The 57,671-nt window shown below is 44.4% G+C and carries 37 protein-coding genes (1 of these 37 cut by a window edge); 22 read left to right on the top strand and 15 right to left on the bottom strand.

Annotated features, from left to right (window positions below; translation table 11 throughout):
• Positions 1-3: 3 nt before the first annotated feature.
• The 7 genes from VYM24_RS11120 to VYM24_RS11090 all read right to left on the bottom strand — a co-directional run bounded on the left by VYM24_RS11120 (position 4) and on the right by VYM24_RS11090 (position 9,624).
• Positions 4-1,554, bottom strand: coding sequence for a pectate lyase (locus VYM24_RS11120; RefSeq protein WP_425286647.1), 1,551 nt, complete (start codon positions 1,552-1,554; stop codon positions 4-6).
• Between the two features lie 216 nt (positions 1,555-1,770).
• The gene (locus VYM24_RS11115) at positions 1,771-4,176 is read right to left on the bottom strand and encodes a TonB-dependent receptor (protein WP_330942141.1); all 2,406 of its coding nucleotides are present in this window, start codon (positions 4,174-4,176) and stop codon (positions 1,771-1,773) included.
• Between the two features lie 370 nt (positions 4,177-4,546).
• Positions 4,547-4,840: a hypothetical protein gene (locus VYM24_RS11110; protein ID WP_330942140.1), complete on the bottom strand. Its 294-nt coding sequence runs from the start codon at positions 4,838-4,840 to the stop codon at positions 4,547-4,549.
• 258 nt (positions 4,841-5,098) lie between these two features.
• A complete protein-coding gene (locus VYM24_RS11105; RefSeq protein ID WP_330942139.1) occupies positions 5,099-6,760 on the bottom strand; it encodes a helix-turn-helix transcriptional regulator in 1,662 nt (553 codons plus the stop codon).
• A 48-nt stretch (positions 6,761-6,808) separates the two neighbouring features.
• Positions 6,809-7,975 carry a MalY/PatB family protein gene (locus VYM24_RS11100; RefSeq protein WP_330942138.1) on the bottom strand — a complete coding sequence of 389 codons (1,167 nt, stop codon included), beginning with the start codon at positions 7,973-7,975 and terminating at the stop codon, positions 6,809-6,811.
• A 152-nt stretch (positions 7,976-8,127) separates the two neighbouring features.
• Positions 8,128-8,745 (bottom strand): CPBP family intramembrane glutamic endopeptidase, encoded by a 618-nt coding sequence (locus VYM24_RS11095; RefSeq protein WP_291551975.1) that lies wholly within the window; start codon positions 8,743-8,745, stop codon positions 8,128-8,130.
• Positions 8,746-9,624, bottom strand: coding sequence for a prenyltransferase (locus VYM24_RS11090; RefSeq protein ID WP_291551974.1), 879 nt, complete (start codon positions 9,622-9,624; stop codon positions 8,746-8,748).
• Between the two features lie 138 nt (positions 9,625-9,762).
• Here VYM24_RS11090 and VYM24_RS11085 point away from each other — a divergent pair, with 138 nt between their 5' ends.
• From VYM24_RS11085 to VYM24_RS11070, 4 genes are all read left to right on the top strand, one after another.
• Positions 9,763-10,548 (top strand): Cof-type HAD-IIB family hydrolase, encoded by a 786-nt coding sequence (locus tag VYM24_RS11085; RefSeq protein WP_330942137.1) that lies wholly within the window; start codon positions 9,763-9,765, stop codon positions 10,546-10,548.
• Positions 10,549-10,582: 34 nt separating this feature from the next.
• Positions 10,583-12,592: a tetratricopeptide repeat protein gene (locus VYM24_RS11080; RefSeq protein ID WP_330942136.1), complete on the top strand. Its 2,010-nt coding sequence runs from the start codon at positions 10,583-10,585 to the stop codon at positions 12,590-12,592.
• A gap of 73 nt (positions 12,593-12,665) precedes the next feature.
• Entirely contained in the window at positions 12,666-13,280 is a 615-nt protein-coding gene (locus tag VYM24_RS11075; RefSeq protein WP_044262278.1) for an L-threonylcarbamoyladenylate synthase, read from the top strand.
• Between the two features lie 51 nt (positions 13,281-13,331).
• On the top strand, positions 13,332-14,342 hold the full coding sequence (locus tag VYM24_RS11070; RefSeq protein ID WP_330942135.1) for an AI-2E family transporter: 1,011 nt from the start codon (positions 13,332-13,334) through the stop codon (positions 14,340-14,342).
• Positions 14,343-14,353: 11 nt separating this feature from the next.
• Here the strand turns inward: VYM24_RS11070 and VYM24_RS11065 are convergent, their stop codons facing one another.
• From VYM24_RS11065 to mnmL, 5 genes are all read right to left on the bottom strand, one after another.
• A complete protein-coding gene (locus tag VYM24_RS11065; RefSeq protein WP_330942134.1) occupies positions 14,354-15,994 on the bottom strand; it encodes a sialidase family protein in 1,641 nt (546 codons plus the stop codon).
• Positions 15,995-16,041: 47 nt separating this feature from the next.
• Positions 16,042-16,680, bottom strand: coding sequence for a hypothetical protein (locus VYM24_RS11060; RefSeq protein WP_291551958.1), 639 nt, complete (start codon positions 16,678-16,680; stop codon positions 16,042-16,044).
• An 81-nt stretch (positions 16,681-16,761) separates the two neighbouring features.
• Complete coding sequence (gene nagB / locus VYM24_RS11055) at positions 16,762-17,574, bottom strand: glucosamine-6-phosphate deaminase (RefSeq protein WP_330942133.1); 813 nt, start codon at positions 17,572-17,574, stop codon at positions 16,762-16,764.
• 52 nt (positions 17,575-17,626) lie between these two features.
• Positions 17,627-18,826: an FprA family A-type flavoprotein gene (locus VYM24_RS11050; protein ID WP_291551954.1), complete on the bottom strand. Its 1,200-nt coding sequence runs from the start codon at positions 18,824-18,826 to the stop codon at positions 17,627-17,629.
• Between the two features lie 60 nt (positions 18,827-18,886).
• A complete protein-coding gene (gene mnmL, locus VYM24_RS11045) occupies positions 18,887-19,816 on the bottom strand; it encodes a tRNA modification radical SAM protein MnmL/YtqA (RefSeq protein ID WP_291551951.1) in 930 nt (309 codons plus the stop codon).
• Positions 19,817-20,631: 815 nt separating this feature from the next.
• Between mnmL and VYM24_RS11040 the strand changes: the two genes are divergently transcribed.
• From VYM24_RS11040 to VYM24_RS11015, 6 genes are all read left to right on the top strand, one after another.
• Positions 20,632-21,591 (top strand): ROK family protein, encoded by a 960-nt coding sequence (locus tag VYM24_RS11040; protein WP_291551948.1) that lies wholly within the window; start codon positions 20,632-20,634, stop codon positions 21,589-21,591.
• Positions 21,592-21,615: 24 nt separating this feature from the next.
• Positions 21,616-22,761, top strand: a complete 1,146-nt coding sequence (locus tag VYM24_RS11035; protein ID WP_330942132.1) for an MFS transporter — start codon at positions 21,616-21,618, stop codon at positions 22,759-22,761.
• A gap of 35 nt (positions 22,762-22,796) precedes the next feature.
• A complete protein-coding gene (locus tag VYM24_RS11030; RefSeq protein WP_291551944.1) occupies positions 22,797-23,558 on the top strand; it encodes a sugar isomerase domain-containing protein in 762 nt (253 codons plus the stop codon).
• 159 nt (positions 23,559-23,717) lie between these two features.
• Complete coding sequence (locus VYM24_RS11025; RefSeq protein WP_291551942.1) at positions 23,718-25,928, top strand: S9 family peptidase; 2,211 nt, start codon at positions 23,718-23,720, stop codon at positions 25,926-25,928.
• A 56-nt stretch (positions 25,929-25,984) separates the two neighbouring features.
• Positions 25,985-26,854, top strand: coding sequence for a lipoyl synthase (gene lipA, locus VYM24_RS11020; protein WP_330942131.1), 870 nt, complete (start codon positions 25,985-25,987; stop codon positions 26,852-26,854).
• A gap of 57 nt (positions 26,855-26,911) precedes the next feature.
• Positions 26,912-28,030 carry a hypothetical protein gene (locus VYM24_RS11015; protein ID WP_330942130.1) on the top strand — a complete coding sequence of 373 codons (1,119 nt, stop codon included), beginning with the start codon at positions 26,912-26,914 and terminating at the stop codon, positions 28,028-28,030.
• Here VYM24_RS11015 and VYM24_RS11010 read toward each other — a convergent pair.
• Together VYM24_RS11010 and VYM24_RS11005 are read right to left on the bottom strand one after the other, a co-directional pair.
• A complete protein-coding gene (locus tag VYM24_RS11010; RefSeq protein ID WP_007212501.1) occupies positions 27,996-28,700 on the bottom strand; it encodes an SAM-dependent methyltransferase in 705 nt (234 codons plus the stop codon). The genes VYM24_RS11015 and VYM24_RS11010 overlap by 35 nt on opposite strands.
• 92 nt (positions 28,701-28,792) lie before the next feature.
• Positions 28,793-29,650, bottom strand: coding sequence for an enoyl-ACP reductase FabI (locus VYM24_RS11005; protein WP_007212500.1), 858 nt, complete (start codon positions 29,648-29,650; stop codon positions 28,793-28,795).
• A gap of 546 nt (positions 29,651-30,196) precedes the next feature.
• On the opposite strand from VYM24_RS11005, the gene VYM24_RS11000 reads away from it, so the two are divergent.
• The 10 genes from VYM24_RS11000 (at position 30,197) to VYM24_RS10955 (ending at position 51,110) form a co-directional block, all read left to right on the top strand.
• Complete coding sequence (locus VYM24_RS11000; RefSeq protein ID WP_299092965.1) at positions 30,197-31,801, top strand: glycoside hydrolase family 28 protein; 1,605 nt, start codon at positions 30,197-30,199, stop codon at positions 31,799-31,801.
• A 21-nt stretch (positions 31,802-31,822) separates the two neighbouring features.
• On the top strand, positions 31,823-35,692 hold the full coding sequence (locus tag VYM24_RS10995; protein ID WP_299092967.1) for a family 78 glycoside hydrolase catalytic domain: 3,870 nt from the start codon (positions 31,823-31,825) through the stop codon (positions 35,690-35,692).
• 93 nt (positions 35,693-35,785) lie between these two features.
• Positions 35,786-37,009, top strand: a complete 1,224-nt coding sequence (locus VYM24_RS10990; RefSeq protein ID WP_217714176.1) for a DUF4861 domain-containing protein — start codon at positions 35,786-35,788, stop codon at positions 37,007-37,009.
• Between the two features lie 16 nt (positions 37,010-37,025).
• On the top strand, positions 37,026-38,708 hold the full coding sequence (locus tag VYM24_RS10985; protein WP_330942129.1) for a glycoside hydrolase family 43 protein: 1,683 nt from the start codon (positions 37,026-37,028) through the stop codon (positions 38,706-38,708).
• Positions 38,709-38,871: 163 nt separating this feature from the next.
• The gene (locus VYM24_RS10980; RefSeq protein WP_291551930.1) at positions 38,872-39,528 is read left to right on the top strand and encodes an HAD family hydrolase; all 657 of its coding nucleotides are present in this window, start codon (positions 38,872-38,874) and stop codon (positions 39,526-39,528) included.
• A 271-nt stretch (positions 39,529-39,799) separates the two neighbouring features.
• Positions 39,800-42,283 (top strand): glycoside hydrolase family 95 protein, encoded by a 2,484-nt coding sequence (locus VYM24_RS10975; protein WP_299092973.1) that lies wholly within the window; start codon positions 39,800-39,802, stop codon positions 42,281-42,283.
• Between the two features lie 293 nt (positions 42,284-42,576).
• A complete protein-coding gene (locus VYM24_RS10970; RefSeq protein ID WP_291551926.1) occupies positions 42,577-45,822 on the top strand; it encodes a SusC/RagA family TonB-linked outer membrane protein in 3,246 nt (1,081 codons plus the stop codon).
• Between the two features lie 22 nt (positions 45,823-45,844).
• The gene (locus tag VYM24_RS10965; RefSeq protein WP_299092981.1) at positions 45,845-47,821 is read left to right on the top strand and encodes a RagB/SusD family nutrient uptake outer membrane protein; all 1,977 of its coding nucleotides are present in this window, start codon (positions 45,845-45,847) and stop codon (positions 47,819-47,821) included.
• Positions 47,822-47,842: 21 nt separating this feature from the next.
• Positions 47,843-49,501, top strand: coding sequence for a DUF5123 domain-containing protein (locus VYM24_RS10960; RefSeq protein WP_291551922.1), 1,659 nt, complete (start codon positions 47,843-47,845; stop codon positions 49,499-49,501).
• 199 nt (positions 49,502-49,700) lie between these two features.
• Positions 49,701-51,110, top strand: a complete 1,410-nt coding sequence (locus tag VYM24_RS10955; RefSeq protein ID WP_425286646.1) for a glycoside hydrolase family 140 protein — start codon at positions 49,701-49,703, stop codon at positions 51,108-51,110.
• Positions 51,111-51,337: 227 nt separating this feature from the next.
• Here VYM24_RS10955 and VYM24_RS10950 read toward each other — a convergent pair whose 3' ends face one another.
• Entirely contained in the window at positions 51,338-55,762 is a 4,425-nt protein-coding gene (locus VYM24_RS10950; RefSeq protein WP_330942232.1) for a hybrid sensor histidine kinase/response regulator transcription factor, read from the bottom strand.
• An 85-nt stretch (positions 55,763-55,847) separates the two neighbouring features.
• Between VYM24_RS10950 and VYM24_RS10945 the strand changes: the two genes are divergently transcribed.
• Both VYM24_RS10945 and VYM24_RS10940 read left to right on the top strand, forming a co-directional pair.
• Entirely contained in the window at positions 55,848-57,002 is a 1,155-nt protein-coding gene (locus VYM24_RS10945; RefSeq protein ID WP_291551920.1) for a dienelactone hydrolase family protein, read from the top strand.
• 24 nt (positions 57,003-57,026) lie between these two features.
• A protein-coding gene (locus VYM24_RS10940; RefSeq protein ID WP_330942128.1) for a hybrid sensor histidine kinase/response regulator transcription factor crosses the window boundary here: on the top strand, positions 57,027-57,671 show its beginning. The gene runs 3,777 nt beyond the window's last position; the window shows 645 of its 4,422 coding nt (coding positions 1-645); its start codon is at positions 57,027-57,029; the stop codon falls past the right edge of the window.

The raw sequence follows: 57,671 nt of genomic DNA, 5'->3' as shown, positions 1-57,671 counted from the left end.
TTCCTACGGTACGAGACTGTTCATATAGACTTCCAAATTGGTATAACCTTCCTTACTCAATGTGGTAGTAATGCCATCGGAAGCATCCTTCGGATTCAGTCCATGAGTTGTTTCCCATGTATCTGGAATACCATCGCCATCAGTATCTCTTAGCTCATCGGCTGTAACACCGCCATTCGTTAATTCCGGCCAGGCACTGGTGGTTCCCTCCGGTTTCACATCTGCCGGTAAGTCGATCAATCCGGGAGCATTTTCAGCACCTTTCGTCACGCTGCCAATGTAAGTAGCCGTACCGTTTTGGGTTTCTTCTATAATACGTATATCTATAATATCACGTTGTTTGGAACAGCCTGCATGGGCCAATACAAGATCATACGCCTGTTCGGCGGTATGTGTAGTGACAATGCCTGCATCCAGAGGTTTGACCAGACGCATCTCTTTCTTCACTTGTTTGGTGAAAGTATTATCGCAGGATGAGTTGTTTATTTGTTCGTAAATACCCTTTGTCCAGTTATCCTTGGTGACTTCCTTATTACCTTCGATTACGTTACCGTCCACATAGAATTTCCCCCATACATGTTCCATAGGTTTCCAAACATTAGGTTTACCATCCGCCTTGGTACAATATTTCGTAGTACGCACTCCAAGAGCGGCAATACGATAGCGTACAGGACTGTTTTTGGGAGTAGCCGGACCCGGTTTATAATAATTGTTCACGATGTTCACATGCATTCCCTCTCCACCATAGCAGCCATTTCCCGCCCAATTATAAAAAACGTTGTTCCGCATATCCACATGCTCACGTTCCTGAGTGAAAGGACGGGGACCAAGTCGGGGAAAACGACTTTCATGGTGTGCCAGCAGATTATGATGAAAAGACGCTTTCGCTCCTCCCCAGATGGCTCCATATCCGTGTTTACCTTTGGCATGACCGGCCGTCCGAAGGCTTTCGGAAACAAGGCACCACTGGACAGTCAGGTTTTCACCACCGTACACCGAACAACACTCGTCTACCGACCAACTGATAGAACAATGGTCTACAATAACATTCCTGCAATCGGTACTTCCAAGTCCGTCGGGTTCTCCACCGCCTTCATTGCCGACACGAAACCGTACATAACGAACAATGACATTGTTGGCGTTAATAGTTACCGGACGTCTGGCAATACAGATACCTTGCCCCGGCGCCGTTTGTCCGGCAATAGTCAAATCTCCGTTAGTGATTCTTAAAGGTCTGTTCAGGAAGATAGTCCCGGCTACATCAAAAACCACCGTACGTGCACCTGTTTGTGCAAGTGCATGACGTAAGGTTCCTGCCTGCATTCCATCTTCCAATGTAGTGACGTGATAAACTTTACCACCGCGACCACCGGTAGTATTCCGGCCAAAACCTTCAGCGCCGGGGAAAGCGATTAATTCTTCCGTACCGGATGCTGATCCATCATCAGAAATAGTAGTCGCTCCTGCCGGTATTCCACCTAATAAGAACAAGAAGAGCCATAAAAGGCATAAGTCCTTCATCTCTATTACTCGGTTTTTCATTTTGTTTTTCATATACTTCCTCTTATAGATTTGTTTGTTGGTATGCAAAAGTGAGCAATCATGAAGAAAGTAAGGGGTAAAAACTGGTAGAAAAGGAGGAATGATTCATATACTTTATGGAAATAAAGTGAACGGCCTGTCCGGTGAAACCTCTGTTTCACTCTGACAAGCCGTCCGTCTCCCGCCACGGGAGTGCTTTCAGCTAGGTAAAAACGATGAAAGCAATGTTTATAATCTGTTCTGAATATCTGAGTTACTATTACGCTGTCCCTTGCTGCGGATATCTCCACCAAACGTGTAGGAAACACCGATGCGGAAACCGGTAAAGGCAAACTGATTGTCCGTCGTCATCCGGACTCCATTGGAAACAGTTTCAAGCTTCGAATGGCTGATCAGAATATTGTTGACGTTCAGGCTAAGACTGAGCTTATTATCCAGCATGCGATAGAGCAAACCCGCACTGACGCCATAAGTAGGTTTTATCAGATATACTCCACTATACTGGCGTGAAGTAAACCAACCTGAAAGCGTTCCGATAAATGTCTTCTTCGGATTAAGGAAGAACGTATTGCGCAAACTGGCATTATAAGCCCATCCTTTCTCTTCGGCTGATGTGGAAGCGGCACTGGAAGTCGTACGGCTATAGTTTACACCGTGCTGAGCATAAGCTTGCATCCATTTTGTACGGAATGTATAGGAGTTATTCAGCCCGAAAGAGTGTGTCTCCATAAAGTTATCCCACAGGAAAGAACTGACATTAGTTTCCGGATCCAGACCTACAACCTGAAAGAATACATCGTCCGAATAAGAATAAAAGGCAGAGATATTGAGATTGTTCTTGAATGTATATCCCAATTCGGCATTGTACGTATAACTCGGCTTCAGGTCTTCCTTTCCGCGGGCATAGGTGTACTTGTTCTGATAGAACGGGAAAGGGTTCACCATATTCTGTGAAGGGCGGGAAATGCGATTGGACAAACTAAGGTTCAACGCATTCTGCTCATCAGGTGAATATAGGAAATAGAGTGTAGGGAACAGACGGGTATAATCGTGCTTGTCCGTCGTATTCTCCGACTCGGAGATACCGGTAGTACGGGTGTGTTCCATACGCAAACCCAGCTGCATAGAGAACTGCTTGCCAAACGCGCGGTTATAGTCAGCGTAAAGAGCATAGATTTGTTCTTTATAGTGGAAGTAGTCGTCCTGCACCAGTGTCGGGTCCGAAGTATCATAATTGATACGGTTACGGGTATTCGTGAAAGAAACCTTGGCACCTGCGGTCACCTTATACTTCTCAAACGGAAGTGTAAAGTCGAGTGCAGAAGAGAATACATCTACTTTGCGGTTTTGCAAATAACTGTAATCGAAATTGGTTCCGGGTATGGTTACACCATCAGGGGTCTGAGTGTCAGACAGGAATCCCATGTGGCCATCCCTCTTATCATACAGATAATCCACATCCCAGGTCATCTTTTTACCCTTATCACCCCAGGACTTATCGGTATGGAAATTCAAATTGATGCGGTCGGCTTTAGTTCCTTCTTCACTGTCAGAGAATAAGAGAGAGTCCAGACGGGCAGTAGCCACATCATAAACTTCCGTAATAGAAACTGCTTTGGAATCTTTAGGGTTGTTGTGATTGTAAACGGCTTGCAAACCTAACGTCCAGTTGCGTTCCAGAGCAAAGTCCACACCTGCCTGGCCATAATAACTCTGCATGTATTTCTTATAATCCGTACGTCCATCCCAAGTATTCAGGGCAAAATAGCGACGATTCGCCTCACGGTTCTCATAGTTGCCTTGCGTAGTGCCTGCATTGATAAAGGAAGATACACGACCTTTACTGATGTTCAGGTTTACACCACCATAACCGTAATTTTCCTTTTCGCCTGCATTATAAGAAGCAGATACCGTACCTCCCAGATAATCTTTAGGGCGTGACTTCAGGCGTATATTGATAATACCCGCGTTGCCAGCCGCATCATATTTGGAGGGCGGAGTAGTGATTACTTCCACTTTCTGTATCTGAGAGGCGTCATAAGAACGGAGATAGTCAATCAACTCGTCACCGGAAAGTTTCGTTTCACGATCATTGATATATATCTTCACGCCACCTTTACCTATGATGTCAATACTGTTCTGCCCAACGCGCAAACCGGGCACTTCACGCAAAAGGTCGAGTGCATTTCCCCCGGCAGTAGCAATGGCATTATGTGTATCAAAAACAACTCTGTCCACCAGGCGCTTGATTACCGGACGGGCTGCCGTAACGGTCACTTCATTTAAAAAGGTGGAAGAGGATTTCAGAGTGAGCATACCTACATTCTTATTTCCCTGTAAGGAGACGGGCAGATAGATGTCTTCACAGCCGATCAGAGTGATGTGCAGCAGATATTCCCCTTTAGGTTGAGCAAAGGTGAAGCAGCCTTGTGCATCCGTCAGCATACCGGTAAGATAGGTGCTGTCTTTGGCCTGTTTCAGCAGAATATTCGCTACTTCCACCGGCTGATTGTTTTCGTCCTGCACGCAACCGGAGAGTTGATAAGTTTGAGCAGAAATAGAAACTGCCACACACATGATAAGGATTAAGAATCCGAGTCTTTTCCCGATAGTCTTCATTGAATTTGCTTTCATCGTTCGATTGATTTAAATGTTTCACTTTTCGTTTTTACCTGATGCAAAGTTAGGGGTGAAACATGTCTCAAGCACTCTATATCGGGATATAAAAGTTCTATATTAGAGACGCATACATCACTAATTATCAACATATTAAGCTTAAGCTTCTCTATATTTGCCTTTTGAGAGTCTATATACTATTTATATGCATGCAATAGGCACGTTCATTTCCGCGAACCGGATACAGCTTCTATTTCATTTCCGCTATAAGAAGGAGCTAATTTCAACTACGGATTCACATTAATAAATTATTCCGCCTACCCCTTGGTGGTACAGAAATAAATACTTACATTCGCCACACCGTTGCCAAGCCAGCAGCCACCCACTTTCAAGGCGGATGAAATGACAAGTGAATATGGAAGAAAGGCTCCGGTGAAAGACAGAACCTTCTGCCAGTGCCGGAGCCTTTTCGCATACAAGACTTGCCTGTATAACCCGCCTGGAAGTATCTGTAGAGGGGGTGCGCAGAGGGGTGGTCATGACATGCGCTTGTCACCACCCATGACATCCGGCATGTCACCCCCCATGACATGCGCTTCTCATCAGCGGTGACATCCGCATGTCCTGACCGCCGACTTGCTGCCGGACTTTTCCGCCTCGTACGGACTCTTGAAAATGCCATCTGCCTCCCGCCGAAAGACACCGACACTTGACAAAAATGCACAATGATAATATCTGACAATAAAGTATGGAAAGGAATAAAAGTGATTAGGGTTTAGTGATAAGCGTATAGTAATGAACTATTCACCACAGAGTATCACGGAGTTCTATTCTTTTGATTTCAAATTGATTAAACTCTGTGTTGCTCTGTGGTGAATTAATTCATAACCCGTGCAAACACGAATACACATAAGAGTGTGCGAAAAGCAGGTAATATTTGTTATTTCTCCAGAATAAAACCGACGATATCCTCTTTCTCCCCCATTCCCAGCTTCTTCCGGATATTCGTCTTCCGCTGATAAATAGTCGGAATGCTTTGCTGCGTCACTACACTAATCTCTTTTGTAGAGAACTCTGCGCAAAGCAGACAACAGAGCTGCTGTTCTTTATCTATTAGTACAGAACCAAAACGTCTGTTCATTCGAGTATAAAAGCTATCGTATATACGATCGATCACGGGATACAAATCCTCCCATACCAAAAGACTTTCTACGGGCAACTCCCGGTTCGTAATGCCGGATATGCGGCGAAGTAGTTCTTGATTTTGTGATGTAGGCTGCGTAGCGACCAAACGAATAATACCCAACTGTTGCAAAAGTATTTTTCGGAAAAACTGTCCGTCTTCCACTTCCTGATTAACATTTCCGGTAGTCCCCGGTTCACTGTCCCCCTTCGTGGCATCTGCCAGCAAACGGTTCAGTGTTTCGATTCGCTCTTCCGCTTCAATCAGACGATGACGACGGGTCCGGATATAGAAAAAGGCGCCACCACCCGTAACAACCAGTAACAGCAAACAAGCTAACAGCGTCAGTTGCGCTTCCTGCCGCTCTACCGTCAACTGCAAATTGGCATTCGAAAGTGATTCCTTACTTTCATCCTTCCGCCGAATGGTACTTTGCAAGGCATAAAGGGCATTGTGGACAGAATCATTATAACGCATCACCTTCAAGAAATCAAATGTACGATGACGTGTATAATCTATCAGTCCCTGATAATAAGTCATCATATTTTCTGTAGTTAAAAACTTCTCCCGGTGGCCAAATAGTGCTCTGCCCTGATCGAGGTAGTATTGGGCAGAATCCAACTCTCCCATTTTCAGGAAACATTCCGTCAGCACCAAGTCAGTCATGGCAACCTGTCCTTCATCAGACGCTAAATTCCGCAGGCGTTTCGACACTTCTGCCGACCTTTTATAATCATTGTTTATATAGGACAATAACTGCGCGTAGTTTCGCAGATAATGTACCAAGCGCACCGTATCTTTCTTTTTCTCCACCAGTTCAATGCTCCGGTCCATATAGTAAGAAGCCGAATCATTTCCCTGTAATCCCATGGCAATACCCAAAGAATAGCACAGACCTTCATCTTCACGAATGGCAATCGCTCTGAGATGTGCTTCTATTGCCTTTTTATAATCCTTCTCAACGTACACATACCTGTTTGCTTTCTCAGAAAGCATATTAACCATCAGATAAGTATCTCTGCATGCCGTAGCCGCCGCAATACCGCTATCCAGTACAGCCATAGCCTCTTCATGCCTTTTCTGCCAATATAAATATTTGGATTTCAGCACGAATGAATTCAGCATCTTTACCGTGTCCGGACCAGCGACAAAATAATGAAATGCCGGCAAAATCAAAGAGTCTTCCGCCATGGAAACTCCCCGTACATTATGTGCAAATGCACGCAGCCAACCATACAACATTTTTTCCTCAAACGGCAACCGCTCCGGATTCTTGATTAACGACAGGAGTTTCATTGCACTATCCGCATTATCATAAACCACCGCATCCGCCTGGCGGAGCAAAGCAGTACTATCGGTATGCCTGCAAGCACACAGCAGAACGCCACTTACAATAAAAAGATATAAGAGTTTCTTCATGTAGTATAGACCTGTACGGCCAACAATAATAGATTCTTCTTTTTGATATTACTGCACAACAGCCTCACGCAATTGCTGCAAAGCCTGCTTCAGCACTGAACGGGGACAACCGATATTCAATCGCATAAAGCCCTCTCCCGGTTGACCAAACATAGTTCCGTCATTCAGAGCCAGATGTGCTTTCTCTGCAAAAAGTCGGGTTAATTCTTTCTGTGTCAGTCCCAAATCCCGACAATCCAGAAAAACAAGATAAGAAGCTTGCGGACGTATCATACCAATGCCCGGAATATGTGCTTTCAGATATTCTTCTGTAAAATCTATATTCTCTTTTATATAATCAAGCATTTGCTCCAACCATTCTGCACCATGCATGTAAGCGGCTGCCGCACCGATATAGACAAGCAAATGTCCTTCAGAAAACTCACCCGCCTCCATAAAGGTCTGAAAACGTTCACGAATATCCTTATCAACAATAATCGCATACGAACTACCCAGTCCGGGCATATTAAATGCTTTACTGGGAGCCATGAAGACAAGTGAGTTCGATGCTGCTGCTTCGGAAACCGTAGCAAACGGATAGTGTTTATAAGGAGGCAAAGTCAGATCGGCATGAATCTCGTCAGAAATCACAAATGTGCCGTTATTGTAACAGATAGCCGCTATTTCTTTCAACTCTTCTGCTGTCCATACACGTCCGCCCGGATTATGAGGATTACAGAGAATCAGAACTTTACACCCCTGCAAATCTTTACGGAAACGCTCAAAATTGATATGATATTGTCCATCCTGCAATTCTAATGGCGAATATACCACTTCACGCCCCATACGTTCGGTCACCAAGAAGAAAGGATGGTAAACAGGAGTCATCACCATTACCTTATCCCCCGGATTAGTGAAGCATTGCAGGGCAAAAGCCTGCCCGCGAACGATTCCCGGAACGAATGTCAGCATCTCTCGGGATATATCCCACTGATGACGGTCGTGAAGCCATGCACAAATAGAAGTATACCACTCTTCACAAGCAAAAGTATATCCCAACACCTCATGTTCCAGGCGGTTTCTTAAAGCATCCATCACGAAAGGCGGAGTACGGAAATCCATATCGGCCACCCACATAGGGAGCAAATCATCACGCCCCCAGATATTCTTTACACCGTCCCACTTCACCGAGTTAGTGCCACGACGTTCAATGATTTCATCAAAATTGTATTTCATTGCTGTTTGTTTTATATTCTATATTCCTGTAAATCAAGATTTCATTCTTCATCCGCAGATAGCGCGGATAACGCAGGTTTCTTTTACTTCAATTTATAAATCCGTGTAATCTGCGTCATCTGCGGATGAAAAATTACCGAAAAAGAGTCATATTAAATCGGAAACACAACAAATACCGCCACATCCCACACTGCATGCGACACAATCAATGCTCCCAATTTCTGCGGATACAATCTGTAAGCCAATCCCCAGATAGCACCAACCACCAACGCCGCCATCACCAGCATAAAGTTGAACGACCAGATATGTACCAATGCATAAACTAATGTTGTCACTATAAAACCAGCATTCGGGCTCCAGCGCTTCGAAAGTGCATTCTGCACATATCCCCGCCAGAAGATTTCTTCGGCAGGACCTATCAATATGAGTAGTAATATGGAGAGTAACCAAGGATTTTCACCGGTTTTCATTCCGTAAATCAGTTCCACCTGCGGACGGGCAAAGTCGAAAAGCCAGGCGGAAGCCTTATCTCCCAACCAGAATACTCCCCACAAAACAACAGCCAATCCCACCCCTCCGGCAATATTCTTCCAGTCGAACTTCACATCTTCTATCCACCACTGTGGACGAAGCGCAAAAGCCATATTCATCAGCACAATAGCCGAAAAACTCATGGCCGTCCAGAAGTTGAATATTCCGCTTGTCCAGGGAGAAAACATAAAGAACCATAAGAAAGCAGCTATCAATAAAGGAATAATAATTCGTTTCATCTATATCAGGAATGTAACAGTAAACAATAAACTGAACAAAAGTTGCAGTTTCGCCGTCTTCTCATCCAAATTGGATATGACACCAGTCCCTTCTTTCGGCAACCGCAACATAGTCCGTGCATTGGCTATTGCAGGCAGAATTCCTACTATCGTCAATAAAGACCACCACGGAAAATATCCCAACGCAACACAAGCCGCGATCCACAGAAACGGGAAAAGCACCTCGAACATATATAGATAAATATCTGTCTTCACCCCAAGCCTCATAGCAAGAGTACTAATCCGGGCCCTTACATCCGTACCTATATCACGCGTATTATTAGCATGCAGGATGGCTACTGTAATCAATCCCACCGGAACGATTATCAGCCATACATCAGGCAGGAATTTCCCCATAGTAATATAGGATATACCCAAAGTAGGAAGTATGGCATAAGCTACAAAAATAACGAAATCTCCGAAAGCCCGGTATTTCAGCCACGGATAGAGCAACGAACACAAAGCTCCACAAACACCTATCCACAACAAGGGAAGCCCCGTACGGACTACCAGCCAAAGACCGACCATCGCCGCTGGCACCATCAGGCCTATGGCCAGGTTGCGTATCTCCAATGGCATGAATTGTCCGCTTGTCAGGGTCTTCACGCCAAATGTATCCACCCTGTCCACTCCCCGTTCGAAGTCGAAATAATCACTCCACGCATTTCCCGAAGCGTGAAAAATAACAATACCGGCCAACGCTAACAGTCCGTTCGCCCATTCTATTACCCCGTATGCCCAATACAAATATGCCAGCGTGACAATCACCGGCATTGCTGATGCCGGAAACGACCAGGGGCGTACAGCGATCAGCCAATCTTTTAAGGAATGCTTCTTCATTTGCGATTTAACTGCGTTCTAAAACAGCTTTTATTATTTTATTAATGTATAATGACTATTTACGATTTCTTTAGGAGGCAAAAGTACAAAATATCCTCACTTTTGAGTACTTTTGCATCCAAGTAAAATAGAAATTATATGATTAAAGCCCTGTTTTTTGACATCGACGGCACTTTAGTGAGTTTTAACACCCATGCTATTCCCCAAACCACCATCGAAGCCATCGCCGCTGCCAAAGCCAAAGGCATTCGGATTTTTATCGCTACGGGACGCCCCGCAGTTATCATCAACAACCTTTCCGCCTTGCAGGACCGCGAATTAATAGACGGTTATATAACCATGAACGGAGGATATTGTTTCGTAGGTGAAGAAGTGATTTACAAGAGCGCGATTCCCGCTGCTGACGTACAGACATTGGCACGCATCTCCTCCGAACAAAATTTTCCTTGTATCTTTGTAGGCGAACATGATATCTGCGTCTGCCAGCCGGACAATATGGTGAAAAAGATATTCAACGACTTTCTGAAAGTAGATATCATTCCGGAAAAGACGCCCGAAGAAGCTATCGGACAGGAGATTTTCCAGATGACTCCGTTTATCACACTGGAACAAGAGCAAGTGATTCTTCCTCAATTGCCTGGTTGCGAAGCCGGACGCTGGTTTCCTGCTTTTGCCGACATCACTGCCAAAGGAAACACCAAACAGAAAGGCATTGACGAAATCATCAACCACTTTGGTATCCGCCTGGAAGAAACAATGGCATTCGGCGACGGCGGCAACGATGTAAGCATGCTCCGCCATGCCGCTATTGGTGTAGCCATGGGCAATGCCGTGGATGAGGTGAAAGAACATGCCAATTATATAACGACTTCGGTAGATGAAGACGGAGTAACCAATGCCCTCCGCCATTTCTCCATCATATAGTCTTCCTTTAATCTTTAATTATCAATCTTTAATTTTGTCGCAGTCAGTAGATACCAACAACAAAGAGTTCCAGGATGCTCTGAGTCTCATACAATATACCCGCCAGTCCGTGTTTCTGACCGGAAAGGCGGGTACGGGTAAATCTACCTTTCTGAGATATATCTGCGAGAATATAAAAAAGAAACATGTGGTATTGGCGCCTACCGGTATCGCCGCCATCAATGCTGGTGGCAGCACCCTGCATAGTTTTTTCAAACTACCGTTTCATCCTTTGCTTCCCGACGATCCGAATCTGAGTTTGCAGCGCGGACGCATTCACGAATTCTTCAGATACACCAAACCCCAACGAAAACTACTGGAAGAACTGGAACTCATTATTATCGATGAGATTTCCATGGTACGGGCAGATATTATTGACGCCGTAGACCGTATCCTGCGTGTCTACTCACGCAACCTGCGCGAACCTTTCGGTGGGAAACAACTCTTGTTAGTAGGCGATGTTTTCCAGCTCGAACCTGTAGTAAAAGGCGATGAGCGGGAAATCCTGAACCGCTTCTATCCTACTCCTTACTTTTTCTCTGCAAGGGTTTTCAACCAGATAGATCTTGTTTCCATTGAACTTGAAAAGGTCTATCGCCAAACAGACAAAGTCTTTGTCAGCGTTCTGGACCATATTCGCAGCAATACTGCCGGTGCCACTGACCTGCAACTACTCAATACCCGCTATGGAACCGACATCGAAGAAAATGAGGAAGATATGTATATCACCCTCGCTACGCGTCGCGATAACGTAGATTATATCAATGACCGGAAACTGGCAGAACTGCCCGGAGACGCTGTTACCTTCCGGGGAGAAGTCACTGGTGACTTTCCCGAAAGCAGTCTGCCCACTTCGCGTGAGCTTGTACTGAAACCGGGTGCACAGGTCATATTTATCAAGAATGATTTCGACCGCCGCTGGGTAAACGGCACTATCGGTGTAGTAAGTGGGTTCGATGAGATAGAAGAAACACTCTACGTCATCACTGATGATGGGAAAGAATGTGACGTCAAGCCGGAGCACTGGAAAAACATTCGCTATAAATACAACGAAAGGAAAAAAGAAATTGAAGAAGAAGTGTTGGGCACCTTCTCCCAGTTTCCCGTACGACTGGCGTGGGCTATCACCGTCCATAAAAGTCAGGGACTGACCTTCAGTCGTGTAGTCATCGATTTCACCGGCGGTGTATTTGCCGGTGGACAAGCGTACGTCGCCCTCAGCCGCTGCACCTCGCTGGAAGGTATTCAACTAAAGAAACCTGTGAATCGGTCTGATATCTTTGTACGCCCGGAAATAGTGAATTTTGCCGAACGCTTCAATAACCGGCAAGCCATAGACCGCGCCCTGAAACAGGCACAAGCCGACGTAGAATATGCCGCTGCAACCAAAGCATTCGATAAAGGAGATTTCGAAATCTTCCTCAACCATTTTTTTAAAGCTATACACTCCCGATACGACATAGAAAAGCCTGTTATTCAACGCCTCATCCGTCGCAAGTTAGGTGTTATCAACAAGCTACGAGACAACAACGATCAACTAAAATCCCAAATGGCAGAGCAACAGAAACGGTTGCAAGCCTATGCACGTGAGTATTATCTGATGGGTAATGAGTCCATTACTCTTGCCCATGACTCTCGTGCCGCCATAGCCAACTACGACAAAGCGCTGGAGCTTTATCCGGAATATACAGATGCATGGATACGTAAAGGCATCACCCTCTTCAATGACAGCAGATATCTTGAAGCGGAAGAATGCCTGACACGTGCCGTCAAACTACGTCCGGCTGAATTTAAAGCTGTTTATAACCGGGGAAAATTACGCCTGAAACAACAAGAAACCGAAGGCGCCATAGCCGATCTGGACAAAGCTACCACCCTGAAACCAGAACATGCCGGAGCACACGAGCTCTTCGGAGACGCCTTGATGCAGGCAGGAAAAGAAGCAGAGGCAGCATTGCAGTGGCGACTGGCAGAAGAACTTCGAAAAAAATCATCCAAGAAATAAGCCACACTTATTTGAGAATAAGAAACTTATTCCCTACTTTTGCGTTATTATATATAGACTAATTATCAGCTCTATGCTTCTGAAACTTTACGAAAAGAACAATAATCCACAAGACCTGCAACAGGTAGTGGATATTTTGAATGACGGTGGCCTCATCATCTACCCCACAGATACCATGTATGCCATTGGTTGCCATGGGCTGAAAGAACGTGCCATCGAACGTATCTGCCGTATCAAAGAGATAGATCCACGTAAGAATAACCTTTCCATTATTTGCTACGATTTAAGTAGCATCAGCGAATATGCAAAGGTAGATAACAACACGTTCAAACTGATGAAACGCAACCTGCCTGGTGCTTTCACTTTCATCCTGAACGGCACTACCCGCCTGCCAAAGATTTTCCGTAATCGAAAAGAAGTAGGTATCCGTATGCCTGACAATGCCATTATCCAGGAAATAGCCCGTATTCTGGACGCTCCCATCATGACTACCACTCTCCCGCACGAAGCGCACGAAGATATAGAATACTGCACTGATCCTGAATTAATTGATGAAAAATTCGGTGATCTTGTCGATCTGGTTATTGACGGTGGCATCGGTGGTACAGAATCTTCTACCATTGTAGACTGCACAAGTGGAGAAATTGAAGTTATCCGTCAGGGAAAAGGCTGGCTGAATGAAGGATAACCAACCAAATGCCCACTTTGTTTGTTTCTTATAGAAAACAGCAAAAAGGATATGAGTACAAAAGAACAATACTGGAAATATTCACTAATCACTATAATCATCGGGCTGGGTATAATCCTGTTCCTACAAATTACTCCCTTTCTGGGCGGTTTATTAGGTGCATTAACCATCTATATCCTGGTCAGAAGACAGATGATACATCTGACCGACAAACGGAAGATGAAACGAAGTGTGGCTGCAACCCTTATTACTACCGAAGCCATCCTCTTCTTTCTGGTTCCTTTGGCGCTGGCAGTCTGGTTATTAGTCAGCAAATTGCAGGATATCAATCTGGATCCGCAGAGCATCATTGCCCCGATTGAAAGTGCAGCAAATATCATCAAGGAAAAAACCGGTTATGACGTACTGGGCAAGGATACCACTTCCTTTATTATCTCCGCACTTCCTGCCATAGGGCAATTCGTCATGGGCAGTATCAGTAGTTTTGCGGTCAACCTTTTCGTTCTGGTATTCGTGCTCTACTTTATGCTGATAGGCGGACAGAGGATGGAGAAATACATCAGCGAAATACTTCCTTTCAGTGAAGCCAATACAGAACATGTAGTGCACGACATCAAGATGATTGTCCACTCCAACGCCGTCGGTATTCCTTTGCTGGCAATCATACAAGGTGGAGTAGCCATGATCGGTTACTGGTTCTTTGATGTACCGGACATTCTGCTTACAGGATTCCTCACCTGCCTCGCAACGATCATCCCCATGGTAGGTACAGCACTGGTATGGTTCCCGATTGCCGTTTATATGGCCTTATCCGGCGACCTTTTCAATGGTATCGGGTTAGCTATATTCGGAACACTAATCATCTCTCAGCTCGACAACCTGATACGTTTCATTCTGCAAAAGAAAATGGCCGATATACATCCGCTTATCACAATATTCGGAGTCGTCATCGGTCTTTCTCTATTCGGTTTTATGGGGGTCATCTTCGGACCACTGTTACTCTCGCTGTTCTTCCTTTTTGTGGATATGTTCAAGAGGGAATATCTGGATGGAAAGAAATAAGGCCATTAATTTCACAGGATACTCACAACATCTTTCAGTTTTATTGCCTGAAACGTAATATGAGCTACACTACTCTCATAAAGAATACCAATAGTTCCTTTATCGATCATGCTGAGACAAGTGTATCCCCAGTTACTGCCCTCATCCAACAAAAGCTGATGCTCCGGAAGCCAGGTGATGCCACCGTCCAGACTTATTTTTATAGTAATATCATGACGCCCCTTCGTTGTATTGGGGTTAGAGAAGATAAGCAAGTCCCGATTCAAGACATTATCTTTCGCTTTTACACTTATCAGACTTGCCATACAGACCGGTTCTTGCAATGCTTTACGTGAAGATTCATGTTCGGTCCATGACTTACCTAAATCTTTCGTAATTGCTACGGCACGACTACCGCCCCGGTTATCACGCATATTCAACATTAGTACACCCGGCTCAACCTCAGCAACCTGCGCCTCTGTAGTATTTGTACGGGCATAGTTATGCATTTTCCAGCTCTTTCCCCTATCCTTACTATACATGATACCTGCATTCGGCACACGGGTAGAATCAATGAACTGAGTAGGAAAAACGAGAGTACCGTCATCCATCGTTATGCCCCGTCCGGGACCTTGCAACAAAAAATACCAGGAAGGATCTTTCACTTGCTCTGTTATATTTATAGGCGCTGACCATGTTTTACCATCATCTGTACTTTTCGCCAAAACAAGCTGCGCAGTGTGGTTTATACCCATCCCCAGATGTGAACTCCACCAAGCACGCTGATTTCCCATGCCATGAGTCCAGGCAGCAACTACCCACACATTATTGTTTTTTGTATCTACCAATATGGCCGGGTCTCCCACCCCATTTTGAGCCGAAGGCAATCCGGCCGTTTCACCAAAAGCCAGAGGCAGGCGCATCTTTTCCCATGTTTTCCCACCATCTGTGCTGCGGCTTAACCCTATATCTATATGTTCCTGTAAATCGACACTGCTATTATAACGCACATCATATACACCCAATAAAGTTCCTTTGTTTGTAGTCACCAAGCCCGGAATACGATATGCCGCCGAATTGTCATCACCGGCATGGCGCACGCCCACTCCCATCCGATGTTCAATACCTTGCCGGGAAACAGTCTCCAAAAGTGCTTCCTTACCATCCAGAGTAGCGGAAGTCACAACTGCCATTACCTTAGTATCCAACGCTGTTTCCGGCTTCATTTGCAAACTAATCCAAAAGAAATTAATACCGGGGAATAGTTTCTGGTTAGCGACAAGGATAACACGATTCTGCGGATTAGCAACTTCCGCTTTTTGTATGGAATAAGAAGGGTTAGCCGCCAGAGTCTTCCCAGGTGTATGACTTGAAATGTATTCTACAGGGGCAAAACGTCCCTTCCTCTTATCCTGCAATGCTTCTGTACCACTATAATAAAGTTTCACAGACTGGATTGCGGACAGGTTCGTATCCTTTCCAAAATCTAAAACTATCTCATCCAACACTTTGCTCTCCTTTGCATCCAGACGCAAACAGAACAAAACATTATCCACCCTTTCTATCAGAATAGGAATCTGTGTCTCCCGAACAAAAATGGTATCAGCAGCCCGGACAACTGGAATTGAACACAGTAAACAGAATAATAAAAACAGGATTGCCGGTTTCTTCATAATATTAAATCAGGTTAATAGAGTATTATTGGTTACAAAGATAACATTCAATAATAAAAATCCCATATTTGCCGCCGTAAAGTATTCTTTTCATCTGCTTCTCCCCCCAACATCCCCTTTTCTTGAAGTTGATAAAGTCTTTCCAATAGGATCACGACTTGCTTTTCACAAATATGCATGTCACAGACTTCTTTAATCCAGTCCACTGTTTCCTCAAAAACAGCAACAGAAGAAAGACAGAGTATTTTTTGTTTTTCCGGCTTCCGAAGCATATCAGCCATAAATGACAAGATTTTGGAGACCATCTTTTTACTACGACCATGAAGACGGGATTTCGGATTCTTTAAGCGTAGCAGAAAATATTCTCCAACCCATAAGGAAGCAATAAATGCTTCCGGAGAAGGCTGCTTCAAACCTTTCCAAAATTTAATCAGGAAAGTATCCACCTCTTCCAGTATTCCATCCGTATCATCATTTATATAAAATCTGTGGGCAAGACATTCTATTACACATCCCAATTTAGCCGCACAAACCCCATTTCTGGTATCACTGACTACTTTTTCCGCTTCCCTTAAAAAGTTAAAAGCATTATCCTCTTCTATACGATCATCGTACAACCGAAATTGGCGGAACAACGAAAGGGAATGGCATAGCAGGTTGTCGTAAGAGCAATCTATATCATTCATAGAAAACGACTTATTGCGCAGCCCGCTTCACACTATTAGCGGAAACGAACTGCGCAAATTTCCTTTATACAAGCCGTATATTTACTTCAGCAAAGAAACCGGGTCCAAATGGTCAGCTTCTATATCCTTAAAATAGCGGTATGTGCCTACTTTCAGTTCAAAAGTGGCTGCATCATCAGCTACTATGATACCCTTCTCATGCATCTGCAAAGCACTGATAGTCCACATCTGATTGATAGAACCTTCTACTGCATGATAGAGCGCACGAGCTTTATTATGTCCGTTCACAATAATCATCACTTCCTTGGCAGAAAGCACTGTACCTACACCAACAGTCAATGCCGTTTTGGGCACTTTGTTCACATCATTGTCAAAGAAACGGGAATTGGCGATGATTGTATCAGTCGTCAAAGTCTTCTGACGTGTACGGGAAGACAGAGAAGAACCCGGTTCATTGAAGGCAATGTGTCCGTCAGGACCAATACCACCCATAAACAGGTCGATACCACCGTAAGACTTGATTTTCTCTTCGTAACGGGCACATTCAGCATCCAGGTCGGCAGCATTACCGTTCAGGATATTGGTATTCTCCGGTTTGATGTCGATATGGCTGAAGAAATTGTTCCACATGAAAGAGTAGTAGCTTTCCGGATGTTCTTTAGGCAGACCCACATACTCATCCATATTAAAAGTAACCACGTTCTGGAAGGAAATAATTCCTTTCTTATTCAGGTCTATTAATTCCTTGTACATGCCGAGCGGTGACGAACCGGTAGGGCAACCCAGTACAAACGGTTTTTCAGGCGTCGGATTAGCGGCCTTAATTTTAGCGGCTACGTAATGGGCAGCCCACTTGGATACGGATTGATAATCCGGTTGAATGATTAATCTCATTGTGATTGTTTTTTATCAGGTTAATAAATTAGGGGTATCTTATCAAGAATTACTATTCCCTGTCCTTCTTCAGGCGTTCAGCCATAGAACGTGCCAGGTGTTCGCATTGCTCGTAAGTGATGTCCTTCATCGCCTGTTTCATCTCTACAGGGTCGGCTATAATTTCCAATTTGCTCTTCTCGGCAAACTCAGCCATACGCTTCACCGCGGCACCCGCCCACGTGAACGATCCGAAGTAACCCAGATAGCGGCCTTTAACTTCGCGTATCAGTATTTTGGAAAGCAGGGACTCGATATCCGGATAAATCTGATTGCTGTAAGTGGGACTACCAATAATCAGACCGCGGTATTTGAAGATATCTGCAATGATATAGGAAGGATTGCTTTTGCTGACGTTGTGCATCACAATATTCTTGATGCCCTGAGCGGATAGTTCCGCTGCGATGGCTTCTGCCATTTGCTCTGTATTACCATACATGGAACCATAAGCTATCACCACTCCTTCATCGGCAACATAGCGACTTAGTTTATCGTAAATGCCTATTACTTTACTTATATATTCCGTCCAGACAGGTCCATGGGTAGAACAAATGGTCGTGATGTGCAATCCTCCCAATTTCTGCAAAGCCTTCTGTACCGGAGAGCCGTATTTACCGACAATATTGGAATAATAGCGCACCATCTCATCCCAATAACGATCCGTATTGATACGGGTATCAAGGAAACCACCGTCCAACGTACCGAAACAGCCGAAACCGTCGCCGGAGAACAGCACACCTTCCGTTTCGTCAAAAGTCATCATAGTTTCGGGCCAGTGTACCATCGGTGTCAGGTAGAAACGCAGTTTGTGGTGTCCCAACGCCAGAAAATCGTCATCTTTCACAACGTATTGTTCGCCTGTCACACCATAGTAACCTTCAATCATACCAAAGGTTTGCTTATTACCGACAATGACAATATCGGGATAATGTTGTTTAATGAGGCGGATCGAACCGGAATGGTCGGGCTCCATGTGGTTAATGATGAGATACTGGATAGGACGTTCGCCAATAATACTTTTTATTTTGCGAAGATATACTTCGAAATAACAAGCGTCTACCGTATCAATCAAAGCCACTGTTTCGTCATCTATCAGGTAAGAGTTATAAGACACTCCATAAGGTAATGGCCACAAGCCTTCAAACAGGTGCTTGTTACGGTCATTTACTCCTACATAATGTATTTTTCCTTTTATCGTCATCTTCTGGTTCATAAAACTTCTTTATTTAGATTGATTCTATATTCAAACAGCCGCAAAAATAAGTTTTTTTTCTCACATATCATATTTCTTTCCCTGATAAGCTCCGAGCTGACGCATTTTTTTTTGTATCCGATGATTAAATTCATAATTTTTCAGTCCCCAGTCGGGTGCTATTAACAATTCTTTAGGAGACTGTGAGACAAAGCGTTCTAAAACTAAATCGGGGCGCAGATGCTCTATATAGTCTATTACCAAATCAATATACTCTTCTACCCCGAAAAGGTGGAAATCTTCGGGATGTTGTTCATATTCATGTGCCATACGGGTACCGCGTATCAACTGCAATTGATGCATTTTGAGAGTTGTAATCGGAAGGCGCGACAGCGTAGCGGCCTGTGCAACCAAATCCTCATGCGTTTCACCGGGAAGTCCCAATATAACATGCCCACCGGTAAGAATGCCACAGGCAACAGTCCTTTCCACAGCATCTACCGTATCCTGAAAAATGTGTCCGCGATTGATTCGGCGGAGTGTGGCATCGTGGGTGCTTTCAATACCATATTCAACCAACAGGAAAGTGTTTTTATTCACTTCTTCCAGATAATGCAGCAAAGTATCCGGCATGCAATCCGGCCGGGTACCGATGACCAGACCGACCACATCGGGAACAGACAGCGCTTCCTCATATTTCCGCTTCAATGCTTCCAATTCACCGTAAGTATTGGTGTATGCCTGAAAGTAGGCAAGGTATTTCATTTCGGGGTACTTATGGGCGAAAAAGACTTTCCCCTCTTCCAGCTGCTGAGTTACGGATTTTTCCGTACGGCAGTATTCGGGATTGAAAGTCTGATTATTGCAATAGGTACAACCGCCATACCCTTTCACGCCATCCCGATTCGGGCAGGTGAAACCGGCATTCAGTGATATTTTCTGTACCTTATACGGAAAATAACGTTTCAGGAAAAGCGGAAACTCATTATATAATATAGGTGCTACATCCATAAAGCTGTTATTTGTTACAAAAATAAGGCTTTTCTTTGAGATAAAGCTTCGGTTAGGATACAAATGTGAGCCCGGAAAAAGGTGTCGCACATAAAAGTTGAATTCAGCGCGTTCTATGAAAAGTTGATTCAAGTTACCCTCACCGCTCTCACTTTCTGTGTGAATCGTTGATAGTTAAGATAATAAGTGTGAGGGTAGTAAAAAAATCCGGTGTGAGAGTAACTCCTTACTCTCACTTTCGCAGTCAAACCATACAGGACGAGGCATTCATTCATTTCATATCAGTCATTATTTTACTAAGAACCAGCCAAATACCCCATCAGCCTTAGGAATAATCAGGTGTCGACCTTGGTTGACAGGCTTATCAACCAAGGTTGACGGATCTGTTAACCAAGGTTGACAGGCCTGTTAACCAAGGTCAACACTCGGAAAAGCCTACTGTAAAAGTTCAAACAGACAGAGCCTAAACAAATAATCACCTGATATCAAATACGATTTCCGCATATCCGGTGCACAACTGAGCCGTATCTGAACCGTATTTGCTATAACTTACATATCCACCTAACAACTCCAGGCAAAAACGTTAACGAACATAAAATCATTTATTCTGCATTGCATTAAAAAATGTTTCATCCATTGATAGTAAGCAAGATATAGTACAAGCATCGCACATTAGGATGAATCCATTAAATATATTTTAGTGATCAGCAACCTATTTTATACACATTTCCTTCTATAAAGAAGCATGGAAAACGAAATTAATTCATAGCTTTGCCTAAAACCTTGATAGATCAACCTATAAATACTATAACACCATGGCTACCATTGCTCTCGACATAGGCGGTACCAAAATAGCAAGCGCTATTTTTCTCCCTGACGGAAGTATGTTGTTCAACAGAAAGCGTCTGCTGAAAGGAAGAACGGGACACGAAGTAGGCAAACTTGCCGCAGAAATCCTTGCTAAACTCCTGACTGTTGCCCGCAGAAGCCGTATTCAGATTGATGGTGTCGGTATATGTGTCCCCGGTATTGTCTATTCGCAGACGGGACGTGTATGGGCCCCGAACATCCCCGGCTGGGAGAACTACCCGCTACAAGAAGTACTCCGTACCGTAACGGCACCGGATATAGAAATCTACATCGACAGCGACCGTACTTGCTATATGTATGGAGAAATGTGGCAGGGAGCAGCCAAAGATTGCCATAGTGCAGTATTCATTGCCGTAGGAACCGGTATAGGCGCTGGAATCATCATCGACGGACATGTGTTGCACGGTGCAAGCGACATCATCGGCGCTACCGGCTGGATGGCACTGCAACCTCCCTATAAAGAAGAATACGATGCCTGCGGTTGTTTTGAATATTATGCCTCGGGAAATGGTATCGGAGCCAGAGTGCGGGATGCAGTCCGTGCAAATAAAGCTTATAAAGGACGTTTACGTCAAAAACCTATCTGCCGCATTTCCGCTTACGATGTATTCAGCGCATACAATGAGAAAGATCCGATTGCAGTTTCCGTACTGCACAAAGCCATAGAAATGTGGGGAATGGCTTCTGCCAACTTTGTCAGCCTGCTGAATCCGCAAAAGATAATCTGGGGTGGAGGTGTATTCGGCCCTGCCGGTATCTTCATAGATGATATCTACAAAGAAGCCTGCAAATGGGCACAACCGCTCAGTATCAAGCAGGTGGAATTTGTAGCCTCTCAATTGTCCGGTAATGCCGGACTGATAGGAGCTGCTTTTCTTGCTATTAAAAAGCAATTATATGAATGAAAGGAGTTACGAGGAGTTAGCAATATGAGTAGTTACAACAAGAATCTGGTTTTCACAGCTGCGTGCATCGGCATGTGCTTCTTTGGCATTTCGATGATCACCCTGGGCTCGGTATTACCGTCCCTCACCACCAAACTGGGTTTGGACAATCTCCAAGCTACAGCACTGGTGACGTTCCTGCCTCTCGGTTTATTGGGAGGCTCCCTGTTGTTCGGTCCTATTGTAGATCGCTTCGGACACAAAGCGTTACTGCTGCTCAGTTGTCTGGTCGTATTGCTCGGACTGGAAGGAATTGCTTTTTTTACAAGTATTCCATTGTTGCAACTTTCCATTATCGGCATCGGCCTGGGAGGAGGAATTCTGAACGGTGAAACAAACGCTTTAGTAGCTGATATTTCCGACGAAGCGGAGAAAGGTTCACGCCTTAGTCTGCTGGGTGCATTCTATGGTATCGGTGCGCTGGGGATTCCTGTATTACTCAGTTTCCTGTCCGGATATTATTCTTTTGAAATTATACTGCAAGGCACAGGCGTTGTAATGTTGGCAGGTATTCTGTTCTGTCTCGGCGTACGCTTCCCCGCCCCCAAACAGCCGCAAGGATTCCCAATCAAAGAAGGACTGGGGTTGTTAAAAGAGAGTAGCTTATTATTACTCAGCTTTATCCTCTTTTTCCAAAGCGGCATCGAAGGCGTATGCAACAACTGGACCACACTCTACCTGGGACAAACCACCAACATCCCCGAAAACCGGGCGCTCATGGCACTGACTTGCATGGTGGCCGGACTGACTGTTGCCCGTCTGTTGCTGGTAGTTCTCTTCAAAAAGATAAAACAGGAAACTGTTCTTCGCGCCAGCCTGATTACGGCCGCAATAGGTTTTGCACTGCTCACTTTTTCACCGGACTTTGCACGTGCTGCCATAGGCATGGTGCTTGTCGGTGCAGGACTGGCATCTACTTTCCCCGTCATACTCAGCATTGTCGGCAGCCGGTACGCTTCTCTGTCGGGAACGGTATTCAGTGTGGCCCTTGTTATAGCTCTGATCGGACAGACATTACTGAACAGTCTCACGGGAATTATCTCGCAAGGATACAGTATCGTTGTGTATCCTTATATGATGATTGCCTCCCTGCTCATCATGCTTCTATTGTTTAGACGCTCACTCAAATAAAAGAAATTATTTACCCCCTAAAAATCAAGAAAATTATGTTAGCACTTGAATGGTTAAAAAACGCGCATGGCATCATGGAAAAACTGGAAGCCACGCAATTGGAGAATATCAAAAAGGCAGCCACCGCTATGGCAGATTCCATCGAAGCCGGTCGTTGGGTACACACATTCGGATGCGGTCACGCAACAATCCCCGTTGAAGAAATGTATCCTCGCATCGGTAGTTTTGTAGGTTTTCACCCGTTGTGCGAACTTCCGCTGACATTCTTTACACAAATCATCGGCCAAATGGGTATCCATCAATTCCTGTTTCTGGAAAGAACAGAGGGTTACGGACAGGCAATCATGAAGAATTATGATTTCGATTCCAAAGATTGCATCTGGATTTTCTCCCACACAGGAATCAATGCAGTAAACATCGACATGGCACTGGAAGCTAAGAAGCGCGGTATGAAAGTAATCGTTTACGGCTCAGCCGGAGAAACTGGCGACAAAGCAAGCCGTCATTCCAGCGGTAAGAACCTGTTCCAACTTGCCGATATCATAGTGGACTCCTGCGTGCCTTTGGTAGATGCTTCCGTGCCTTTGAAGAATCACTTCGACAAGGTGGGACCATTGTCAACCCTGAGTTTCGTTACTATGGTATGGATGACCATCACTACCGTTGCCGAAATTCTGGCAGATCGCGACGTACATCTGTATATCCATCCGTCACATAACGTACCGGGCGATACAACTGCTCACGAACGCCTGGACGCAGCTATTGCCGAATATCAAAAGAAAGTAAAAATCCTCTAACCAAAAGAAGCCCCAATCATCATTTATGAGTGACGGTAGCCCGCCTCAGCTTTGCCCCCACAAAGCTGGACGGGCTTTTTACAATTAGGAAACATAATTTATCTACACTTTTTCAGTTTTTATCCCTATATTTGCCCTCTAAAGAAATCAAACAGGATTATGAAACAGATAAGTATTGCAATTCTTCTTTGCCTCTGCACATTGGCAGGCTTTGCACAAGGCGGTCAGCCTCTCGATTTAAAAGATATTGTATCAGGTAAATTCCGCGCTGAAAATATTTACGGAGTCATTCCCATTCCCGGAGACGGGGAACACTATTCGCAAATGAATGCGGAAGGAACGCAGATTATCAAATACTCTTTCAAGACAGGAAAACAGGTAGAAGTATTGTTCGATGCCGCTACCGCACGCGAATGCCCGTTTAAGACGTTTGACAGCTACAGTTTTTCACCTGACGGCAGCAAACTGCTTATTGCTACAGAACAGACTCCGATTTATCGCCGCTCTTATACAGCTATACATTATATATATAGTTTGAAGCGAAATATCAACGGAGAAATCAACAACATAGTAGAAAAGCTTTCAGACGGCGGACCGCAGCAAGCACCTGTATTTTCACCGGACGGAACAATGGTTGCATTTGTACGGGATAATAATATCTATCTTGTGAAGTTTCTCTACGGAAACAGCGAAAGCCAGGTTACGGAAGACGGCAAACGTAATGCCGTTCTGAACGGTATCCCTGACTGGGTATATGAAGAAGAATTCTCTTTCAACCGTGCTCTGGAGTTCAGTGCCGACAGTAAGATGCTGGCTTATATCCGCTTTGACGAGACGGAAGTGCCTTCTTACAGTTTCCCTGTTTTTGCTGGAAGTAATCCTCATATCACAGCTTTTGAGAAATATCCGGGAGATTATACCTATAAATACCCCAAAACAGGAGAAGCAAATTCAAAGGTCAGTGTACATACCTTCGATATCAAATCGAAAGTAACCCGTAAGATGCAGGTTCCCTTGGATGCTGACGGGTACATCCCGCGTATCCGCTTCACACAAGATCCTAACAAGTTGGCCATTATCACCTTAAACCGCCATCAGAACCGCCTCGACATGTATTTCGGTGATCCGCGTTCTACTGTTTGCAAACAGGTTCTGCGTGACGAAAGTGATGCTTATATCAAAGAAGGCGTATTCGATAATATCATTTTCTATCCGGAAAACTTCAGCTTTGTGAGCGAAAAGAGCGGCTACAACCATCTGTACTGGTACAGCATGGGTGGAAATCTGATTAAACAGGTTACCAGCGGAAACTATGAAGTAAAAGAATTCCTGGGCTGGGATGCTGATGATAACAGTTTCTATTATATCAGTAATGAGGAAAGCCCGCTGCGCCAAGCTGTATACCAAATTGACCGCAAGGGAAAGAAAACCAAACTTTCTTCTCAACCGGGTCTCAACAGTGCACAGTTCAGTACGAACATGAAATACTACATGAATCGTTATTCAAACCTGAATACTCCTACTGTCATTACTCTAAATGATAATACAGGTAAAGTATTGAGTACGCTTGTTACGAATGATAATCTGAAACAGACTTTGTCCAAATACAGTGTACCTCAGAAAGAGTTCTTTACTTTCAAGACCGGAGATGGTGTAAGTCTGAACGGTTGGATGATGAAGCCTGTGAACTTCTCCGCATCCAAGAAATACCCTGTACTTCTGTATCAATACAGCGGACCCGGTTCGCAACAAGTACTGGACACATGGAGCATCAGTTGGGAAACCTATATGGCCAGTCGTGGTTTTATTGTGGTTTGTGTAGACGGACGTGGAACCGGTGGACGTGGTGCAGACTTCGAAAAATGCACTTATCTGAATCTTGGCGTGAAAGAGGCGAAAGATCAGGTGGCAACAGCCCAATACATGGGTAGCCAGCCGTATGTAGACAAAAACCGTATCGGCATCTGGGGCTGGAGTTACGGCGGATACATGACCATCATGAGTATGAGTGAGGGAACGCCCGTATTCAAGGCCGGAGTTGCAGTAGCAGCCGTCACTGACTGGAATTACTACGACACGATTTATGGCGAACGCTTCATGCGCACTCCCAAAGAGAATGCTGAAGGATATAAAGGCTCTTCCGCTTTCACCCGGGCAGACAAATTGCATGGCAATTTATTGCTGGTACATGGAATGGCGGATGACAATGTTCATTTCCAAAACTGTGCAGAATATGCAGAACACCTGGTACAGTTGAACAAGCAATTCGATATGCAACTCTATACAAACCGTAACCACGGTATCTATGGCGGAAACACCCGTTATCACCTGTATACGAAGCTGACGAATTTCTTTGAAAAAAATCTTTAAGATCATAAAGTTCACCACAGATTACACGGATTAACACAGATTTCTTTATTTCTATCATGAAAGACAGAATACGCAAGCCCGAATGGCTCAAAATAAGTATCGGAGCCAACGAACGGTATACCGAAACCAAACGTATAGTTGAATCGCACTGCCTGCATACCATTTGCAGTAGCGGACGTTGCCCTAATATGGGAGAATGTTGGGGTAAAGGAACTGCCACCTTCATGATAGGCGGTGACATCTGTACCCGTTGCTGTAAATTCTGTAATACACAGACAGGCAAACCGCTTCCATTAGATATGGAAGAGCCCACCCATGTGGCGGAATCCATAGCCTTGATGAAGCTGTCCCACGCTGTTATCACTTCTGTAGACCGGGATGATCTACCGGACCTCGGCGCTGCACATTGGGCACGCACCATACACGAAATCAAACGCCTCAATCCGGAAACTACCATCGAGGTTCTGATCCCCGACTTTCAAGGAAGAAAAGAACTGGTATCCCAGGTTATTGAAGCACAACCGGAAATTATCTCCCACAATATGGAAACGGTGAAACGCATCACTCCACTGGTACGTAGTGCAGCCCGCTACGAAACAAGCCTGGAAGTAATACGCCAGATAGCCGACAGCGGAATCACTGCAAAATCAGGAATCATGGTAGGATTAGGCGAAACTCCAGAGGAAGTGGAAGCACTAATGGATGACTTGCGCCATACAGGGTGTCAAATCCTGACCATCGGCCAATACTTGCAACCTTCACATAAACATTACCCTGTGGCAGAATACGTTACTCCCGCACAATTCGCTTCTTACAAAGAAACCGGTCTGGCAAAAGGATTCGATCAGGTAGAAAGTGCGCCTTTGGTGCGTTCCTCCTATCATGCTGAAAAGCAGGTACGATTTTACAAAAAAGAAACGAAATAAAAACCAATTGCTCTACTTATTTGTTATTTATGAGATAACGACAAAATAAAGTTTGCAATGTTAAAAAAAGGAGTTCTATCATCTAAGTTTAATATGTCTTTGGGATTTATCCCGGTTATCGTATCTATTATATTGTGCGAATTTATAACCCAAGACATTTCCATCTACATTGGTGCAGGTGTAGGGGCTCTTTATAGTTTATATACCTTATGGGGAAAAGGAGCAAGAATCCCAAATTTCCTACTTTATTGCACTACCGGAATGCTCTTGCTTTTGAGTCTGACCACTTTAATCTTCGGTGATTGCAGTTCCCGAGAAATGTTTCCACTGACATTGGAAATCAGTACTCTCATACCCGTAGTTATTATCTTCCTGAACAGAAAAAGATTTCTCGCTCACCAGATTACCCAGTCACAAAAATGTTGCAAACAACTTTTTGCGCAAGGGGCTGAGTCTGCCATTGTAACAACACGGGTAGTTGTCATCATCGCCTTTCTTCATTTCCTGGGAGTCTTCATTACAATTCTGTTACCCGGTCCCTTAAGCGAGACTTCCAAGGATATTTTATTCCGGTATTGTCCGCCTGCTGTATTCATTCTGAGTATATTATTCAATCAGTTCGGAATCCTCTACTTCAATCAGGTGATGGAGCACACAGCTTTCGTACCCATTGTTAATACCAAAGGGGATGTGATCGGCAGAAGCCTGGCAGTGGATGCTATCAACAAGAAAAATGAATATATCAATCCGATAGTCCGTATCGCTGTATCTCATAATGGTATGTTGTATCTTCGTCCACGCCCCCAACGCTGTATTCTCGACCGGGGAAAGACTGATATTCCCATGGAATGTTATCTTTTATACGGAGAAACCTTGGAACAAGGCATCGTCCGGCTTGTGAGACAAGCTTTTCCACAAGCACCGATACAAGATTTACAGTTCAATATCATGTATCACTTTGAGAATAAAGTGACGAACCGGCTGATCTATCTTTTCATTCTTGAGGTAGAAGACGACGATCTTCTACGCGACAAGCAAGTAAAAGACGGAAAGCTTTGGACTTTCCAGCAAATAGAGCATAATTTAGGCAAGAACTTTTTCAGCTGCTGCTTTGAAAACGAATATGAGCACCTGAAGGATGTTATTTGTACAAGAGAAAAATACAAGGAATTTTAGAAAGATCGGGCACTTTTCCCTGCCACTCCTTCACTGTCTTGGTTTTGATATATTCTCCCTCACACGTAATGTTCGCAGCAATACAGAGTTTGGTTTGCGGACGGCAATTTTGCAAGATGTCTTCCACCATTTTATTATTGCGGTAAGGTGTTTCAATAAATAGTTGAGTCTGGTGTTCGGCATAAACCCGCTGCTCCAGAGTCCTTATTTTTTTGGCACGCTCGCCCGGCTCAATCGGAAGGTAACCGTGGAAAGCAAAACTTTGCCCGTTGAAGCCTGAACCCATGACAGAAAGAATAATTGAAGAAGGTCCCACCAAGGGCACTACTTTCAGATTCTTCCGTTGAGCAATCGCCACTACATCCGCTCCCGGGTCAGCGACTGCCGGACAACCGGCTTCGGAAATCACTCCCATAGACAATCCCGCCATCAACGGTTTCAGATATCCTGAAATATCTTCAGGTGATGTATGCTTGTTCAGCGGGTAAAAAGTCAGTGTATCAATATCTATTTCCCGGTCCACCTTCTTCAGAAAACGGCGTGCAGAACGCACATCCTCTACTATGAAGTGACTAATCCCAAGTATGATCTCCTTATTATAAGAAGGCAACACCGTTTCAATCGGTGTATCACCCAAAGTGACGGGCAAAAGATAAAGAGCTGTTTCCAATGTTTTGCGATAATTAAAGATGAAGAATTAGGAATGAAGAATTTCCATGCAACGCAACAGCACAGCCTGATTCTTCATTCCTAATTTTTCATTTAACCATATATAATGTTTCCATTCTCATCCATATATTCATCCAGTCCTTTTTCATAAGTAGCCATGGCACGCAAGCTCATACCCACGCTGGAGAAACCACCGTCATGGAATAAATTCTGCATGGTTACCTTACGGGTCAGGTCGGAAAACATTACGATGCAATAATCAGCACATTCGTCGGCTGAAGCATTGCCCAGCGGAGACATGCGGTTGGCAAAGTCAAACAGCTTATCCATACCCTTCACACCGGAACCGGCAGTAGTCATAGTCGGAGACTGTGAAATGGTATTGACACGTACATTATGTTCGCGGCCATAGATATAACCGAAGCTACGCGCAATGGATTCCAGCAAAGCTTTTGCATCTGCCATATCATTGTATCCATAGAATGTACGTTGCGCGGCCACATAACTCAATGCAAGGATTGAACCGTAATCGGCAATTGCATTCAGCTTTTTGGCAGCCTGTATCATCTTATGGAAAGACACTGCGGAAATATCGAGCGTCTTGCCCAGCATATCATAATCCAAATCATCATATGTACGTTTCTTGCGAACATTCGGAGACATACCAATGGAATGAAGCACAAAGTCAATCGGTCCGCCCAAAACTTCCATGGAGCGTTTGAATACATTTTCCAAATCTTCTACGCTGGTTGCGTCGGCGGGGATAACTTCACATTTCAATTTATCTGCCAGTGCGGAAACTTCGCCCATGCGAACTGCTACCGGAGTGTTTGATAAGGTGATCGTTGCACCTTCTTCTACTGCTTTTTCTGCTACTTTCCAGGCAATGGACTGCTCATTCAGAGCACCGAAAATAATGCCTCTTTTTCCTTTCAACAAATTGTAACTCATACCTATAATATTAAAGTTGACGGGTATCTAATAAACAAGTCAACAAGGAAATTGCTATTATTGTTCACTTCCTCATCAACTTGCATCTTACCACCACGTTTACTATTTTGAGGCTGCAAAGATAGCGCAAATTGAACGCATAGCAAAATAAGCTTGCTTATTTTTGCTTTGCTGAAATGCCGCCTATCTTATTTAAAGATATGAACTTTCTGCATAAAAAGCCCGAAAGTGTGCAAAGAAAAGGACAAAACCACAAAAAATCCACCTAAACCAACAAATTGTGCACATGGTTTTAGCTAAAGCCCGATACATTTGCAACCGGTAATTAAGAGGTTTTTTCATAATATTTATTTAAGGTTAGAATTAGGTTAACATGAATCATTTATTATTTCTTTCGCAAGCCACTCGGGAGAGCCGCTTGCGGGAGAATGATAAAGTAATTGACAGTTGACAATTGACAGTTGACAATGAAGAGTTGGGAAAGACCTGTTAGTTAACAACGAATAACTGATAACTAATAACTTATAACTAAATATAGTATCACGGATGAACACATTTATCAAAAAACTATGGGTGCTTGTTGCACTGGCCCTTCCGTTGTTACCTGCACAAAGTACGGTAAATGCCCAAAACGGAAATTATATAGATGAAAGTATCTATGAGAATTTACCCTTCAATATGCCGAAAGTGGAACAACCCGCTTTTCCGGATTATACAGTCAATATTGTAGATTTTGGCGCTAAAGGAGATGGTATCGTACTGAATACCAAAGCTATCAACGACGCTATAAAGGCAGTAAATGCCAAAGGTGGCGGTAAAGTTGTTATTCCCGAAGGCTTGTGGCTGACCGGCCCTATCGAGTTACTGAGCAACGTCAATCTATATACTGAAATGAACGCCCTGGTGTTGTTCACAGATGATTTCGAGGCTTATCCTATTATTAAAACATCTTTTGAGGGTTTGGATACCCGCCGTTGCCAATCTCCTATTTCAGCATGGAATGCTAAGAATATAGCGATTACGGGACATGGTGTATTCGATGGTTCAGGTGATAGCTGGCGTCCGGTAAAAAAAGGCAAACTGACTGCGGCCCAATGGAGTAGCCTGGTAAGTTCAGGAGGTGTAGTCGATGCATCCGGTAGCATCTGGTATCCCACTGCCGGTGCACTGAAAGGCGCTATGGCTACTAAAGATTTCAATAACCCGGAAGGCATTAATACGGATGAGGAATGGAATGAAATCCGCCCGTGGCTGCGTCCCGTATTGCTGAATATCGTTAAGAGCAAAAAAGTATTATTGGAAGGTGTAACTTTCAAGAACTCTCCCAGCTGGTGTCTGCACCCGTTGTCATGCGAGCATATCACAATTCACAATGTGAAGGTTTTCAACCCCTGGTACTCCCAGAATGGTGATGCACTGGACTTGGAATCTTGCAAGAACGCGTTGATTGTCAACAATATCTTTGATGCCGGTGACGATGCTATCTGTATCAAATCGGGAAAAGATGAAGACGGTCGCAGACGCGGCGAACCTTGCCAAAATGTGATTGTAAAAAATAACACCGTATTGCACGGTCACGGTGGTTTCGTAGTAGGTAGCGAAATGTCGGGTGGCGTAAAAAACGTCTATGTAACTGACTGTACTTTCCTGGGTACGGATGTAGGTTTGCGCTTCAAGAGTACCCGTGGACGTGGCGGTGTAGTAGAAGGTATCTATATTCATAACATCAATATGATTGATATCCCGCACGAAGCCTTGCTGTTCGACTTGTTCTATGGCGGTAAAGGTGCCGGTGAAGAAACGGAAGATGACCTGGAAGGCAGAATGAAATCATCCGTTCCTCCTGTAACGGAAAAAACTCCCGCTTTCCGTGATATCCATATCACAAATGTTACTTGCAGAAGTGTAGGACGTGCTATGTTCTTCAATGGACTGCCTGAAATGCCTATCCGCAATGTACACGTAAAGGATGTAGTTATTACGGACGCCAAGCAAGGTATCGTTATCAGCCAGGCTGAGAATGTTTCTATAGAGAACGTGAAAATAGATACCAAAGGCGCAGCATTGCAGGTGAAGCAAGCCAAAGACCTGAAAGTAAACGGGAAGACTTATAATAATTCGGCAACCAAAGCTTTGAACATCGATTTATAAGGTATATAATACCGCTGGTGTATGAAGAAAAAAGTAATCATATTGATCGCTCTGTGTTGTCTGTTTATCCAAGCAGCACAGAGCGATACTCTTTCCATAACAGACCTTCGCACGGAACAACTGACTAATCCTTTAGGTCTGGATACCCCTCAACCGCGTTTCAGCTGGCGGCTCCAAAGCGGGCAACGCAATGTGATGCAGACAACTTACCGCCTGTTCGTTGCATCCTCCCCGGAACTTCTAAGCAAAAATCGGGTAGACGTGTGGGATTCAGGCGAGGTACGCTCTGACGCGTCCATTTGGATAAGCTACCAAGGTCCCTTTTTACAACCCAACAAGCGCTATTATTGGAAAGTGCAGGTAACAACCGGTACAGGTGAGAGCGCTTGGAGCGAACCTGCTTTCTGGGGAATGGGACTGATGGGAGAAACACGTTGGAAAGGACGTTGGATTGGTATGGACAGACCTATGCCCTGGGATAGTGAAACCATGTTTTCACGCCTGTCCGCCCGGTATGTACGCAAAGAATTCAACCTCAGCAAAGCAATAAAAGAGGCAACCCTGCACATCAGCGGACTGGGAGTTTACGAATGCCTCATCAACGGCAAACGGGTCGGTGACCTTGTACTGGCTCCCGCTCCTACCGACTACCGGAAAACCGTACTTTACAACAGCTATGATGTAACAAGTCTGCTTCGCTCACAGGCGAATAATGCCATAGGTATTACGCTCGGAAACGGACGATACCACTTCATGCGCCAGAACTATCGCACTTATAAAATCCATAACTTCGGCTATCCAAAAGTCCGGATGAACCTGATCGTAGAATATACGGACGGTAGCCGGGAAACGATTGCCACAGATACGAACTGGAAACTGACAGCCGACGGTCCCATCCGCAGTAACAATGAGTTTGACGGTGAGGAATACGACGCCCGAAAAGAATTAGGAAGTTGGTCGGAAACCGGCTATGACGACAGTACATGGTTGCAGGCGGAACGCGTTTCCATACCTTCGGGATATCTGCGCGGACAAACCATACCGGGTATCAAGGTAGTGGAGAAGATTAATCCCCAAACCATCCGGAAATCAGCCAATGGCTATATCCTCGACATGGGGCAGAACATGGTAGGCTGGCTGCGCATCCGGGTAAAAGGAAATGCAGGCGACTCAGTGCGCCTGCGCTTTGCAGAAACCCTGCAACCGGATGGAGAACTATACACCGCCAACTTACGGTCCGCCAAAGTAACCGACCTTTATATCCTGAAAGGAGAAGGCATTGAAGAGTGGACTCCCCGCTTTGTATATCATGGCTTCCGCTATGTAGAAGTCAGCGAATTTCCGGGTACTCCTACCCTTGCCAACTTTACAGGCGAAGTTGTAAACGACGACATGCCTCTCACCGGAACATTTGAATGTGATAATCCTATCCTGAACCAATTAGTGAAGAATGCCTTCTGGGGAATTCGTGGTAATTATAAGGGAATACCGCTCGATTGCCCCCAGCGTGATGAACGCCAGCCTTGGCTGGGCGACCATACCAACGGCGCACTGGGTGAAAGTTTCTTGATGGAAAACGGTCCGCTATATGCCAAGTGGATGGACGATATCCGCGATGCGCAACGGGAAGACGGATGCATACCCGATGTAGTGCCAGCCTATTATTACTACTATACAGACAACGTGACCTGGCCGTCAACCTTCATTTTCATCAGTAATATGCTGTATGAACAATATGGAAACCCGGGAGCCATCTGCAAGCATTATCCCGCCATGAAGCAATGGATGGAGCACATCCGCACAGAATTCATGAACCAATCGCATATCATCACCCGAGACCGTTACGGCGATTGGTGTCTTCCACCCGAATCTCCCGAATTAATACATTCGAAAGACCCGGCCCGCATTACCGATGGTAAACTGATAGCAACCGCCTATTACTACAAGCTGCTGCAATATATGATAAAGTTTGCACAGCTTCAGTTAGATATGCCCCATACTCCTGATATTACCGGACAGCTGCACCACCAGCAGTTAGCTGAGGACATTCAAGAATATCGGGAACTGGCAGAACACGTAAAAGAAGGTTTCAACAAGACCTTCTGGAATCAGGAAAAACAATATTACAGCAATAATACCGTAACAGCCAACCTTCTCCCACTGGCATTCGACATGGTACCGGATACGGAAAAAGAAACCGTCGCCCGACAAATCATTCATAAAACGGTAGACTATTACAATGCCACCATTCAATGCGGAGTCATTGGCGTACAATGGCTGATGCGCGAACTTGTAAGAATGGGACGCACAGATGTAGCATACGTTCTGGCTACCCATACCAAATATCCCGGATGGGGATACATGGCGGCCAATGGAGCTACCACCATCTGGGAGTTATGGAACGGGAACACAGCTGATCCGGCCATGAACAGCGGCAACCATGTCATGTTACTGGGCGATTTCCTCCCCTATTGTTATCAACATCTGGCAGGTATCCGGAATGCCGCTCCCGGTTTCAAGGAAATTCGGATGAAACCTGCCTTCGAACTGGAAGAAGTAGGATTTATTCGTGCTTCTCACATCACACCTTATGGCAAAGTAACGAGTAACTGGTCACAAACAGCTACCGGGTATTCCTGGGAAATCAGTATACCTGCCAATAGTACGGCTACTATATGGCTGCCCAATGCAGATACCTCCTCCCTCACCGAAAACGGAAAGCCATTGAAGCAATCCGAAGGTTTGCAAATACTCCGCCAGGAAGACGGATACACAGTTTGTAAGATAGGTTCGGGGAACTATAACTTCCAGATTAAAAAGAACATATCATACGGAAAAGGAAGAAAAGGTCTGCTGGAGGATGACTTTATCTGTCGGAAGCCTACCTTCCCGGAGAGCCATGCGGCTACTATTGTAGAAGGACGTCGCGGAATTGTGACAGCCTGGTTCGGGGGAACCAAAGAGAAGAATCCCGATTGTTGCATTTGGGTTAGCCGCAAGACAAAAACAGGCTGGACAGAACCACAAATGGTAGCGGACGGTGTATTGGACGGAACCAAATACGCCTGCTGGAATCCCGTACTGACCGAAACACCGAAAGGAGAATTACAACTTTATTATAAAATAGGTGTGAATGTAGCCGGATGGAGTGGTCATGTCATTACTTCGAAAGACGGTGGAAAAACATGGAGCAAATCCCGGGCACTTCCCGAAGGCTTCCTTGGCCCCATCAAAAACAAGCCCGTATGGATCGGCAAGCGAATGATCTGCCCCAGCAGCACGGAAGATGAGAACGGTTGGCGGATTCATTTCGAAATCAGCGATGATGAAGGAAAGACCTGGCGAAAGATTGGTCCTATAACTGCTTCCGAGATTGTGGAAACAGATCAGGTAAAGTTCAGTAATCAGAAGCATAAAACCATACAAGTGATACAGCCCACCATCCTGACACATAAAGACGGAAGGTTGCAAGCCTTATGCCGTACTCAGAACAACGGCTCTGTCGCTACCACCTGGAGTGAAGACAACGGAGAAAGCTGGAGTCCGGTAACATTCATTGATTTGCCCAACAATAATTCCGGCATTGATGGAATCACGCTGAAAGACGGACGGCACTTGCTGGTATACAACCACTATCGCTACATCAAAGGAAAACGGAAAGAACGTACCCCTATCAATGTAGCAACCAGTGACGACGGCATACATTGGAAAGCGGCCATGGTATTGGAGGATTCGCCGATCAACCAATATTCATACCCCTCAGTCATTCAGGGTAAAGACGGAAAGGTACACATTGTTTATACCTGGAGGAGACAGCGCATCAAGTATGCCTGCCTCGATCCCCAACAGGTGGAAGTCACCTCTTTTGAGGAAGCCGGTTGGAAGGAATAACTCACAAAGGCGATAGTATTTATATCAAAATGGAAAAGGAATTAGGGTAGGTTTGCACTACTTTTGTAGCAAATTAGTTATATATTTAAAATCATGAAGAAAAATATCTTTACAGTATTGCTATTATTGTGCGGTCTTTCTGTCACAGCAGAAGCACAAGAAACCCAAAAGAGTTTCAAGGTGGAAGTAAGTAACACCTGGAATAAAGCAAAAGCGGACGAACCGGTAGTAATCAAACTCAGTGAAATCAATCCACAGTTCCGGGTACGTTCGGCAGTAGTCATGAACGGAAGCGAAGAAATACCTTCGCAACTGGATGACCTGAATGGCGACCTCCGTCCGGATGAACTTGCATTTGTCATTGACCTGCCTGCCAAGAGCAAGAAAACAGTGACCGTCACTCTGTCTTCCGCCAAAAGCGACAAGACTTATCCCGCCCGTGTATATGCCGAGATGCTGGTAAGCGACAAGCGAGGCAAGCATGTCCCCGTACATTCGGTAACCATTCCGGGAACCAGTAACATCTACAATCAGATGCATCACCACGGTCCGGCTTTCGAATCTGAACTGGTGGCTTATCGCCTGTACTTTGACAAGAAGCAAACAGTCGACATCTACGGCAAATTCAATAAAGGCTTTGAAATCAAAGAATCACAATTCTATCCCACCGACGAGCAACTGGCACGTGGCTTCGGTGACGATGTCCTGTTGGTAGGCGGCAGCTGCGGTTTAGGTGCGCTGAAAGGCTGGGACGGCAAGAAATCCACTCATATCGAACCTGTATCCACGCTTACCGAGCGCATCATTGCCTATGGTCCGGTACGCACCATTGCCGAAATAGAAGTGACTGACTGGCAATATCAAGGTTCGGAATTACGCATGACGAACCGCTACACCCTCTACGGCGGACACCGCGATGTGTTTGTTGAAACCTTCTTTGAAGAACCGTTGAAAGACGAAATCTTCTGTACCGGTGTAATAGACATCAAAGGCTCTGTATCTTACTCCGACCACAAAGGCCTGATAGGCTGCTGGGGAACAGACTGGCCCGTAAACGACACCGTGAAGTACGCTAAAGAAACCGTAGGACTGGGCACATACATTCCGCAAAAGTACGTAAAAGCCGAAGTAAAAGACAAGGCCAATTATCTGTACACCATCGGTGCCAAAGGCAGCAAATATTTCACCCACAATATCACATTCACTTCCATGAAAGAAACCTTCGGTTACAAAACTCCCGAAGCATGGTTCGCCTATATCCGCGAATGGAAAGAAGAGCTGGAACATCCGGCAGTGGTGAAAATAACTAATCACTAATAACTAAAAACGTATCATGAAAGCAAGAAAGACCTTGATGAGTCTATGCCTGTTGCTCGCTCTTCCGCTGGCAGCACAGCAGAAAAATTATGTTTCCGAGGTATGGGTAGCCGACCAGGGAAACGGTAAGTACAAGAATCCGGTACTCTATGCAGACTATTCCGACCCGGATGCCTGCCGTGTAGGAGACGATTACTACATGACATCTTCCAGTTTCAACTGTTTGCCCGGATTGCAGATACTCCACTCCAAAGATTTGGTGAACTGGACTATCATTGGCGCTGCCGTACCTTACGCTCTGCCCCCAATAGCAACTCCCGAACGTCCTGAACATGGTAACCGCGTATGGGCACCTGCCATCCGTCATCACAACGGTGAGTTTTACATCTTCTGGGGAGATCCCGACCAAGGCGCTTTCATGGTAAAAGCCAAAGATCCGAAAGGGCCGTGGACAGAGCCTGTACTGGTGAAGCCGGGTAAAGGCATCATCGACACTTGTCCGTTTTGGGACGAGGACGGCAAAGTGTATATGGTACATGCCTACGCAGGTAGCCGTGCCGAACTGAAGAGCGTAATCACCATTTGCGAACTGAACGCTGAAGCCACCAAGGCCATCACTCCGTCACGTATCGTATTCGACGGACATGAGGCGCACCAGACCTGTGAAGGACCCAAATTCTACAAGCGTAACGGATATTACTACATCTTCCATCCGGCAGGTGGTGTACCTACAGGTTGGCAGGTAGTGCTCCGTTCGAAGAATGTATACGGACCATACGAATGGAAAACCGTGCTTGCACAAGGTAATAGCCCTGTGAATGGCCCTCACCAGGGTGCATGGGTAGATACCCCAACCGGAGAAGACTGGTTCTTCCACTTCCAGGATGTAGGCGCTTATGGCCGATTGGTACACCTGCAACCCATGAAATGGGTGAATGACTGGCCCGTAATCGGTATCGACAAAGACGGTGACGGTTGTGGTGAACCTGTAATGACTTACAAGAAACCGAATGTAGGTAAGACCTATCCCATCTGCACTCCGCAGGAAAGTGACGAGTTCAACGGCTATACTTTGTCTCCGCAATGGCAGTGGCATGCCAATATCAACGAGAAGTGGGCATACTATGCAGGAGACCAAAGCATCGTACGCCTGTATTCTTACCCGGTAGTGAAAGAATACAAGAATCTGTTCGATGTTGCCAATCTGCTGTTGCAGAAGGCTCCGGCACCCAACTTCACTGCTACCATGAAACTGACTTTCAAGCCGGTAGATAAATACAAAGGCGAACGTACCGGATTGGTAGTGATGGGTATGGACTATGCCGGACTGATCCTGGAGAATACGGACAAAGGACTGGTTCTTTCGCAAGTATCCTGTCTGAAGGCAGACAAAGGCACACCGGAACAAGTAAACGGTACGGTAGACCTGACAGACAACACCATCTATCTGAAAGTAAAATTCAGCAGCGATGCCAACAAGAAGATTTCAAAGAGTGAAGGCGGACATGATCTGCTGGTTATGTGTGACTTCAGCTATAGTCTTGATGGAAAGAAATACCAGCCTCTTGGCAAGTCATTCCAGGCAAAAGAAGGAAAATGGATCGGTGTCAAGGTAGGTACTTTCTGTACCCGTCCTGCAATTACTACCAATGACGGTGGTTGGGCAGATGTAGACTGGTTCCGCATTACGAAGAAATAAGATTTTTCTAAGCGTGCAAGTTACGCGATAATACAGAGCCTCCGGATGTATAAGTGTATGACATCCGGGGGCTTTTTTCTATATAGAAATGAATCAACCCATTACAGATAGTTTGAACGAAATGCCGTATATTTGCGTTCATAAAGAAAAGAAAGTAAGAAAAATGAAGAAACTCGTGATTTTTGATTTAGACGGTACCCTCCTGAACACCATTGCCGACCTGGCACAAAGTACCAATCATGCATTAGCCGCCTTAGGATATCCCACACATGAAGAACAAGAGTACAACTTCATGGTTGGAAACGGCATCAACAAACTTTTTGAGCGTGCTCTGCCCGAAGGAGAAAAGACAGAAGAAAATGTCCTGCGCATACGAAAAGAATTTGTACCCTATTATGACCAGCATAATGCAGACAAAAGCCGCCCCTACCCCGGCATCACGGAACTTCTGACCGAGCTACAGGCCAAGGGACTGCAACTCGCAGTCGCTTCCAACAAATATCAAGCAGCTACAGAGAAACTTATTGCCCACTATTTTCCTACAATTCGTTTCATCGCCGTCTTCGGCCAACGTGAAGGGGTAAATGTAAAACCCGATCCCACCGTCATATACGATATCCTGAAAATAGCAAAGACAGCCAAAGAAGATGTTCTCTATGTAGGAGACTCCGGTGTGGACATGCAGACAGCTATCCATGCAGATATAACCTCCTGCGGAGTTACCTGGGGATTCCGCCCACGCGCTGAACTGGAAACCTTCCATCCTGACTACATTGTGGATAAAGCTGAGGAGATTATCGAGAGCGTCTTGAGATACTGATTTCAGCCTCTATTGCCTGAATCCTGCCACCGTGTTGGCAATGTAGTGCCAGTTAATTGGCAATGTCGTGCCAGCTAATTGGCAATGTCGTGCCAGCTAATTGGCAATGTTGTGCCACCGTGTTGGCAATGTCGTGTCAATTAACTGGCAAAAGATTGCATTAATAATCCCGCTGTATGCATCATTTTTACTCCTTTTTAAATAGATATTACCCCTGAAAGTGCCGAAAACGACCTAACCTTGCAATTGAAATACAAAAAAATGAAAAACAATGATGAAGAAATGGTTATCGACATGCTTTGCTGCAATCTGCATAAGCAGTAGCTTGCAGGCACAGCAGGAAAATGAAACTCTCAAATTATGGTACGATGGACCCGCCACACAATGGGTAGAAGCTCTGCCACTGGGCAACGGACGTATAGGCGCCATGGTCTTTGGCGACCCTGTACACGAACAATTCCAATTGAACGAAGAAACCGTATGGGGAGGTTCTCCTTACAACAACACCAATCCCAAAGCCAAAGATGCTTTACCACGGATCCGCCAACTCATCTTTGAGGGCAAGAATAAAGAGGCACAAGAGCTTTGCGGCCCCACCATCTGTTCGCCATCCGCCAACGGGATGCCTTATCAGACCGTAGGTTCCCTGCATCTTGATTTTGATGGAATCAGCAATTACAACGATTATTATCGTGATCTGGATATTGCAAAGGCAATAGCTACCACCCGCTTCACCACCAACGGAGTAACCTATACCCGTGAAGCCTATACTTCTTTCCCCGATCAGGTTCTGGTAATCCGCCTGACAGCTTCACAAAAGAAGAGCATCTCATTCACTGCAAAATATACCACGCCTTATAAAAGTAATGTGGTACGCAGCATCTCCCCCCGCAAAGAATTACAGTTGAACGGAAAAGCTAACGACCACGAAGGTATCGAAGGCAAAGTGGAATTCACCGCCCTCACCCGCATAGAGAACAGTGGCGGCAGTCTGGAAGCAACATCAGACAGCACCCTGCAAGTCAAAAATGCCAATAGCGTTACATTATACGTATCCATCGGCACCAACTTCGTAAACTATAAGGATGTATCGGGCAATGCACTCAGCACTGCACAGAAATATCTGAAACAGGTCAACAAGAACTATGCGAAGAGTAAGGCCGCCCATATCAATGCATATCAGAAGTACTTCAACCGGGTATCTCTGAACCTGGGGCGCAATGCTCAAGCCGACAAGCCGACAGATGTACGCGTCAAAGAGTTCAGTACAAGCTTCGATCCGCAAATGGCTGCTTTATACTTCCAATTCGGACGCTACCTGCTGATATGCAGTTCGCAACCCGGCGGGCAAGCCGCCAATCTGCAAGGTATCTGGAACTACCAGCTCCGTGCTCCTTGGGATGGCAAATATACTACTGATATCAATGTAGAAATGAACTACTGGCCTGCCGAAAGTACCTCCCTGCCCGAAATGCACGAACCTTTCCTGCAATTAGTAAAAGAAGCAGCCATACAAGGACGCGAAAGTGCCGCCATGTACGGTTGTCGTGGCTGGACATTGCATCACAATACGGATATCTGGCGCAGCACTGGTGCCGTAGACGGACCGAGCTACGGCGTATGGCCCACTTGTAACGCTTGGTTCTGCCAGCATCTGTGGGATCGTTACCTCTTCTCCGGCGACAAAAACTATCTAGCCGAAGTATACCCCCTGATGCGTGGTGCCTGCGAATTCTACCTCGATTTCCTGGTACGTGAACCCGAGAATAACTGGCTGGTAGTAACCCCCTCCTATTCTCCTGAAAACAGTCCCGTAGTAAATGGCAAACGTACATTTGTTGTAGTTGCCGGAACCACGATGGACAATCAGATGGTTTACGATTTATTCTACAATACGATTGCCGCTGCCGGTTTAATGAACGAAAGCCCCGCTTTCACCGACAGTTTACAGACTGTAGTTAACAATTTAGCCCCTATGCAGGTAGGCCGTTGGGGACAGTTACAGGAGTGGATGCACGACTGGGATAATCCCAAAGACCGTCATCGCCATGTTTCTCATCTCTGGGGTTTGTATCCGGGGCGCCAAATCAGTGCCTACAACTCTCCCATCCTGTTTGAAGCTGCCAAGAAGTCTTTAATAGGTCGTGGCGATCACTCTACCGGTTGGTCAATGGGTTGGAAAGTGTGCCTGTGGGCACGTCTGCTCGATGGTAACCATGCCTATAAACTGATAACCGAACAGTTGCACCCCACTACCGATGAAAAGGGACAAAACGGTGGTACTTATCCGAACCTGTTCGATGCACACCCGCCTTTCCAAATTGACGGTAACTTTGGCTGTTCTGCCGGTATTGCCGAAATGTTCGTTCAGAGCCATGACGGAGCTATCCATCTTCTTCCGGCATTGCCCGACGTATGGAAACAGGGAACATTGAAAGGTATCCGTTGCCGTGGCGGATTTACAGTGAAAGAGATGAAGTGGGAAAACGGAGAATTACAAACAGCCGTTATCACTTCCAATATTGGCGGTACACTCCGCATACGGACCCAGACTCCTTTGTATCTGAATGGGGAAAAATTGACTCCAAGTGTCCAAGAGGTATCTGACAACCCGCTATTGCAATCACAGAGCATCCGCAAACCACTGATTGCTGCCAATGCATCGGTTTGCATACCAGAATATGCACAGACTTATGTGTATGATATCGAAACAAATGCAGGAAACGAATACATTCTGACCGCAAGAAATCAATAAGAATAAATAGTAATCCAAACCATAGGAATACCGGCTAAAGTCAGTCGTCACTATGTTAAAACGTCAAGAGGGGAGCAATAAATTCCCCTCTTTTCTGTTATATAACATCATTTAGGTAACTCACAAAAACATTATAGACAGTAAATAACAAAAAATACCACCCTAAAAACAGATATTACACATATATATTTTCACATCCCTATACATTTGCAACAACGAATTAACAGTGTGCCCGAACACACTAACGAAAAAAATCATACTTAATTAATAACATGCAAAGAATGTCTAACAAAATGAAAAACATGCGCGCCGCGCTACTATTCTGTTTAGTAGCCGTGATATCGCTTAGCGTATCAGCGCAAAATGTAACCGTAAAAGGTACAGTGATGGACAAGTTGGGAGAAACCGTTATCGGTGCTTCCGTAGTACAAAAAGGAAATGCCAGCAATGGTGTGATAACCGACATTGACGGTAACTTTTCTATTAATGTTCCAGCAAATGCAACTTTAATCATTTCATACGTAGGTATGAAAACACAGGAAATCCCTTTAAAAGGACAAAAAACTGTGAATTTGGTTTTAGAAGATGATGCACAAGCACTGGAAGAAGTAGTAGTAATTGGTTATGGTACTACAAAGAAAAAAGACCTAACAGGGTCTGTAGCATCTGTAGGTGGAGAGACTTTAGCTAAAGTTCCAGTAACAAGTGCCGCTGAAGCACTAACTGGTCGTTTGGCAGGCGTACAAATTACCACTACTGATGGTTCTCCTGATGCCGAAATGATTATCCGTGTACGTGGTGGTGGTTCTGTTACCGGAGATAATTCTCCACTTTATATCGTTGACGGTTTTCCTGTTTCAAATATCAATGACGTAGCTCCGTCCGACATTGAGACTATTGATGTATTAAAGGATGCTTCTTCTACTGCGATTTATGGTTCTCAAGGTGCTAATGGTGTTGTCATCATCACAACCAAGAGTTCCAAAGGGGGTAAGACAAAAGTATCTTATAATGGCTACATGCAAAGTAAAAAGTTAGCTAAACGTAAAGATGTATTAGACAACTATGAATACGTATTGGCCAACTATGAATTAGCTGCTTTGGAAGGTGCAACCGCATTAAAGAATTTCGAAAAAAAATTCGGAGTATTTGAGGACTTATATTTATATAATAGTATAGAAGCTACCGATTGGCAAGATGACATGTTCGGTGCAGATGTTGTATCTCAATCTCATAATGTAAGTTTACAAGGAGGCAATGAAAAAACCAAATTCAGTTTAAGCCTGACATATCAGAAAGATGGCGGTTTGATGGTAAACAATGACTATAGCCGTATTACCGGTAACTTCAAGCTAAGCCATGAAATAGCAAAAAATTTAAAATTTGATTTCAACGCACGCTTATCTGATGCCACCACCAATGGATCAGGAACATCAGGCGGTACTTACAAAGTACGTACTTCGCAAGCTATCACCTCCCGTCCGATAAAAGGTTTGGAAGGATTTACTGAAATTGATCCGAGCCAATTGACAGATGAAGAGTATGAACAATGGGTTCGTGACAACATGACGCTGACCGAACAACAGCAACAATATTGGAAGAAAAAATATCAAAAAAGCTATAACTTCAATGCCGGTCTTACTTGGGAAGTTATCAAAGGATTAAATTTCCATGTAGAAGCCGGTTATGGTTGGGGATTCAATGAAACACAAAGCTGGTGGGGACACACAACATCAAATGCCTCGTACGTAGGCGGTCTTCCATTGGCCGATTGGACGAAAGCGAATACCAAGAAGTTACGTGAAGCCGCAACACTGACTTACGATTTCAATCTTAACAAAGACCACAAGTTCAATATCATGGTGGGACAAGAAATCAACAGTTCAATGGGTGACCAGAATTATATGAAAGCCGACCATTTCAGTAAAGATCTAACAGCCGAACAGGTATTTGCCAATTTCGGATTAGCAGATGGTACTTTGACAACAACCAGTAAGGTTAATGCCGATGATAACCTGGCATCATTCTTCGGACGTTTCAACTATAACTATAAAGACCGTTATTTGGTAACGTTCACTATGCGTGCCGATGGTTCTTCAAAGTTTGCTCCGGGTAACCAATGGGGCTATTTTCCGGCTGGTGCTTTGGCATGGCGAATTAACGAAGAACCATTTATGGAAGATACCAAAGACTGGTTGTCAAATCTGAAACTTCGCCTTTCTTATGGTACCGTAGGTAATAACCGTATTGCCAGTACCTTGTATATGATGACCTATGCCATTAATTCTGCAAAAGCCTATGGAATAGGTGATAAAATAAATAACTATTATTCTGCGACAAATACCCAATTAGCCAACCCCAATTTAAAATGGGAGACAACGATCACGCGTAATATCGGTTTAGATTTCGGATTGTTTAACGAGAAGATTTCAGGTACTATCGAAGCTTATTGGAATTCTGCCAAAGATTTATTGATTGAACGTAGTATTGTCGCACCAGGCTATAAAACGACAATGGAGAACACAGCTGAAACATCCAACAAAGGTGTCGAATTGAGTTTGAATGCTTTCATTCTTGAAAAAAAGAACTATAGTTTATCCGCTAATTTCAATATCGGTTACAACAAATCAAATGTTGAGAAAATAGCCAATGGACTAAACCAAATGGAATTTGCCTCCGGCTGGGCAGGTACAGATTTGAAAGGTTATAATGATTTTCTTGTAGAAGTCGGTAAACCTTTAGGACAAATTGTAGGATGGGTAACCGATGGCTATTATACTACCAATGACTTCAGTTCATACGATGAAGCCAGTAAAAAATACATTTTGAAAGATGGAGTTCCGAATATAGGTATGCTTGGCGGTAGAGCCGGCGTACGTCCTGGTACCATCAAATTCAAAGATTTAAATGACGATGGCGTAATCGATGATAAAGATCGTACTATTATCGGTAACTCGACTCCAAAAGTAACTGGTGGATTTGGTATAAATGGTACATTTTATGGATTTGATGCTTCTGTAATGTTCAATTTTGTAACAGGTAACGACATTTATAATGCTGAAAAAATAGCCTCTACCCAACAATACAGAACTAGCAATCCTAACCTGCTCAACATCATGAAGAGCAGTAATCGATATACATACATTGATAATGCAGGTAATTTAGTTACAGACTTGGTATCTTTAGCAGCCATGAATGAAGGAGCTAATGCAAAGGAATACTGGACTCCTTGGTCATTCGGTAATGCAGTAGCAATCCCCCATTCTTGGGCCATTGAAGATGGTTCGTTCCTACGTTTACAAAACATCACAGTAGGATATACACTCCCTAAACAACTTACCAAAAAATTCGCATGCGAGCAATTTCGTGTTTACTGCACTCTAAACAATGTCTATGTTTGGACTAATTATTCAGGATACGATCCAGAAGTTAGCTCTTCTATTCGCGGAAACAAAGCCAGCGGTTTAACCTCAGGTGTCGACTACTCTTGTTATCCGAAAAGTTTCTCTTGGACATTAGGCGTAAATTTAACTTTCTAAATCTAAATAATTAACTAAGAATATGAAACTAAATAAATATATACTAGCAACATTGATTGGGACGACCACACTAATCTCTTGCAACGATTTCCTAGAAGTGGATTCTCCCTCACAATTTGATACGAATTATGTTTTCAACACAGAAAGCGATGCTTTAAAAGTGTTGTTGGGAGCCTATGTGGAATTTAATCAAGACCCTTTCTCTTCTCGTATGGCTAACGTATGGGCACAAAATACTGATGTTGAATGTATCGCTCCGGGAGACAAACCCGATGGTAGTCGTCGTGACGTATGGTCATTACAAGGCGGATTATTGGAAAACTTTGGTGATATCAAAAAAGCCTGGGATAGTAATTATTTAGCCATCGACCGTGCAAATCAAGTGATTGAAGGATTGACTGGTAAGACATCTACAGGTATGAAGGCATTGTTAGCTGAAGCTCATTGTTTGCGTGCGCATCGCTATTGGATGCTCTGTAATATGTGGGGAGATGTTCCATACTTTGCAGAATCCGCAAAAGCAGGTATGGAACTTGACTTACCGAAAACAGACAAAAATATCATCTTCAGTAGAGAAATCCAAGCATTGGTTAATAACGAAGAGAACATGCAGTTTTCTGACGTACACGAAGCCGGTGTAGAGCGTATGAATCGTGATTTTGCACTTGGACTGATTGCCCGCTTAGCATTATACCGTGCCGGATACGGAATGACTGCAGATGGTACAATGAAATGCGCAGAAGATTATTTGGACGTTACAAGTGAAGACCTGACTGTAACTTATACAATTAACGGTACAGAAAAAAAAGCAAGTACTTCTGCTGAATATTATGAATTAGCTAAAGATTACTGTCAAAAACTGATAAGTTTAAAAGACCGTGACTTAAATCCTAATTTCAAAGATGTTTTCCAAAAACAATGTGAGTTTGTTACTACGCCAGGTGGTGAGATTTTATATGAGGTTGCGCATGTTGAAGGCAACGGAGGAGATGTTGCATGGTGTATCGGTCAGGTAGTAACAGGTGGTTCCAAAGGTAAAACTACTATTCAAGTAAATCTTAGCCCTGCCTATTATTGCTCTTTTGACGACCAAGATCTTCGTCGAGATGTAACTTGTACATTTGTGAAATACACAAACGACAATTACCAAGAAGTAGATGCTATCACTTCCATTGCCGTAGGCAAATGGAGCCGTATGATGATGACTAGTAATCCAGGAGCTGATTCTTCCAAAGGTACTGGTGTAAACTGGCCGTTAATGCGTTATTCTGATGTACTACTCATGTTAGCAGAAGCGGAGAATGCTTTGAATGGCCCTACGGAACTTGCTAAAGCACAATTGAAAAAAGTTCGCGCACGTGCATTCGCCGCTGAAAATCATCCTCAAAAAGTCGAAAATTATGTGAATAGCCTTAATAGCAAAGAAGCATTCTTCAATGCTATCGTTGATGAACGTGCATGGGAACTTGGAGGTGAGGCTTTGCGCAAATACGATTTAGTACGTTGGAATATTTATGGTTCAAAAATTGTAAAAACCAAAGATATTTTGACCCAAATGGGACGTTCTTCCGTTGCTGAGTTTCAGGATGAACCGGGTGTTCAACCTTACTTGAATTTAGCAAGAAAACTTTATTATACAAGGACAAAGGGTATCATATCATTTTTGAATGACAAATATGCATTAGCACCGGAAGAAGAGCCTACAGAGACCGTAAAACCAGAAGATTTGGATAAGGAAGAAAATATAGGTAAATATGCAACCTCAGACTTTACATCTTCTCTAATCAAGGCTCTTACAGCAAAAGATCCAGTTACGGGTGAAGAAGTAAAAACCGGTGAATACGAACCTGCCGCTTACATTGTCAATTGTTATAGAGGATACACTGATCCAGCTGGTCAGGCAGCTGTTCCATATCTACTGCCAATAGGTGCAGAAACAGTTGCCAACAGTAATGTACTCAACAACGAAGGATATGGCCTCGTTAGAACTTCCAACTAATCAATTTTAATTAAGAAAATTATGAAACACATATTTAATATTAAGACTTTATTACTTTCGCTCATATTGGGTGTAGGTACACTCGTTACAAGTTGTAATGATGATGATGACGTAATGAAGGCAGATGCACTGTTCCGCCCTATTATTGGTGAAACCACAATAGGCGGTCAATGGATTGAACTGGAATGGGATCGTTATACAGGTGCGGAACGCTATATCTTAACCTTAGCAGGAAAGGCTGTAGGACAAACGGATAGTTTAAAGATGGAAGTGGAAACAGATACCACATTCTATCGTTTTGAAGGGCTAGAGTACGATACGGATTATTTGATAAAAATCAAGTCTGTCGGCAATGGTTTGGAATCTAAATATTATGTGGTTCCCACTATTACCACTACTGATTATCCAACGAAACTTAAAGGGGTACAAGCTATTGACAATAAAGCCTTAGTGAGTTGGGAAAATGCCGATTATACTACATTGAATCTTGTACAAGTAGTTATCCCCGAAGGAAGTACACAATCAGAAGAAGTTGAAATATCAAATCACACTCTAACTGATGAAGAACAAGTTAGCCGACAAGTCGTCTTTGACGATTTAGAGCCAAGTTGCAATTATATTGTACGTGCTTATACTAATGGCACATATCAAGGAAAAAAGGTTTTCAACACCGCTGATCCCGAAACTTTCGAAGGTGTAGTTGTTAATTTACGCGATATTCCGGAAGAAGAGGCCTATGGGACGTTAACCAGTAGCTTCTACGAAAACCTTGTTGCAGAAAATCCTGATCAAGATATCACGATTGTATTGGCTGGAGGGCAAAAATATGAAATGACAGGGCTAAAATTGCCAGCAACTAACGGAACTATCAAGTTGATAACCGGATTAAGTTTGAGAGGCAATGCTATTATGGAAGTTGCAGGTAACTATGATATTGCCGGTAATGTAGGTGGATTCATAGGTGAGAAAATATCATTCATCGATCATGCTAATGCACCTAAAACCGGCAGTAATTTTGGCGGAACTTATTTATTCAACCTTTCAGTATCAGATACCCAAATCGGTACTATGAAATTTGTTAATTGCGACATTAAGTATAAACGTGGTATTTGTCGAATCAAAACAGGTGCTGATATCGACAACTTCATTATCGAAAATTGTGTTATAGATTCAATAGGCGGATACGGCGTTACGAATCCTGACAATGGAGATGCAGACATCTTAAATATCAAAGTGACTAACTCCACATTCTCACACTGCGAGAAACTGTTTGTTTCAACCAAACCGTCTACCAAATTAATTAATTCATTCCATGCAGAGAACTGTACGTTCGCTTATAACATGAAAGCTGGTAACAATTACATGTTTGATTTTAACAAAATGAAGTTTAATAATGATCCTACATTAAAAAATTGTATTTTCGGCCCTGGAGGCCATAAGGGCGAGGCCGGTGCCATCAGTGGTTATAGAGGAGAAGGATCACTGATAGTAGACAATTGCTTTGCAACAAAGGATATAGCATGGTATATAGCAGAAGGATCAGATGTCCCAAGCGCTCCTATCGAAATGGATTCTACAGGTGCAGATACGAATGGTACATTTGAGAACGCTGCAAGCAGTAACTTCAAACTACTTATTAATGATTTAAAGAATGTAGTCGGTGACCCACGTTGGTGGTAATCATACAATCAGCTAGAGAATTGCTGTAAGCAATCAATCTAAAATTAAGAGAAGCTAAGCTCAAGTTCATCTTGATATAGCTTCTCTTTTTACACTCAATTATAGCAATTTCCATATCCTATTATTATATCCCCTCAAGTTTGATCTGCAAAACTGGGCTAAACGACGAGAATAGCTTAAATAATTAGATTTAGAAGATATGAAGAAAATATTATTCTATTTATCATTTATGTGCGTGTGCCTCCAGGCATTACCGCAACGCCAATATCTCCCTTGGGAGAATGGTCTACTGCAAGTTTCAGAGAACTCCCGCTACCTTCAGCATACGAATGGCTCTCCCTTCTTCTGGCTCGGAGATACCGGTTGGCTGCTTCCCGAAAGGTTGAACCGGGATGAAGCGGAATACTATCTTGAACAATGCAGACAAGCAGGCTTCAACGTAGTACAGGTACAAACTATCAACGGGGTACCTGCCATGAACTTTTATGGACAATCATCTATGCCGAATGGATTTGATTTCTCCAATATCAACCGACCGGGTATATATGGATATTGGGATCATATGGACTTTATCATCGATGCCGCCGCCCGCAGAGGGATTTATATCGGTATGGTCTGCATCTGGGGCGGGCTGGTAAAAAGTGGAAAAATGAATGTGGAAGAAGCCAAGGCTTATGGTACTTTTCTCGCCAACCGTTACAAAGATCGCCCCAACATCATCTGGATGATTGGCGGAGATATCTATGGAAACATCAAAACCGAAGTCTGGAATATGCTTACCAACACCATTAAATCCATTGATAAGAACCATCTCATGACTTTCCATCCTTTCGGAAGGACACTCTCGGCAGAATGGTTCAACGATGCCCCCTGGCTGGATTTCAATATGTTCCAAAGTGGACACCGCCGCTACGGACAAAGCAAAGATGACAAAAAAACACTGTTACCACAAGGCACAGAAGAAGACAACTGGCGATATGTGGAACATAGTCTTGCTCAAAAACCACTACGTCCGGTTATTGATGGAGAGCCGTCTTATGAGGCCATTCCCCAAGGACTTCACGACCCTAAGGAAGGTTTCTGGAAAGACAGCGATGTACGCAGATATGCTTACTGGTCGGTTTTTGCCGGTTCATTCGGCCATACGTACGGTCATAGCTCCATCATGCAATTCCTAAAGCCGGGAGTTAATCCAGCCTACGGTGCTACCAAATTATGGTATGAAGCCCTGAAAGATCCCGGATTCAACCAGATGCAATATTTGAAAAAACTGATACTTGCTTTTCCCTTCTTTGAAAGAGTAGCCGACCAGAGTTGCATAGCCGGCGATAACGGCACAAAGTATGAACGTCTCATTGCAACACGTGGCAACGACTATATGTTAGTGTACAACTATACCGGACGCCCCATGCAAATAAACCTCAGCAAGATTCATGGAAAGACTAAAAAGGCTTGGTGGTATTCACCACGCAATGCAGAGCTATCTTATATCGGTGAGTTTAGTTCAAAAGTAGAAACGTTCCAGCCTGAAGGCGGTCATTCAAACGGCAATGACTGGATACTCATCCTAACAGACGGAACTCGGAAGTATATAGAAGCATTGCAATAGATAGTTTTAATAAAAACAAGAGGATGTCCCTGGAGACATCCTCTTAACCCTAACCAGTCATAATTTCTTGAATTCAAGTAATTATCATCTTCTTAGCTTTACGACACGGGCAAAAGTATATAGAAAATACAAAATGTAACTCCATAAATCAGTATTTTCTGCATAATTTAGCAATCGACTGTTTATCAGACCTATATAAGTTTACAAAGATGTCCATTTTGATGAATTCATGTATTTTTTGACGAATTGATCTTATTCATTCCCTTATCCCGATACTCAGTCGGGGTCATTCCCATCTTCTGTTTGAAGCATTTGCTGAAATAACGGGGATCATTAATACCCACCATATAAGAGATCTGAGTCATGGAATATTCTCCGGTTTCAATGAATTGCACGGCACGCTTGATACGCATTTCCTTAATAAACTCAATAGGTGCCAACCCCGTCAGTGTCTTCAGTTTCTTAAAAAAGACTGAACGGCTGACTGCCAGTTCCTGCACCAAGTCGTCTACTACCAATTCTCCATTATCCATATTCTTCTCCATTAGTTCCACCAGTTTGTCCATAAACTTACGATCATTCGGAGACATTTCCGGTCCTTGCTCTTCTACTGTTTCTTCCGTTGAGTCAGCTGTTACATTTCCCGTCATTAGGTTATCCCGATAGATACCCTGTAACTTCCGGCGCTGTGTGAGCAGGTTCTTTACGCGTGCTTTCAGATAAGTGGCACTGAACGGCTTCGTGATGTAATCGTCCGCTCCATACTCCAACCCCTCCAATTTGCTTTCAATGGAAGTCTTGGCCGTCAACAATACAATGGGAATATGACTGGTGGTCATATCGGCACGTAGTTCACGCGTCATGGTGATGCCATCCTTTCCGGGCATCATTACATCACTAATAATGATATCCGGGAGGAATTTCAAAGCTTTACCCCAACCTTGCATACCATCCACCGCTTCTACGATTCTGTACTCGGAAGCAAAGATGCTGCGCAGGAACAGACGGAGTTCCGAATTATCTTCCACAAGCAACATAGTTCCCTGAGGGTTGGAATCCGGTATAACAATATCGGTCACCTGTTCTGCGACTTCCATACTCACTGTGGCATCATCCTGCAAGAATTCCACCGATTCATCATAATGTTCTTTACCTTTCAGGAAATCCACCTTAAAGCAACTCCCCTCTCCTAACTTACTATCAACGGTAATGGTCGCCTTATGCATTTCTACCAATTCCTTCACCAATGACAAACCAATGCCGGTGCTGGACTGATTGAACAGATTGCGGTCTACCAGATTCTCAAAACGGACAAACAACGACTTTTTCTTATTATCTGCAATACCTATTCCCTGATCTTCCACACTTACGGAAACAGATTTTTCATCTTCACGCACAAGCACCGTGATCATCTTTCCATTCGGAGTGTATTTAAAAGCATTGGAAAGCAGATTGAATACAATCTTCTCAAATTTATCCGCATCTACCCAAAGATACAGTTCTTCCTTCTCCGTTTCAAACAGGAAGTCTATCTGATGTTCTTCGGCAACGGACTCGAAGTTCGCCATGATCTTGCGAGTAAAAGCCACCACATCCATACGTTGAACCTGCATCTTCATTTTCCGGTTCTGTATCTTCCGGAAGTCCAGTATCTGGTTGATAAGCCTCAACATGCGGTTCGTATTCCGTTCTACCACCTGTAACTGTTCACGGGCATCATCCGGAAGTTTGGTATTCCCCAGTATATATTCCACAGGCCCTGAAATCAAAGTCAGCGGAGTGCGCAGTTCATGAGAGATATCGGTAAAGAAACGCAGTTTCATATCCGTCATTTGTTGCTCGACGGACACCTCATGCTTCAAGCGATAAATAGTGAACAAGATATACACCGCCGCTACAATAATCATGATGAAGAAAAGCACATACAGGAAATAAGCAAACGGAGTTTCCCAAAAGGAAGGTAGTATCTCAATGTCCAATGTACGCGTGTTTTCAGTCCATATACCGTCACTGTTGGTAGAACGGACTTTAAAGACATAATGTCCTTTTGGCAAGTTGGTATAAGTAGCCACACGCTGTTTACCTACATAGTTCCAAGCCTTTTCAAAACCTTCCAGGATATAAGCATACTGTATTTCGGAAGGTGCGGAATAGTCGAGTGCAGCAAACTGTATGGTGAAAATATTCTCCCGATGCGAGAGAACCAGCTTTCTGGTATCATCCAATCCCTGTTTCAGTACTGAACCCTGTCCCGGCACCACGTCTACATTCGCCACCAGCAACTTGGAGAAAACCATTGGCGGCACATAATTACTCTTCCCGATGGAATCGGGATTGAAATAGAAAATACCTGTACTCGCCCCGAAAAGTATATTACCCGAAGCTGTATATTCCGAAGCCGCTTCACTGAAACGTACCCGAAAAAAGATCTCCTTATCGGCATAGTTCTCAAATTTCTCCTCGGAAGGAATGAACTTACTGATGCCGTTTTCCGAACTGAGCCATAAATTACCGGCTTTATCCTCCTGTATGGAAAGCAACACATCCGAAGGCAGACCGTCCTGTACCGTATACGACTTGAAACAGGCATTATCGTTCTCATCCAGCGATACCAATTTATTCAGTCCACCGCCAAATGTGGCAATAAAGAGTTCCTTATCCCGGGTAGATACAATCCAATGTACATCATTATTGCTTAGGCTATACTCCTCGTCCGGAACACGCAGGAAATGACGGAACTTCACATCTTCGGGATTCTTGAAGTCCGCATCCACCATCAAGGCGCCCACGGTAGTTCCTATCCAGATATGCCCCTGATCATCACCTGTTATAAAACGGGCCTTGTAACAATAATCAATAGGATATCCTTTCAGGTTATTACGATGGTTCACGAAAATCTCCTTGCCACCCTGATTGTGCGCCATATAGTTGATGCCGCCTGCAAATGTAGCTATCCAGATGCGTCCATGCTTATCTTCGTATACACAATAAACATTGTCGTCACTCAAACTATAAATATCACCTTCCTGATGCTGATAACGGGTCAACTTATAGTGATAACCATCTTTCTGTTTTTCGGCTTTCACCAGACCATCCCCTTTTGTCGCAATCCAGAAATTTCGTTTACTGTCCTGCAAGATGAAGTAAACATTACCACGCAATGGAGTGCCGCTGTGCGACACAGTACCGTTTTCGGTCAGATAGCCCTTATTTACACGGTTCTTATCATATATCCGTAGTTTACCATCTTTCAAGCCTACCCATAAATTCTGGTCTGCATCCTCGCAAAGGGCGCGTACTTCGTTGCTCAATGACTCATAATCGTGTGGCACCGGCGTTACGATGCCAAACTGAGACGGACGGAAAGTAACCTTCTCCAATCCCTTAGAGTGAGTGCACATCCACAGATTCCCCTGATTGTCGGAGAAGGCGGTATGTATTTTATTGGAAAAGCGCCAATCATGCCCTGACAAATCATTATAGAACGGACGCAGACTATTACTCTCACGGTCAAAATATGAAAAACCACCGCCATACGGATGTACCCAAAGTACGCCATTGATATCTTCATGCGCATGGAAAGCCGGACGAGAACGGTCCGTACTGGTAGGTTCCACGGCTATTACTTCACGCTTTAAGACCTGTGTACGCGGATTAAAGTGTACCACTGTGCCCGGAATATGTTGCTCGAACCATACTTCCGATGCTTTATCCACATAAGTGCCATGAATCGGTGCGTCAGGAAAACGGGAGGCAGGGAAATGTACTGTCTTCTTTGTATCACATTTATAAGTAAAGAATCCGTCTTTTGAAGTGGTCAGTATGATCTCATTGCCATCTATATGATTGATTGACACAATATGGGATGAAACCGGCAGGCTCAGCAACAAGAACTGCCCGCTCTCCTTCTGATAGCGCCATACGCGCCCGTTATCCGTTCCGAAATAGATTTCGGGACCATGCTCCAAACAGGAATAAAAGGCTTGCCCGCCTTTCCTCTCCCGCTCTGCTGTCTCTGCGAAATAAAAGACCGGTGATTTCTCTCCAGGTGCCAACATCCCTAATCCGTTATCAGACAATATCCATTCATTACCTGCCCGGTCCTCATATACCTGAAACACACGTGAGGCGGAAAACTGTCCCGATTGAGTGGAATAATATTGGGAGGTCAGGCTATAATCCTGCGGATCAGTTGCCACCCGGATCACCCCTTCAGTCTCCGTCAGCAGCCATACCGAACCACCCGGAAGGACTTTGATATCCGTTATATTGGCTGTGCCCCCCTCATCATCATCACCCGGAGCACGCTCAAACGTTTCCGTACGGGGATCGAAGCGATAGGCGTGATTGTCATAGGTTTGCAGCCAAAGGAAGCCGTACTTGTCTTCTAGTATATGGTCTATGCGGTTATGGCTCAGCACGATACGATTATCAAGCCGCGCCTTATACGTTTTAAATGAATAACCATTGAACTTATTGATGCCATCCCAGGTAGCAAGCCAGATATTTCCCTTGCGGTCTTGCAGGATGCTCATTACTGTATTTTGAGAAAGTCCGTCTTCAGACGAATAATGGGTGAAGAAACAATCCGGCTGTGCTTTTACTGACAACACACCTATCAACCCAAGGATCAGATATAAGATTTTTTTCATCATAACAGGCTTATTCTATGCGGTAAAGATACGTATTTCATAGAAAGATCATGTATCTTTGCTTAGATTTTAACAACCACTGACCATGAAACGCATTACAACCACTTTCCTGATTGTTCTCTCCGGACATCTCAGTATGATTGCTCAAACCGATACCACCGCATATGGTATTGTCAAAAACATGCCGGTCTTCTATGAGCAATTGAAACAGCAGCTCACTTATCCGGCAGCGTGGGGAAACTCCCCTATCCGCAAGTTTGATAAATGGCGTGCCCAAGCACGGGAAACCCTACTGGAGTGTATGCAGATTTTGCCTCCCGCCCCTACCGATTATGCCATGACGGTAATCGCTACCGAACAGCGCAACGGATACAAGGCTCAAAAAATACTATTTAACGTATCGGAGTGGTGTCGTGTTCCCGCCTACCTGTTGGTACCGGACGGTGACGGTCCCTTTCCGGCAGTCGTCATGCTGCACGATCATGGCGCGCACTTCTCTATCGGCAAGGAGAAAATGGTACGCCCGTTCGATGTAAGCGATGAAATCATAGCGGACGCCGACAATTGGGCAACAGGTTGCTACGACGGACAATATACAGGAGACTATTTTGCCGAACACGGTTATGTGGTACTTTCCATCGATGCCTTGTTCTGGGGTGAACGTGGCAGAAAGGAAGGGGTGAACTATGACGGACAACAAGCGTTAGCTTCCAACTTCCTGCAAATGGGAAGTTCGTGGGGAGCGTTTATCAATATGGATGATGCGCGAAGCGCGGAGTTCGTGGCCTCACTGCCGTTTGTGGATAAAGATAAAGTAGGATGCGTAGGTTTCTCCATGGGAGCCTACCGTTCCTGGATGCTCTCCGCCATCACCGACTGCATAAAAGTCTCCGCCTCCATTTGCTGGATGAACACCACCGAATACCTGATGACACTCACCAACAACCAAAACAAAGGCGGATCAGCTTATTCCATGCTGATACCGAACCTGCGCCGCTATCTGGATTATCCTCATACGGCAAGCATCGCCTGCCCGAAACCCACCCTGTTTTTCAATGGAAGTCGGGACAAGTTGTTTCCGGTAGAAGGTGTTAAAGATGCGTACAGCACCATGCAGGCTGTCTGGCAGAGTCAGAAGGCTGCCGACCGCCTCGTTACCAAGATATGGGAAGAGAAACACTTCTTCAATAAGGAAATGCAGAAAGAGACTTTGGAGTTTTTCAATAAATGGCTGAAATAAAGCGTAGCCGGTAATACACTAACCATGAGAAGAATCGGAATATTTCTAATCCTCTGCGTAATTGCCACCGACTTCTGCTTCGGACAATTACCACATACCTTTACACAATATACCTCAGAAGACGGACTCTCGCAGAATACAATCATGAGCATCCTGCAAGATGACAAAGGAGTGATGTGGTTCGCTACCTGGGACGGTCTCTACAAATTTGACGGATATACATTTAACAACTATAAAGCCCATCCGGGCGACAGCATCGGATTGAGCAACAACCGCCTGGACAATATTAAAGAAGACAGATACGGATATATCTGGGTACAAAGCTACAATCACCAGGTCTATCGTTTCAATCCGCGGCTTGAACGGTTCCAGGCTATCCCTTACGACAACTATCTGTCTCTGGACATGTATGTGCTTCCATGTGGAGACGTATGGATAATTACCGTACAAAATGAGTTACTTCATATCTCCACCCATCCGGAAACACATGAAATGAAAGTCACAGACTTCTTCAAGTCCCATCAAATTTCATACTCAGAACCTATCAAGTCTATCTTTCAGGATAGCCGGGAGAACCAATGGATTCTTACCGAGAACGGATTATACCGCCTGAGTCGTAACGGGAATGAAGAGAGACTGTCTTCTTACTTCGTCGCTCCTCCGGAAAAG

Source organism: Bacteroides sp. MSB163, from assembly GCF_036416795.1.
GTDB lineage: Bacteria > Bacteroidota > Bacteroidia > Bacteroidales > Bacteroidaceae > Bacteroides > Bacteroides maternus.
The sequence above is the reverse complement of the archived record's forward strand: the minus strand, read 5'-3'. Positions and strand labels throughout refer to the sequence as shown.

Excerpts from the sequence above, each read along its gene's own strand:
- VYM24_RS10945 (WP_291551920.1), top strand. The coding sequence starts at position 55,848 with ATGAAACGCATTACAACCACTTTCCTGATTGTTCTCTCCGGACATCTC.
- VYM24_RS11035 (WP_330942132.1), top strand. The coding sequence starts at position 21,616 with ATGAGTAGTTACAACAAGAATCTGGTTTTCACAGCTGCGTGCATCGGC.
- lipA (WP_330942131.1), top strand. The coding sequence starts at position 25,985 with ATGAAAGACAGAATACGCAAGCCCGAATGGCTCAAAATAAGTATCGGA.
- VYM24_RS11115 (WP_330942141.1), bottom strand. The coding sequence starts at position 4,176 with ATGAAAGCAAATTCAATGAAGACTATCGGGAAAAGACTCGGATTCTTA.
- VYM24_RS10955 (WP_425286646.1), top strand. The coding sequence starts at position 49,701 with ATGAAGAAAATATTATTCTATTTATCATTTATGTGCGTGTGCCTCCAG.
- VYM24_RS10995 (WP_299092967.1), top strand. The coding sequence starts at position 31,823 with ATGAAGAAAAAAGTAATCATATTGATCGCTCTGTGTTGTCTGTTTATC.
- VYM24_RS11095 (WP_291551975.1), bottom strand. The coding sequence starts at position 8,745 with ATGAAACGAATTATTATTCCTTTATTGATAGCTGCTTTCTTATGGTTC.
- VYM24_RS10975 (WP_299092973.1), top strand. The coding sequence starts at position 39,800 with ATGATGAAGAAATGGTTATCGACATGCTTTGCTGCAATCTGCATAAGC.
- VYM24_RS10970 (WP_291551926.1), top strand. The coding sequence starts at position 42,577 with ATGAAAAACATGCGCGCCGCGCTACTATTCTGTTTAGTAGCCGTGATA.
- VYM24_RS11025 (WP_291551942.1), top strand. The coding sequence starts at position 23,718 with ATGAAACAGATAAGTATTGCAATTCTTCTTTGCCTCTGCACATTGGCA.
- VYM24_RS11030 (WP_291551944.1), top strand. The coding sequence starts at position 22,797 with ATGTTAGCACTTGAATGGTTAAAAAACGCGCATGGCATCATGGAAAAA.
- mnmL (WP_291551951.1), bottom strand. The coding sequence starts at position 19,816 with ATGGATGTAGCACCTATATTATATAATGAGTTTCCGCTTTTCCTGAAA.
- VYM24_RS11120 (WP_425286647.1), bottom strand. The coding sequence starts at position 1,554 with ATGAAAAACAAAATGAAAAACCGAGTAATAGAGATGAAGGACTTATGC.
- VYM24_RS11000 (WP_299092965.1), top strand. The coding sequence starts at position 30,197 with ATGAACACATTTATCAAAAAACTATGGGTGCTTGTTGCACTGGCCCTT.
- VYM24_RS11050 (WP_291551954.1), bottom strand. The coding sequence starts at position 18,826 with ATGAACCAGAAGATGACGATAAAAGGAAAAATACATTATGTAGGAGTA.
- VYM24_RS10965 (WP_299092981.1), top strand. The coding sequence starts at position 45,845 with ATGAAACTAAATAAATATATACTAGCAACATTGATTGGGACGACCACA.
- VYM24_RS10985 (WP_330942129.1), top strand. The coding sequence starts at position 37,026 with ATGAAAGCAAGAAAGACCTTGATGAGTCTATGCCTGTTGCTCGCTCTT.
- nagB (WP_330942133.1), bottom strand. The coding sequence starts at position 17,574 with ATGAGATTAATCATTCAACCGGATTATCAATCCGTATCCAAGTGGGCT.
- VYM24_RS10980 (WP_291551930.1), top strand. The coding sequence starts at position 38,872 with ATGAAGAAACTCGTGATTTTTGATTTAGACGGTACCCTCCTGAACACC.
- VYM24_RS10990 (WP_217714176.1), top strand. The coding sequence starts at position 35,786 with ATGAAGAAAAATATCTTTACAGTATTGCTATTATTGTGCGGTCTTTCT.
- VYM24_RS11040 (WP_291551948.1), top strand. The coding sequence starts at position 20,632 with ATGGCTACCATTGCTCTCGACATAGGCGGTACCAAAATAGCAAGCGCT.
- VYM24_RS10960 (WP_291551922.1), top strand. The coding sequence starts at position 47,843 with ATGAAACACATATTTAATATTAAGACTTTATTACTTTCGCTCATATTG.
- VYM24_RS11015 (WP_330942130.1), top strand. The coding sequence starts at position 26,912 with ATGTTAAAAAAAGGAGTTCTATCATCTAAGTTTAATATGTCTTTGGGA.
- VYM24_RS11105 (WP_330942139.1), bottom strand. The coding sequence starts at position 6,760 with ATGAAGAAACTCTTATATCTTTTTATTGTAAGTGGCGTTCTGCTGTGT.
- VYM24_RS10950 (WP_330942232.1), bottom strand. The coding sequence starts at position 55,762 with ATGAAAAAAATCTTATATCTGATCCTTGGGTTGATAGGTGTGTTGTCA.
- VYM24_RS11005 (WP_007212500.1), bottom strand. The coding sequence starts at position 29,650 with ATGAGTTACAATTTGTTGAAAGGAAAAAGAGGCATTATTTTCGGTGCT.
- VYM24_RS11060 (WP_291551958.1), bottom strand. The coding sequence starts at position 16,680 with ATGAATGATATAGATTGCTCTTACGACAACCTGCTATGCCATTCCCTT.
- VYM24_RS11100 (WP_330942138.1), bottom strand. The coding sequence starts at position 7,975 with ATGAAATACAATTTTGATGAAATCATTGAACGTCGTGGCACTAACTCG.
- VYM24_RS11110 (WP_330942140.1), bottom strand. The coding sequence starts at position 4,840 with ATGGCATTTTCAAGAGTCCGTACGAGGCGGAAAAGTCCGGCAGCAAGT.
- VYM24_RS11090 (WP_291551974.1), bottom strand. The coding sequence starts at position 9,624 with ATGAAGAAGCATTCCTTAAAAGATTGGCTGATCGCTGTACGCCCCTGG.
- VYM24_RS11065 (WP_330942134.1), bottom strand. The coding sequence starts at position 15,994 with ATGAAGAAACCGGCAATCCTGTTTTTATTATTCTGTTTACTGTGTTCA.
- VYM24_RS11070 (WP_330942135.1), top strand. The coding sequence starts at position 13,332 with ATGAGTACAAAAGAACAATACTGGAAATATTCACTAATCACTATAATC.
- VYM24_RS11075 (WP_044262278.1), top strand. The coding sequence starts at position 12,666 with ATGCTTCTGAAACTTTACGAAAAGAACAATAATCCACAAGACCTGCAA.
- VYM24_RS11085 (WP_330942137.1), top strand. The coding sequence starts at position 9,763 with ATGATTAAAGCCCTGTTTTTTGACATCGACGGCACTTTAGTGAGTTTT.